The 57,671-nt window shown below is 46.5% G+C and carries 42 protein-coding genes and 1 pseudogene (2 of these 43 cut by a window edge); 34 read left to right on the top strand and 9 right to left on the bottom strand.

All coding sequences use genetic code 11. The annotated features are described in order from the left end of the window. Positions 1–3,724: the 3' portion of a CARDB domain-containing protein gene (locus tag MHI37_RS23600; protein WP_144023770.1), read on the top strand. 2,747 nt of this gene lie to the left of the window's left edge; only the last 3,724 of its 6,471 coding nucleotides appear in the window; its start codon lies off the left edge, out of view; it ends in the stop codon at positions 3,722–3,724. 39 nt (positions 3,725–3,763) lie between these two features. Beyond that, entirely contained in the window at positions 3,764–4,429 is a 666-nt protein-coding gene (locus tag MHI37_RS23595) for an HAD family hydrolase (protein WP_076338942.1), read from the top strand. Between the two features lie 379 nt (positions 4,430–4,808). On the opposite strand, the gene MHI37_RS23590 is transcribed toward MHI37_RS23595, so the two are convergent. Beyond that, on the bottom strand, positions 4,809–5,975 hold the full coding sequence (locus MHI37_RS23590) for an ROK family protein (RefSeq protein WP_083676469.1): 1,167 nt from the start codon (positions 5,973–5,975) through the stop codon (positions 4,809–4,811). A 229-nt stretch (positions 5,976–6,204) separates the two neighbouring features. Between MHI37_RS23590 and xylA the strand changes: the two genes are divergently transcribed. The 3 genes from xylA (at position 6,205) to MHI37_RS23575 (ending at position 9,568) form a co-directional block, all read left to right on the top strand. Beyond that, on the top strand, positions 6,205–7,518 hold the full coding sequence (gene xylA / locus MHI37_RS23585) for a xylose isomerase (protein WP_076338941.1): 1,314 nt from the start codon (positions 6,205–6,207) through the stop codon (positions 7,516–7,518). Positions 7,519–7,539: 21 nt separating this feature from the next. Then, a complete protein-coding gene (gene xylB, locus MHI37_RS23580) occupies positions 7,540–9,036 on the top strand; it encodes a xylulokinase (protein ID WP_076338940.1) in 1,497 nt (498 codons plus the stop codon). 121 nt (positions 9,037–9,157) lie between these two features. Then, a complete protein-coding gene (locus MHI37_RS23575; protein ID WP_076338939.1) occupies positions 9,158–9,568 on the top strand; it encodes a hypothetical protein in 411 nt (136 codons plus the stop codon). Between the two features lie 69 nt (positions 9,569–9,637). Here MHI37_RS23575 and MHI37_RS23570 read toward each other — a convergent pair. Together MHI37_RS23570 and MHI37_RS23565 are read right to left on the bottom strand one after the other, a co-directional pair. Beyond that, positions 9,638–11,193, bottom strand: a protein-coding gene (locus tag MHI37_RS23570) for an IS3 family transposase (protein WP_342556513.1) whose coding sequence is annotated in 2 segments (ribosomal slippage) — positions 9,638–10,563 and positions 10,563–11,193 — 1,557 coding nt in all. Because the reading frame shifts where the segments join, the coding sequence is not laid out codon by codon here. Between the two features lie 177 nt (positions 11,194–11,370). Continuing rightward, complete coding sequence (locus MHI37_RS23565) at positions 11,371–12,627, bottom strand: NAD(P)/FAD-dependent oxidoreductase (RefSeq protein ID WP_076340126.1); 1,257 nt, start codon at positions 12,625–12,627, stop codon at positions 11,371–11,373. A gap of 63 nt (positions 12,628–12,690) precedes the next feature. Here MHI37_RS23565 and MHI37_RS23560 point away from each other — a divergent pair, with 63 nt between their 5' ends. From MHI37_RS23560 to MHI37_RS23500, 13 genes are all read left to right on the top strand, one after another. Beyond that, positions 12,691–13,527 carry an alpha/beta hydrolase gene (locus MHI37_RS23560; protein ID WP_076340127.1) on the top strand — a complete coding sequence of 279 codons (837 nt, stop codon included), beginning with the start codon at positions 12,691–12,693 and terminating at the stop codon, positions 13,525–13,527. Positions 13,528–13,644: 117 nt separating this feature from the next. Beyond that, positions 13,645–15,309 (top strand): ATP-binding protein, encoded by a 1,665-nt coding sequence (locus tag MHI37_RS23555; RefSeq protein ID WP_076340128.1) that lies wholly within the window; start codon positions 13,645–13,647, stop codon positions 15,307–15,309. A gap of 106 nt (positions 15,310–15,415) precedes the next feature. Next, the gene (locus MHI37_RS23550; RefSeq protein ID WP_256710734.1) at positions 15,416–15,550 is read left to right on the top strand and encodes a hypothetical protein; all 135 of its coding nucleotides are present in this window, start codon (positions 15,416–15,418) and stop codon (positions 15,548–15,550) included. Between the two features lie 212 nt (positions 15,551–15,762). Beyond that, positions 15,763–16,197 carry a BrxA/BrxB family bacilliredoxin gene (locus MHI37_RS23545; RefSeq protein ID WP_076340129.1) on the top strand — a complete coding sequence of 145 codons (435 nt, stop codon included), beginning with the start codon at positions 15,763–15,765 and terminating at the stop codon, positions 16,195–16,197. A gap of 14 nt (positions 16,198–16,211) precedes the next feature. Next, positions 16,212–17,021 (top strand): ammonia-dependent NAD(+) synthetase, encoded by an 810-nt coding sequence (gene nadE / locus MHI37_RS23540; protein WP_076340130.1) that lies wholly within the window; start codon positions 16,212–16,214, stop codon positions 17,019–17,021. A 123-nt stretch (positions 17,022–17,144) separates the two neighbouring features. After that, positions 17,145–17,540 (top strand): DUF2809 domain-containing protein, encoded by a 396-nt coding sequence (locus MHI37_RS23535; RefSeq protein ID WP_256710735.1) that lies wholly within the window; start codon positions 17,145–17,147, stop codon positions 17,538–17,540. A gap of 1,060 nt (positions 17,541–18,600) precedes the next feature. Next, the gene (locus tag MHI37_RS23530) at positions 18,601–20,232 is read left to right on the top strand and encodes a hypothetical protein (protein ID WP_076340089.1); all 1,632 of its coding nucleotides are present in this window, start codon (positions 18,601–18,603) and stop codon (positions 20,230–20,232) included. Between the two features lie 126 nt (positions 20,233–20,358). Beyond that, positions 20,359–23,385 (top strand): EAL domain-containing protein, encoded by a 3,027-nt coding sequence (locus MHI37_RS23525; protein WP_076340090.1) that lies wholly within the window; start codon positions 20,359–20,361, stop codon positions 23,383–23,385. A gap of 105 nt (positions 23,386–23,490) precedes the next feature. Next, complete coding sequence (locus MHI37_RS23520; RefSeq protein WP_076340091.1) at positions 23,491–24,552, top strand: DUF4198 domain-containing protein; 1,062 nt, start codon at positions 23,491–23,493, stop codon at positions 24,550–24,552. A gap of 9 nt (positions 24,553–24,561) precedes the next feature. Next, entirely contained in the window at positions 24,562–26,640 is a 2,079-nt protein-coding gene (locus MHI37_RS23515; RefSeq protein ID WP_076340092.1) for a copper resistance protein CopC, read from the top strand. 93 nt (positions 26,641–26,733) lie between these two features. Next, entirely contained in the window at positions 26,734–27,132 is a 399-nt protein-coding gene (gene acpS, locus MHI37_RS23510; RefSeq protein WP_076340093.1) for a holo-ACP synthase, read from the top strand. A gap of 51 nt (positions 27,133–27,183) precedes the next feature. After that, positions 27,184–27,420: a hypothetical protein gene (locus MHI37_RS23505; RefSeq protein ID WP_144023834.1), complete on the top strand. Its 237-nt coding sequence runs from the start codon at positions 27,184–27,186 to the stop codon at positions 27,418–27,420. Between the two features lie 155 nt (positions 27,421–27,575). Next, entirely contained in the window at positions 27,576–28,934 is a 1,359-nt protein-coding gene (locus MHI37_RS23500; RefSeq protein ID WP_342556500.1) for a transposase, read from the top strand. Positions 28,935–29,006: 72 nt separating this feature from the next. Here the strand turns inward: MHI37_RS23500 and MHI37_RS23495 are convergent, their stop codons facing one another. Continuing rightward, on the bottom strand, positions 29,007–29,360 hold the full coding sequence (locus tag MHI37_RS23495; protein ID WP_076337519.1) for a cytochrome c: 354 nt from the start codon (positions 29,358–29,360) through the stop codon (positions 29,007–29,009). A gap of 174 nt (positions 29,361–29,534) precedes the next feature. Here MHI37_RS23495 and MHI37_RS23490 point away from each other — a divergent pair, with 174 nt between their 5' ends. From MHI37_RS23490 to MHI37_RS23470, 5 genes are all read left to right on the top strand, one after another. Then, positions 29,535–30,416: an AraC family transcriptional regulator gene (locus MHI37_RS23490; protein ID WP_076337518.1), complete on the top strand. Its 882-nt coding sequence runs from the start codon at positions 29,535–29,537 to the stop codon at positions 30,414–30,416. Next, complete coding sequence (gene mutY, locus MHI37_RS23485; protein ID WP_076337517.1) at positions 30,416–31,648, top strand: A/G-specific adenine glycosylase; 1,233 nt, start codon at positions 30,416–30,418, stop codon at positions 31,646–31,648. Before MHI37_RS23490 ends, mutY begins: the two co-directional genes overlap by 1 nt. A 28-nt stretch (positions 31,649–31,676) precedes the next feature. After that, positions 31,677–32,309 carry a bifunctional 4-hydroxy-2-oxoglutarate aldolase/2-dehydro-3-deoxy-phosphogluconate aldolase gene (locus tag MHI37_RS23480; RefSeq protein ID WP_076337516.1) on the top strand — a complete coding sequence of 211 codons (633 nt, stop codon included), beginning with the start codon at positions 31,677–31,679 and terminating at the stop codon, positions 32,307–32,309. Between the two features lie 17 nt (positions 32,310–32,326). Then, a complete protein-coding gene (locus MHI37_RS23475) occupies positions 32,327–33,307 on the top strand; it encodes an alpha/beta fold hydrolase (protein WP_076337515.1) in 981 nt (326 codons plus the stop codon). 169 nt (positions 33,308–33,476) lie between these two features. After that, positions 33,477–34,661 (top strand): transglutaminase domain-containing protein, encoded by a 1,185-nt coding sequence (locus MHI37_RS23470; RefSeq protein ID WP_076337514.1) that lies wholly within the window; start codon positions 33,477–33,479, stop codon positions 34,659–34,661. Between the two features lie 951 nt (positions 34,662–35,612). On the opposite strand, the gene MHI37_RS23465 is transcribed toward MHI37_RS23470, so the two are convergent. Next, positions 35,613–36,770 carry a virulence factor gene (locus MHI37_RS23465; protein WP_076337513.1) on the bottom strand — a complete coding sequence of 386 codons (1,158 nt, stop codon included), beginning with the start codon at positions 36,768–36,770 and terminating at the stop codon, positions 35,613–35,615. Positions 36,771–37,056: 286 nt separating this feature from the next. Here MHI37_RS23465 and MHI37_RS23460 point away from each other — a divergent pair, with 286 nt between their 5' ends. The 5 genes from MHI37_RS23460 (at position 37,057) to MHI37_RS23440 (ending at position 43,312) form a co-directional block, all read left to right on the top strand. Continuing rightward, positions 37,057–38,163: an MBL fold metallo-hydrolase gene (locus MHI37_RS23460; protein ID WP_076337512.1), complete on the top strand. Its 1,107-nt coding sequence runs from the start codon at positions 37,057–37,059 to the stop codon at positions 38,161–38,163. Positions 38,164–38,326: 163 nt separating this feature from the next. After that, positions 38,327–39,394 (top strand): Gfo/Idh/MocA family oxidoreductase, encoded by a 1,068-nt coding sequence (locus MHI37_RS23455; RefSeq protein WP_076337511.1) that lies wholly within the window; start codon positions 38,327–38,329, stop codon positions 39,392–39,394. A gap of 229 nt (positions 39,395–39,623) precedes the next feature. Next, positions 39,624–41,054: an FAD-binding oxidoreductase gene (locus tag MHI37_RS23450; RefSeq protein ID WP_076337510.1), complete on the top strand. Its 1,431-nt coding sequence runs from the start codon at positions 39,624–39,626 to the stop codon at positions 41,052–41,054. Positions 41,055–41,064: 10 nt separating this feature from the next. Further along, entirely contained in the window at positions 41,065–41,646 is a 582-nt protein-coding gene (locus MHI37_RS23445; RefSeq protein ID WP_076337509.1) for an MFS transporter, read from the top strand. A gap of 46 nt (positions 41,647–41,692) precedes the next feature. Then, a complete protein-coding gene (locus MHI37_RS23440) occupies positions 41,693–43,312 on the top strand; it encodes an ATP-binding cassette domain-containing protein (RefSeq protein WP_076337526.1) in 1,620 nt (539 codons plus the stop codon). Positions 43,313–43,453: 141 nt separating this feature from the next. On the opposite strand, the pseudogene MHI37_RS23435 reads toward MHI37_RS23440, so the two are convergent. Further along, positions 43,454–43,863: pseudogene (locus MHI37_RS23435) on the bottom strand (ABC transporter ATP-binding protein); the annotation flags it as partial. Positions 43,864–44,135: 272 nt separating this feature from the next. Between MHI37_RS23435 and MHI37_RS23430 the strand changes: the two are divergent. Both MHI37_RS23430 and MHI37_RS23425 read left to right on the top strand, forming a co-directional pair. Further along, a complete protein-coding gene (locus MHI37_RS23430) occupies positions 44,136–45,047 on the top strand; it encodes a cation diffusion facilitator family transporter (RefSeq protein ID WP_076337508.1) in 912 nt (303 codons plus the stop codon). A 339-nt stretch (positions 45,048–45,386) separates the two neighbouring features. Further along, entirely contained in the window at positions 45,387–46,403 is a 1,017-nt protein-coding gene (locus MHI37_RS23425; protein ID WP_306010677.1) for a C40 family peptidase, read from the top strand. Positions 46,404–47,341: 938 nt separating this feature from the next. Here MHI37_RS23425 and MHI37_RS23420 read toward each other — a convergent pair. From MHI37_RS23420 to MHI37_RS23410, 3 genes are all read right to left on the bottom strand, one after another. Further along, entirely contained in the window at positions 47,342–47,995 is a 654-nt protein-coding gene (locus MHI37_RS23420; protein WP_076337507.1) for a VTT domain-containing protein, read from the bottom strand. 267 nt (positions 47,996–48,262) lie between these two features. After that, positions 48,263–49,678, bottom strand: a complete 1,416-nt coding sequence (locus MHI37_RS23415) for an NAD-dependent malic enzyme (protein WP_076337506.1) — start codon at positions 49,676–49,678, stop codon at positions 48,263–48,265. Between the two features lie 90 nt (positions 49,679–49,768). After that, complete coding sequence (locus MHI37_RS23410; protein WP_076337505.1) at positions 49,769–50,887, bottom strand: glycosyltransferase; 1,119 nt, start codon at positions 50,885–50,887, stop codon at positions 49,769–49,771. Between the two features lie 201 nt (positions 50,888–51,088). On the opposite strand from MHI37_RS23410, the gene MHI37_RS23405 reads away from it, so the two are divergent. The 4 genes from MHI37_RS23405 to MHI37_RS23390 all read left to right on the top strand — a co-directional run. After that, positions 51,089–51,484: a kinase-associated lipoprotein B gene (locus MHI37_RS23405; protein WP_076337504.1), complete on the top strand. Its 396-nt coding sequence runs from the start codon at positions 51,089–51,091 to the stop codon at positions 51,482–51,484. A 704-nt stretch (positions 51,485–52,188) separates the two neighbouring features. After that, positions 52,189–56,793, top strand: coding sequence for a glutamate synthase large subunit (gltB, locus tag MHI37_RS23400; protein ID WP_076337503.1), 4,605 nt, complete (start codon positions 52,189–52,191; stop codon positions 56,791–56,793). A gap of 311 nt (positions 56,794–57,104) precedes the next feature. Then, positions 57,105–57,545 carry a PilZ domain-containing protein gene (locus MHI37_RS23395; protein WP_076337502.1) on the top strand — a complete coding sequence of 147 codons (441 nt, stop codon included), beginning with the start codon at positions 57,105–57,107 and terminating at the stop codon, positions 57,543–57,545. Positions 57,546–57,574: 29 nt separating this feature from the next. Then, positions 57,575–57,671, top strand: partial view of a sugar phosphate nucleotidyltransferase gene (locus tag MHI37_RS23390; protein ID WP_076337501.1) — the beginning only. The gene runs 1,286 nt beyond the window's last position; only the first 97 of its 1,383 coding nucleotides appear in the window; its start codon is at positions 57,575–57,577; its stop codon lies off the right edge, out of view.

The following is a 57,671-nucleotide window of genomic DNA, read 5'->3' as shown; positions in this document are numbered from 1 at the left end:
CAATACTCTCGTATCATTACAAGCCGATGAGAGGTTCTATTCTTACGGTGTTGAGCCAAACTCCCAAAAAGATATTTACTTTGATATCCATAATAACAGAGGGGAAAAAGAGGAGTCTCATTCTATTCATATTGATAGTGTTGAAAATTTATATCCCAGCGTAACATTTCTAGGTTTGATTCCAGACCATAAGTCTGTTGTTTTTAAGGTTGAAATCGCAGATAACTACAACGAAATTGAAACTAGATATTATAAGTATAACGTCAAAAGTCGTAGCTTAGATTGGGTAACAACAGGTCCTAAAATAAATAGGTATTCTTTAGGTAACTTCACAGTTGAGTCAAAAATGATTGTTGCACCAAACGGAACTATTTATATTTCGGGAAAAGCTATAAGCAAGATAACTCCCAATGGTTCAAGGATAGATTCTCCATTAGTCATGGGTACCGCTGGCAAGTCGGAAATGTCTCTTAGTGATGATGGAAATTATCTATATAGAATGGGCTTGGGAGCGGTTGTAAATAGTGATTCAAAGAGTTATTTCACGGTATATAATACAAGCAATATGAGTCAAATTGCTTTATACACTTCTTTCAGGGAGTATAACACTTCAAATGGCAGTGGTGGATATGTTCCTTTAGTTAAAGAGGACGGTACTGTAGCGGTAGGAGAAGGTGAATATCTTTATCTTTTTTCTAAAACAGGTGCCTTTCTATTCCGAAGTATACCCGTTGATTCTGTAGGTTATTCATACCAAACAGGAATTCTTTCTAATGGTCAATTATTTTCTGTAGCCTTTGGGTATCCATATGTGGCAGGAGAAATGAGTAGATATGCGCTCCGTAATTTTGACACACTAACTAATATGGTAGTTGAACCTTTGTACACTGGAGTAGATTCTACTTATTGGGGTACAGGAAGGAACTATGTTACTCCTGTCTTGCCTAATGGTGCGGTTTTCTTAATTGCGCAAAAGAGATTCCCGTTTGTTGTTGTACCTTTCGTATCCGCTTCAGGAAAAACTAACGTCCAAGAGATAGATGCAGATACAGTAGGCATATTTGATGATAATTGGGGCGGATTGTTTTACGATGCAGGAAGTCGAATGAAAAACTACGCTTTAGAATTTAATGTTAGCGTAAATGATATTACTAACGATAAATCTATCGGTGCGGGAATTCAAATTCAAGACGAAAGAAACATGTATGCAATGGAATGGAGTAAAGATACTCTATCGTTTTATCAAGTAGTCTCCGGTGTGAAAACACTATTAAAATCGGCTCCTTTAACTCGATCGGCTTACAGCACGTATCCGATTAAAGTAGAGTCGATAAATGGTACGCATAGTGTTTACGTAAACCATGCAAAGGTGATTGAAGTAACAAACGCCACGTATTCAAGCGGATTCGCTGGGATTATCTCACTGGGCCAATCGAATGCTATATTCTCCAATGTAAAGAAAACGAACTATGGCGACACATACACGCAAGAAACGTATGACACCGTTCTCGTTAATGATCCGATTTCCTACGAGAAGCTTTTTAATGATATTGAGGAAGATCCTGTAGGTGCCGAAGAATGGAGCTATAGCCACAACCCGAATTTCTTTGAAAATCCGGAAGGTTTGAGCGTCCATAATGGCAATACGTATGGTTCAACGGTCAATGCATTGGAAAAAGCAGGCGTTTATGAGATCACTTATCGTGCTCAAGATAATCCAGGACTAACGGGATATCACAAATGGTCGGAGCCAATAACCAAGCTGCTCTATGTTCATCGCAGACCAGTAGCGCAGCCTGATGTTCGATTTACGGGGCTGGTGTTCGCGGAAGGCGAATCACTCGATTATGAAACGTATGACGCATCATACGATCCCGATATTGCACACATTTTATCAGACAAGCTGTTTAGAACAAGATGGGCCGATCAAACCACATGGACGACAGGAAAACGTGAGTACTACAATCGTCCGGGTGTAGAGTTGATTATCCAGGAACAAGTACGAGATATTCACGGGGCATGGTCCTATTGGGAGCAAACGATCGTGTATAAGGATGCTTTACCTGCTGTAAATCAAACGAAGCCGGTCATGACGATAACTGTACCAGCAGGAACGATGGCAGCAGCACCAACAACCTACGTGAAAGAGCCAACGATACGATGGACGTATTATGATGCTCAGAACGATCCACAAGAGCAATATCGTTTAACTCTAGCTTATGTCGATACAAATGAAACCATCTTGTCTATTGAGCATGAGGGCAACGCTCTAACGTATCCCGTACTAGAAGATACCATTCAGCAAGGGCGAGTGGTTAAAGTGCAGGGGCAGGTATACTCAAAAGGCGTTTGGTCTGCTCTAAGTAATATCAGATATTTTGTACTTAATCAGCCACCACAAACGTACTTGCTGTCCTTTAATGGTCCAGATGCCGTGAATCCCATGTATACGAACTCCAATCGGCCGCAACTGCGTGTATTCACCATAGATCCGGAAAACCATCCGACCACTGCTATAGATTATGAAGTGTATCGCGCATCGAGCGGAGCAAAGGTCGTCGATACCGAATCGGCAACAGCAGCAGCAAGCTATACACCTGCATCTCTCGCCGAAGGTCTGCATTACTGGAAAGCTCGGGCAAACGACAGCTACGTATGGGGGCCGTTTTCCGCGAATGGATTTTTCTTCGTAGATACGGTGAAGCCGGCAGATGTGAACGAACAGCTGGAGGTAGAACCCACGGCGGTTACTGTCAGGTTTAATGCCTTTAGTGATGCGTCGCCATCCTCGGGACATGCCACTAGAACATTCTATCTGCAGAGGGTGAATAAAGACGGCAGCGTATCAAACATCGACTTGAATGGCGATGGCGTAGCTGAGTACAGCACACCGCTGGCACTGAGTAAGCAGTCCTACCGGGTAGCGGGTTTAGTACCGGGACAAGAATATCGTGTTACGGTACTTGATTATGATATCGCTGGAAATGAAGGACACTATGCTTATATTCACTTCTCTACCAATCGCCCGCCGACAGGTGATTTTGACTGGTCACCAAAGCCGGTATATGAAGGTGATATGACGACATTTGTATCCAGTGCAGCTGATCCAGACGGGGATACGCTCTCTATTGTTTACGAGCTGACCAGTCCGCTGGGGGTAAAAAGCAGCTATGCTTATACTTCGAGTGCACAGAGCTATCCGTCAAGAGGACCTTCACTCCGATTGACAACGGTTGGTGTATGGAGCATGAAAATGCTCGTTAGTGATGGAATAGCTGAACCGATTATCGTGACCAAGACGATTCAAGTGCTGCCGCTTCAGCTTCGCGGTGCTGTGCTGCATACGGAGCTGTGGGATCAGCATCGCAAGAAGTTTAATCTGAAAGCATCCGGAAACGAGAATCTGCCTCGCGGTTATTCACTATTTTGGGCAGGAGAGAAGTTTGTTTTGGAGGCTGATACAACGTTGACTGGAACCGAGACGAAAGCGGATAGTGTAGCGGTACAGTTCGGTGAATATAGCACGACGCTAATATCTACAAGCAGCGCGCCTTCTCATTGGAAGGGAACGCTTTGGGACTCTTCATTCACCAAGCTGGCAAAGGGTCCAATCGAATTCACATTCACAGCCTATTACAACAATGGCACAATAGTAACCACGCAAGTTAACGCAGCAATTGATGGCCAGACGATAAATATTGTGAGTGTACACCGGGTTCAATAGCTACTGGTATTTTAAATAAAAGGAAAAGGTGTGAGCACTTTGGGCATAAAAGCTGTTTTATTTGATTTAGACGGTACATTGCTTGATCGCGATGCTTCCCTGGCAAGGTTTGTCCGAGAGCAGTATGAGCGCTTGTTTAATCAATCAGGAATTGATAAAGAGTTGTATGTGAACCGTTTCATTGAGCTGGATAACCATGGTTATGTGTGGAAGGATAAAGTATATCAGCAGCTAATATTGGAGTTTTCAATAGATAGCTTGGAATGGGAAGAGCTTCTTAGCGATTATGTTGCCAAGTTTCAGGACCATTGCATCGGTTATCCTCATTTGAACGAAATGCTGACTGAGCTGAAGGCGAGTGGGATAAAGCTTGCGCTTGTATCGAACGGCTACGGTCAATTTCAATTCGACAATTTCAAGGCTTTAAAAATTGATCATTTATTTGACGAGGTATTGATATCGGAGTGGGAGGGCTTGAGAAAGCCCGACCCTGCCATTTTCAATCGTGCTTTATCCAAGCTTGGGGTAGAGGCAAAAGATGCATTATTTGTAGGAGATCATCTTGATAATGATATTCGAGCAAGCGAAAGCGTCGGTATGAAAGCGATATGGAAAAGAAATGATCAGTCGTTAGCTGATAATGCAGTTGCAGTTACGAGCATTGAAGATTTAGCGGAACTCATTCCTATTGTTTCTTCACTATAAACTTTTAAGGACGTTGGCATTACAAAAAAAGGCAGCCTAAGAAACGAATAATATCGTTCTGGACTGCCTTTTGTTTAAAATATAGGAAAGGATATCATTTCGTTCTACTTTCTCTATATTTCTCCGGAATGAAACGCGCTGGCGCCGCCAAAGGACGGCGATAGCCGTTTCACCTTGAAATATAGGAAAGGATATCATTTCGTCCTACTTTCTCTATATTTCTCCGGAATGAAACGCGCTGGCGCCGCCAAAGGACGGCGATAGCCGTTTCACCTTGAAATATAGGAAAGGATATCATTTCGTCCTACTTTCTCTATATTTCTCCGGAATGAAACGCGCTGGCGCCGCCAAAGGATGGCGACAGCCGTTTCACCCAAGTCTACTGACCACTCTTTATTTTAGTGAAAAAGGTGCTGATCGCGTAATAAGCTGCGCCGCGAACGGCAGATTGGTCCTGCAGCTCTGCGAACAGAATATGCATACGCTCTCGATGATAGGAAAGCGTGCGTTGATCGACAGCTGCTTGAATAGCAGGCTCCAGCCACTCCGCTGCCCGGCTCATGCGATTGCCTATAATGACTACGTTTGGATTAAATACGTTGACGATATTAGCGATGCCTGCACCTAAATAATTGCCAATCGAATGGATGAGCTCAATTACACGCTCATCGCCAGCCGCTGCCGCAAGCAGCAGCTCCTCGAGATTCTCAAAGCCGAGCAAAGCTGCTCGCTCGAGCAGGGCATTCTCCGACGCATATAACTCCCAACAGCCTCGATTTCCACAGCTGCAAGCTTTCCCATCATATTCGATAGAGAGATGGCCAAGCTCCCCAGAGAAGCCGGAGGCCCCTTTGTAAAGCTCTTTATTCAAAATAATGCCTGTCCCGATCCCGATTCCGACGCTTACATAAATCTGGTTCGGAATGCCGCGCCCTGCACCGTATTTTTGTTCACCCTGTGCGCCAGCGTTGGCTTCATTATCTATCGTAACAGGTATGCTGAACCGCTCTTCAAGCTGCTGCTGCAGGTCGACCTGTCGCCATTTTAAATTCGGAGCGAACAGTATTGTTCCCTTATCATCTACAATACCTGGAACGCCGACACCGATGCCAACCACGCCGTAGTTGCTCTCAGGAGCTTTATTTATTAGCTGCTCAATGCAGGCCATAAGCTGCGCGATGGCTTGCTCTGACTGCTGCTGCTTCAAGCTGCTTTGCTGCTCGGCAATGACATTGCCCTCCAAATCAACGAGTATTCCGCGAATATAGTTGACGCCGAGATCGATGCCAACCGCATAACCCGCAGTTCCATTGAATAGCAGCATGACTGGTTTTCGACCTCCGCTGGATTGTCCCGGGCCATTCTCTATGACAAGATGGCTGTCGATCAAGTCCTGAACAAGGCTGGACACCGTCGCTTTATTAAGTCCGGTCTGTTCGGATATTTGTGCCCGTGAGAGCGGAGCATGCTTCAGTACAGACTCAAGCACGATGGCTGTATTGATTTTTTTGATGAGCGCTAAGTCTCCTGTTGGTTTTATTTTCAAAAAGAAAGCCTCCGTCCAAATCCAAATATGTTTTATTGTATCATGAAAAGTCGAATATACAGCTAGCTAGTACGACATACTGAATATTGCGAAGTTAGCAGTTTGAATACTGTATGATTAGTTTAACACAAAAACTTAGTTTGTTTAATAGACAAACTAAGTTAAGGGTGTTATTCTGTATGTAAGCACTAACAAATATTGAATTCTGTGAAGGAGGATTTTGTTTTCTATGAGCTATTTCAAAAACATTAATACGATCCAATTTGAAGGTAAGGGCTCGGATAATCCGCTTGCATTCAAACACTACGATCCAAATCAAGTTATTCTAGGCAAAACGATGGAAGAGCACCTTCGCTTCGCGGTTGCTTACTGGCATACATTTAACGCTAATGGTACAGACCCGTTCGGTGCGCCTACAATGATTCGCGGCTGGGATCAATATAATGGCCTTGATCGTGCGAAAGCGCGTGTAGAAGCCAACTTTGAATTTATGAATAAATTGAACATTCCTTTCTTTGCATTCCATGATGTGGATATTGCTCCAGAAGGCGCTACTTTGCAAGAAACGAACCAAAACCTGGACGTAATCGTTGCTCTATTGAAGGACAACATGAAATCTTCGGGCAAAAAACTGCTTTGGAACACAGCTAACATGTTCTCAAACCCGCGTTTTGTTCACGGCGCAGGAACATCCGTTAACGCTGATGTATATGCCTATGCAGGCGCTCAACTGAAAAAAGGCCTTGAAGTCGGTAAAGAGCTTGGCGCAGAAAACTATGTGTTCTGGGGCGGCCGTGAAGGCTACGATACGCTGCTTAACACTGATATGGGCTTTGAGCTGGATAACCTTGCTCGCTTGTACCATATGGCTGTTGCTTATGCGAAGGAAATCGGCTTTGACGCTCAATTCTTGATCGAGCCTAAACCAAAAGAGCCTACGAAGCATCAATATGATTTCGATGCAGCTACTACGATTTCATTCTTGCAAAAATACGGCTTGAAAGATCACTTTAAGCTGAATCTTGAAGCTAACCATGCTACACTTGCAGGCCACACGTTTGAGCACGAAATCCGTACGGCTGCAATCAATGGAGTGCTTGGATCGCTTGATGCGAACCAAGGCGATTTGCTTCTTGGCTGGGATACAGATGAATTCCCGACAGATCTTTACTCGACTACACTAACGATGTTCGAAGTATTGAAAGCTGGCGGTATCGGCCGCGGCGGAATTAACTTTGACGCAAAAGTTCGTCGTGGCTCATTCGAAGCTGACGATCTATTCCTAGCCCACATTGCTGGTATGGATAGCTTTGCTTGGGGTCTTAAAGCTGCTGCGAAATTGACGGAAGAGAAAATTCTCGACAATATCGTAGATAACCGCTACCGCAGCTTTAAAGAAGGCATTGGCGCTGAAATCGTATCCGGTAAAGCTACGCTTGCATCGCTTGAGCAATATGCTCTTCAAAACAACCCAATCGTTAACGAATCAGGTCGTCAAGAAAGAATTCGCCTTATCTTGAGCGAAGTTATTTATAGCGTTTAAGCCCGGGAGGATTGCAGGCAAATGAGCTACGTTATTGGTGTAGATTTAGGAACGAGCGCAGTGAAGGTTCTGCTCGTTGACCGGAATGGTACGGTAGCTGGGGAAGTATCCCGCAGCTACCCGTTGTTTCATGAGTTCTCCGGCTGGAGCGAGCAGCGTGCCGACGATTGGGTAGAGGGTACAGTTGATGCGTTGCGTGAGCTTACTTCAACCGCTGGCATAGATGCCAGCGCCATTGAAGGCATCAGCTTCTCTGGTCAAATGCACGGTCTTGTGCTGCTCGATGGCGAAGGAAATCCGGTTCGCAATGCCATCCTTTGGAACGATACTCGCACTACTGAGCAATGCCGTGAAATTGAACGCACGCTTGGAGACAAGCTGCTTAGCATTACTCGCAACCCAGCGCTGGAGGGCTTCACGCTTCCAAAAATCCTTTGGGTTCGCGAGAACGAGCCAGAGGCTTTCGCGAAAGCGAAGCTGTTTCTGCTGCCGAAGGACTATCTCCGCTATCGTCTAACTGGCGAGCTGCATATGGACTACTCCGATGCGGCAGGCACGCTGTTGCTTGACGTTGCTGGTAAGGCATGGAGCAATGAGGTGCTTGAAGCGTTCGGTCTTCCAACCAGCTTCTGTCCGCCTCTTGCAGAATCGCATGCCTTAGTTGGAGGCTTGTTGCCAGAGTATGTGGAAAGCACAGGTCTTCCTGCTGCGACTAAAGTATTTGCAGGCGGCGCTGACAATGCCTGCGGAGCTATCGGTTCTGGTATTTTGTCAGAGGGCTTGACGCTTTGCAGCATTGGTACCTCTGGCGTTATTCTCTCGTATGAGAATGACAAAACGAAGGATTTTGCAGGCAAGGTGCATTTCTTTAATCATGGCAAAGAGGATTCCTTCTATGTAATGGGAGTTACATTAGCAGCGGGCTACAGCCTCAGCTGGTTTAAGAAAACATTTGCTCCGAATGAATCCTTTGATCAATTGCTTGAAGGTGTTGGCGCTGTAAAGCCGGGTGCAGGCGGGCTGCTGTTTACGCCTTACCTTGTCGGTGAACGTACACCGCATGCAGACGCAATCATTCGTGCGAGCTTTATCGGTGTGGACGGCTCACATGAGCGTATTCATTTTGCACGTGCTGTTATGGAGGGCATTACATTCTCTCTTAACGAGTCAGTGGATATGTTCAGACGCGCTGGCAAAACCGTGGACACGATCATTTCAATCGGCGGAGGCGCGCAAAACCCGGTTTGGCTGCAAATGCAAGCTGATATTTTCGGAGCCAATGTTGTCGCGCTTGAGAATGAGCAAGGTCCTGGCCTAGGTGCTGCAATGCTTGCGGCCTATGGCTCTGGCTGGTTCGAAAGCTTGGAATCCTGTTCGGAAAAGTTTGTGAAGCATGCAGATACGTATTCTCCGCAGCCTGAAGCGGTTGCTGCTTACGCTGGCATCTTCAAAGTATACCAACAGGTGTATGAGCAAACACGCGGTTTAAACGAGGCGCTGGCGCCTTATCGAGGCTAACATTTATTAATAGAAGGGACTGCTGTTCTCTAACGAGAGCAGCAGTCCCTTCTTTTTTTCTATAATCATGGAAAATAATCATTTGGGCATGCTATATGAAAAATAGAAAGGATGATTTCAATTGGCTGCAAACTCAGCTTTATTATTTGAATTTAACGATGATCAGAGTGCTGCACTTGCTTGTGATACGCTGCGTGAGCTTGGCTATGAAACGGTGCTGCATGAAGGGAGCAGAATGCATGTTCATCTTGAAGGAAGCGATTTGACTTCCGCACTGGAGATTGCGCAGTCACATGGAGGACAATTGGCCCAGCAGGCTCTAATCAATGCGGATGCCGTTACGGATACCGCTTATTCGCTTGATACGATTACCATTCCTGCGCATCTTGTTAATGAGGATTTGGAATCGCTGTATGGAGACGGCGAGCTGCCTGAGGGTGTCTCCAACTATGACAATGATGCTGATTACGAAGGAGAATTTCTTCCCGACCCCGGTACGTATGACCACTTCTCCGGAGATGTGCGCGCATAAAAATGGCGGTACAGGAATAGATTCTGAACTGCGCCCCGTCAAGTAGACAGTACAAAAAATAAAAGTTAGTTAAGCGGCCTTTGTCCTGAATTCCATGGGACTGAGGCCGTTTAGTTTTGCCTGAAACCGTTCATTATTGTAAAAGTGAATGTAGTCATCGATATCCTTCTTTAGTTCCTCATATGTGTGATAGGTATGCAAATAATACTTTTCACATTTCAGGGTCCCCCAGAAAGATTCCATCGGACCGTTATCAATGCAATGGCCCACTCGGGACATACTCTGCGTCATTTCAGCCTTGTCCAGCATTTCTTTAAACCGCAGTGACGTGTACTGGTAACCACGGTCGCTATGAATCATAGGTTTGCTATGAGGAGCTGCCTGCAAAGCCAACTCCAACGTTTGAAAGACGAGAGGATTATTATTCGAGTGACCGAGTACATAGGAAACAATCGATTTATCATGAAGATCGAGGATGGCGCTTAAATAAGCCTTCTGGCTATGGCCAAACTTAAACTCCGTGACATCCGTAACCCACTTTTCATTCGGCGCTTCCGCTTGAAAGTTGCGGTTAAGCACGTTTTCAGCTACTTGCTGCGGCGTAGAACGATTATACTTCTTTTTCTTTCTGCGGATGACAGACTGGATCCCCTTAATTCTCATCAGTCTTTGCACTCGCTTATGATTAATCGGATGTGGCCATTCTCGACGCATATGCAACGTTAATTGTCGGTAACCAAAGGTACCCTCAACCTTCTCGTACAAAGACATCATTATCTCCGTCAGCTCTCTGTTCTCCACCTCACGTGTACTAGGTGTTCGATTAAGCCACTTGTAATAGCTCGACCTCGGAATCCCAGCAACGCTGCATAAGAGCTGTATGGTTATTGACTCCGTTTGCTGGATGGCTTGAATGGCAAGGTAGATGTTCTCTTGTCGGTGTTGGCTTAAGGTCGCCCCCTTTCGAACTCCTGTAACTTTTTTAAGAAAGCATTCTCAGCCCGGAGTCGCTCGATTTCGTACTCCAGCTTCTTCATCGCGAGCTTTTGCTCATCAACTTCGGTTAACTCTTCAGGCGTCTTGGTACGCCCTCTACCATCTTGCAAAGCATCCTGGCCGCCTTCTGTATACTTTCTCATCCATCCGTACACTTGCTGGTAAGATACCTGGAAATACTTTGCTGTCTTCGTGTACTCTTGTCCATTCGCAAGGCAGTACAGTACAATGTCGATCCTCTCCTGCCATGTTGTCTTGCGTCCCGTGGTCATAGCTGTTGTTCCCCCTGTATAGGTTTTTAAGCTGCTATGACCATTATACTTATTAATCCAATGAAAGAGAGCTGCTCGACTAGCGATCCTGTACTTATCTATGACTTGGTTCTGCGACAACCCCCCGTTTAGATAATCCATAACCGCTTGATGCTTAATTTCTTTGGAATAACTACGATTGTGTGTGCGGACCTCTAATCCCTCGTAACCGTATAACCGATAACGACGTTGCCAATTTGCAAGCGTAGACATGGCACAGCCATACTTCTTAATAGCTGCCCTTACTCCAATGTGACCAGCTTCGATCTCTTGAAGGATAGCCAATTTTTCCGAGGCGTTCAGTTTATTTCTAGGCATAAAAAATGCTCCCCTACAGTAAACAGGCTTTAATTATTTCACCTGTCTACCGTATGGGGAGCATATCATTCTCCTGCACCGCCATTTTTTTAAAATTGTACTTTTCTCCACTAATAGCGGCTATGTTGTGAGTAAGCATGCTGCTTTTGGGACAACCTCAGTCTTTTAGAAAAAAGATTATTGGAGCACGGCATTTAATCCTGCGGTATAGCCGGTAGAGAATGCAGCAGTAATGTTGTAGCCTCCAGTGTAGCCGTGAATATCCAAAATCTCTCCGCAAAAGAATAGCCCATTCATTAGCTTTGACTGCATCGTCTTCGGATCGATTTCCTTCAAATGAATGCCTCCGCCGGTAACGAATGCATCCTCTATCGACAGTGAACCATAGACTCTAATCGGAAAATGCTTGATAAGCTGTGCGAGTACTGTCCAATCCTGCTTCGGAATATTGTCATAAGTAAGCGTATCCGGCAAGCCAGCCTTTTGAAGAAGAATTGGAATCATTTTTTCGGGTAAAAAGCTTTTCAGTACATTTTTAATTGTTTTTTTGGAATCGAGCTCAGCTAGCTTTAATGTCTCTTGGAAGACCTCGTCCTTGCTCTTGCCAGGGAAAAGGTCAATCGCAACCTCGATGTTGCCTGTATTATACTGCTTTAACGCTTTGACAACAAACTGACTGCAGCGCAGCACAATGGGTCCGGATATGCCAAAATGGGTGAAAAGCATATCTCCTTCATGTGAGATGAGCTGCTTTCCTTTGGGGTTCCATACGGACAGCGCAACGCTGCGCAAGGACAGACCCTGCAGCTCTTTGCTCGTAATGAAGGGCTCATTCGAGGTGAGCGGAACCTCCGTCGGAAAAAGCTCTGTAATCGAATGACCTGCTTTTTCAGCCCAAGCATAGCCATCGCCAGTCGAACCCGTCTGAGGTACGGATTTGCCGCCTGAGGCGACAATTATGCTGCCAGCTCGGAAGGTTTCACCGGATTTAACGCGGACACCCGTCACTCTTCCATCTCCGTACATGATATGATCGACAGGAGCATTCAACATAATTTTGACACCTTGCTTGCGTACTTGATTGACAAGTGTGTCTACAACGGTTTTGGCTTTGTCTGTTACAGGGAACATACGGCCATTGTCCTCTTCCTTAAGGGCAATGCCGAGGTTTTCAAAAAAGGAAATAATATCCTTGTTGTTGAAATTAGAAAAGGTGCTGTGAAGGAAACGGCCATTACCAGGAATATGCTTGATCAGCTCGTCCAAATCTTTATTGTTCGTTACGTTGCAGCGGCCACCGCCAGATATGCCAAGCTTTCTGCCTAATTTGTCGCCTTTATCAAGAAGAAGCACCTTTGCGCCATCCTTGCTCGCGGCAATGCTGGCCATTAGGCCTGCCGAGCCGCCGCCAATTATAATTACATCATATTGCATCGTTGTCCACCTGCTATATATATTAGTAGATATATAATACCACAAAAGAAAGGCGGCGTTCTGATGCTGCGTGATGAATGGCAAATTAAAGGCGCAAAAGGCTCAACCTTGTTTCTGAGGGAGTGGAAGCCGGAAGCACAAAAAATTAAAGCTGTCGTCTGTCTTGTCCACGGGATGGGAGAGCATGGCGACCGCTACAAGCATGTTGCAGCTAACTTTACGGAGGCAGGTATTGCACTTCTAGCTCTCGATCAACAAGGACATGGCCGTTCAACCGGTAAACGCGGGCATTTTCCTTCACTTGGGGCGGCAGTGAGTGATGCTCATTTGATGCTGGACGCTGCAAGCGAGCGACATCCAGACGTACCCGTTTTTTTGTACGGTCACAGCATGGGAGGAAATGTAGCCTTAAACTGCGCCCTGCGTCTTCATCCGCCGATTCGTGGTCTTATTTTGACCAGTCCATGGCTAAGATTGGCTTTCAAGCCAAACCCTGTAGTCGAATGGATTGGACGCAGGCTCGCCACCATAGTACCAACCATGCAGCAATCGACAGGCTTAAAGCCTGCTGAATTGTTTCGACCGGGCTATGATCAGGCGGCTCCAATCGTTGATGACCCTTTATGCCATACAAAAATCACACTACATAGTTATATTGAAATCGGAGAAGGCGGAGAATGGGCGCTTGCTCATGCGGATAGTCTTCAAACTCCAGTATTACTTATGCATGGGACCTCTGATCTAGTCACTTCCCTTGAGGCTAGCAACCTATTGTCAGATCGCTTTGCCGAACGCTGTCGATTTGTGCAATGGGAAGGCGGCTATCACGAGCTGCATAATGATTTGGAGGGAGAAAAGGCTATTAAAGTAATAATAAATTGGGTAACGGGACAATTGTAAACACATGGATTTTATGTTTTAATCGGATTATTAGACTTATTTCGATTTCGACAAATTTTAGTTTTAATTCTTATAGGAGTGATTTGCATCTGGAGCTCGGTAAGGGAGCGATCTTAAGTGTTAAAAGAGTTACTTCTGCAATTTATCGTATCCTTATTGCCTGTTTTCGCCTTCCAGCTTTGGAATGACAATGAGCAGGGGTGGAAGGGGAATCCTGCTTTTATGGGGATTTTTTGTGGTGCGTCGATTATTTTATGTATGTTAACGACTTCAACTATTTTCGGACACGATGTCGATTTTCACCTCGTTCCCTATTTAATAGGCTCGCTTTATGGGGGAGTGCCCACACTTATTATTTTAACCATCGTATATGCAGCGGTAAAAATTCCGATGCTAGACGGCAGCACGGAATTAATTAACTTTTGCTTGTTTGTTGTTTACAGCTTTCTGTTATTATTATTTTCGATTCGCCCCTTTGCAAATGCTACTGCACTACAGAAGGAGCGAAAAGGCATACTTCTGATGCTGGCATTTCTCCTTTTTTTCGCCATTAATATTATTTTCACTGTTCAGTACCTTGAACTACCTTGGTCTTTTATTTCAGTGCTGTCAATTTTACTCGCCGTAACCTCAGCATTGACAGCAACTGGACTGTCTATTTTTATGATCGAGAGCGTGAAAGAAAAGCAGCTGCTGCATAGTGAAGTGAAGCGGGTGTCTGTGAGTTACCAGAATGAAGCGGTGAAGCTTCGGCAATTTATTGATGCGACTTCATTTGGCGTTATCGTCGTGGATGAGAAAGGAAAAACGACTCAAATTAACGAGATGGCCAAGAAGCTTCTAATGCTGGATTTTAATTATACTGAAGATAGACAGACAATAGGCATAGCCTTTCCTGAAATATTTCAGAATGGCCAAGATGATGCTTGTGTAAAGCTGCTTTATCAAGCGCTGAACGGTGAGGATTGCGTATTAGTACCTTTTGTAAATGGAGACTATATGCTGCTTTTAAGTACGATCTCGCTTCGGACCTCCGAAGATAATATTAATTTAGGGGCAGCGCTTATTGCGCAGGATGTCACGGAGCTGCGTCATCTAAAGGATGAAATAGGTCGTATGGATCGACTAAGCTTGGTTGGTCAAATGGCTGCAAGCATCACGCACGAGATTCGAAACCCAATGGCGGTTATCCGAGGGTTTGTTCAGCTGATTCAGGAGAGAAGCCAAAACAAGCAAGAGGAATATTTTCAAATTATTATTGATGAGCTTGATCGCACGAATATGATTATTACTGATTTTCTTTCGCTCGCTCAAAATAGAGTGCTTCAAATGGAGCCTTCCTCCTTGCATGCAATTATTAATGATCTTGTCCCTCTGTTAATGGCTGATGCGAATTTGCGGGGTCAAGCGATGGAAGTGAGTCTGTCCGAGGACTTGCCGTTGATTATGCTTAATGACAGGGAAATCAAACAGCTGATTCTTAATATTGCTCGCAACGGGATGGAAGCGATGAAGGATGGTACTCTTCACATCAGTACAACTTACCATTATGGAAAAATCGAGCTGCGAATAGCCGATCAAGGCGTTGGTATTCCACAAGAGCAGATGAAGCATCTGTTTGAGCCCTTTTTTTCAACGAAGACGCAGGGTACAGGACTTGGCCTTCCACTTTGCCTAAGCATTGCAGAGCGGCATAACGGACGTATTGACGTGGTTTCGGTGGAGGGTGAAGGTACGACGTTCATCGTTACTTTTTTTGTCGCCGTGGAGCAGGTTGGTTAAGTAGACCTGAGATGGGACTTATAAGGTAAGTCCTAGCTGCGCATACTACACTTGAAAGTAAACTAGCCTTAGCGGCTGGAGTGCAGCTAGGGAGGAGGCACGAGCTATGACGAAGCAAAATGACCGTGTAACTGAACAAGCCGAGCAAGCGGCGAAAAACTCGCAAAAGAGCAATGAAAAGCAGCCAGAATCGGCTGGTTTTGATAAAAAGCTGGATGGTCCTAATCGTCCTTCAATCTAGCGTGGAGACGAGCAAGTGAGCGGCGGCGGCCTTAAAGAGGAAGATTCACTCATCCTTACAAAAAAAATGCGGCTTATGGAATAGAAGAATCGGACGAGCTTCTTGAATATGCTGAAAAATAACAGCCGGAGTTAATCTGCTCCGGTTGCTTTATTTTGGCTACGAGCGGTATAATAGTAGCTAAAATAAAGTAATTAAAGGAGTGTGTTTCGATGTCGATGTCATTCGAACGATATATGTTAGATATGGTGCAGCCTATGCGGGAAGATCTTACTCGCATTGGTATCCAGGAGCTTCGCACACCTGAAGAAGTAGAAGAAAAACTGCCTGGTGCTAAAGGCACTGCGCTTGTAGTTGTTAACTCTGTATGCGGCTGTGCCGCAGGCCAATGCCGTCCAGGGGTTGCAGATGCTTTGCAGCATGATATTACTCCGGATCATTTATATACTGTATTTGCAGGTCAAGATAAAGAAGCAACTGCAAAGGCTCGTGAATATTTTGCACCATATCCGCCATCTTCCCCTTCCATCGCGTTGATGAAGGACGGAGAGCTAGTTCACTTTATAGAGCGCCACCAGATCGAGAATCGTTCGGCATCGGATATTGCAGCCGATCTGACTGATGCCTTCGATCGGTTCTGTCGCTAAGTAGGACGGTGAATATGAGCTTACAACAGGAAATCATTGAAAGACTGGGTGTCAAACCTGAGATTGATGCTGAGCTTGAGATTCGCAAGCGGGTTGACTTCTTGAAGCAATCTGTCCAGCAGGCCGGTACGACAGGGCTTCTTATCGCCATAAGCGGCGGTATCGACAGCGCAGTAGCAGCGGGTTTATGCAAGCAGGCAACGGATGAGCTTAGCTCAGAGACCGGCCGCGAGTTCATAACACTGGGTGTGTTTCAGCCTTATGGCGATCAATCGGACATTGCTGACAGCTATGCAGTCGCAGAAGCGTTCAATTTGAAGAAACGTGCCGAGACGAACATTGCTGAGGCGGTAGACGAGATTGCCATTGAGGTGGAGCACAGTTTTAAGTCGCTTGGCATTCCTCGCCATTTGAGCCGTGGAGGCAAGGGCAATATAAAGGCAAGAACGCGGATGGTTATGCAATACGCGCTAGCCTTTGAGCTTAATTTGCTAGTTGTTGGCACGGATCATGCATCTGAGGCGATCACTGGCTTTTATACGAAGTGGGGCGACGGTGCAGTAGATCTTACGCCGCTTAGCACACTAAACAAACGTCAGGTGCGTCAGCTTGCCTCTCATATCGGAGTTCCGCAAAGTGTCTTGGATAAGGCGCCAACTGCTGGTTTATGGGATGGACAAACCGATGAGGATGAGCTAGGCATCACCTATGGTGACAATAGTGATTATCTTGAGGGCAAAGAAATTAACGCTGAGTCCCGTGAGAAGCTTGAGAAACAATATTTGAAAACCGAGCACAAACGCTCCCCGATTCCGGGTATTTAAGCAGCGGCTTAGTTGTATAGCAGGAAGAGGACTGCCCTTGAACCGAGCGATCGGCAGGGGCAGTTTTTTTATTAGGCATGAAGCCGATATGAAGCAGATAGCGGTTAGGAAGGGGCATCAATCTTGAAAGCTAGAATCCCGTACTTGTTTGCAGTAATCATTGTTATGCTTCTCGGTTACGGCTCTAGAAAGTTTGCAGATGATCTGCCATCATTTGTTGCGGATAACGCAGGGGATGCGTTATGGGCGAGTATGATTTATTTTGGCATTCGAATGATTCTAGTACATAAGGGACAGCAGCTAGCCTTGGTGATTAGTATGTTGTTTTGCTTTGGCATTGAGGCAAGCCAGCTTTATCAGGCAGAGTGGATCAATGCTATTCGAAGCACGTGGCTCGGAGCCTTAGTGCTAGGGAGAGGCTTTTTGGCGATAGATTTGGTGAGGTATAGTGTTGGAGTGTTGCTTGCCTTGCTGCTGGATGTAATGCTGTTTGGCAAACGCAGACTCGGACGCAAGTAGTCACGAACCCCCGCTTCCTGCGTACGCAGGTTATCCTGCACATTTGCAGTAACTTCGCTCTTTTCAGCCTCCCTGAGCTGCCTATCCTGCACATATGCATTAGAATAGACTAATTTCAGCTCATGACGCTCCTGTAAGGCTGTCTATAGTGCAGGAGTGCAACATAGACACGTGGGAGCTCGAAAAACCAGCTGCTATCCTGCTAAAGTGCGGGATAGCGCCATAGTTGGTTAGTTGGAGAGTCTGATAGAGGATGGGTTGGAAGATTAGCTGGAGGGCTAGTTTAGGATCGTCGTACATTCACACCTAGCACTCCCCCCGCTTCCTCCGTACGCAGGCTATCCTGCACATTTGCAGTAACTTCGCGCTTTTCAGCCTCCCTGAGCTGCCTATCCTGCACATATGCATTAGAATAGACTAATTTCAGCTCATGACGCACCTGTAAGGCTGTCTATAGTGCAGAAGTGCAACATAGACATGTGGGAGCTCGAAAAACCAGCTGCTATCCTGCTAAAGTGCAGGATAGCGCCATAGTTGGTTAGTTGGAGAGTCTGATAGAGGATGGGTTGGAAGATTAGCTGGAGGGCTAGTTTAGGATCGTCGTACATTCACTCCGAGCACTCCCCCCGCTTCCTGCGTACGCCGCTTCCTCCGCACGCAGGCTATCCTGCACATTTGCAGTAACTTCGCGCTTTTCAGCTTCACCGAGCTGCCTATCCTGCACATATGCATTAGAATAGACTGATTTCGGCTTAAGACACACCTGTAAGGCTGTCTATAGTGCAGGAGTGCAACATAGACACGTGGGAGCTCACTAAAGCGGCTTCTATCCTGCGCAAGTGCAGGATAGAAGCCGGACTATAGTAAAATGATTATCTTTCTAAACAATGAAGAGGTTTCCCATAAATATGTTAATATATAAGAACTTATAAGTTTTCAATTATAAATAGGCTTATCTATCACTGCGAAACGCAGCTTTGCCTTTAAAGAACGGCGTCAGCCGTATCACCTTGTTAGCTAGAATAAGAATAAAAATAAGTAAATCAAGGAGACTAGCACAATGACCTTCAAACATAGGCAAAATGAAATTACTAGTAAGATAGCGATAGCTGCGATGCGCCAGCCGCTTCTGAGCAGCGGACTATGGTTCCATCATGACATACGCGACAACTTTTATTACGCCTCGTATTTATTTGCAGCAGCAGTCGATGGTCCAGAGCAGCTGTCATTTGAGGCGGATGCAGCGAAACGAACGGCAGCAGCTGTATTGCTAGAGGTTCTTAGACTTCAGGATCAGAATGCAAGCAGTGATACCTATGGTCATTGGCCGCTAGGCTTAGGCGAGAATCCGCGTGAGGCGAAACCGCACTCATTGCCGGTAGAGCTGATGGGCAGCTTGATGGCTTTTTTTGCAAGCCGCTATAGAGCGCATTTTGACGAGGTGCTGGCGGGAGCGTTTGATTCCGCGCTTCTTCATGTTTACCGGAGCGACTTCTATCGTCAGAAAAATACCTTTGGTCATCACGATGCCAAATATACGGCTGCTAAGCTGATTTTTGGTCAACTATTTGCTGACGAAGAGCTGACCCGGGACGGACGCAGCAATCTTCAGCTGACGCTGGCTCATGTGCGCAAGCAAGGGATGTCTGAATACGGAAGCTTGCCGTGGTTCTGGCATTGGGTGCAGGCTTTTACATGCGCATGGCATATGACTGAAGATTCTTCGATCCAACAAGAATTGGCTGAGCTGCTGGATTATCTTTGGGGCGAGCGAGCGGCCTTCTATTTAAAAGGAGCTTGGGTTGGCGCACATTGCCGAGGCCAAAAGCATGATATTCCACTCGATAGCAATGTACTGCATGACTATGTGCAATTTGGTGATTTCGAGCTCCCTTCAGAGATGCCCCGGACGGAATATGCCGGTTTCCTTTACTACCAGGCTCCTGAGTCCGCTCTTCAAACGGCGCTTAATCGGAGCGAGCCTGTTGAAGTGAAGAAGATCATTACGAAGGTGTCGGAGTCGGGTAAGGCTATCTTGCACAGCTATGCTTATATTACGGCCGAGTTTGCCGCAGGCGGCGTATGGGAGCGCTATGAAGAGTTTGACAACGAGCAGCAGCGCTGGGATATTTCTTTGCCACTCGGAACACAAGGCGGAGTAAATCAAGCCTACTTCTTCCATCCGTCGGAGACGAATGCGATAAAGGATGCAAGGCATCAAACCGGGCACACAGACGTTCTATTTCACAAAAATACGATCGCCGCGCTTTATCCGCTTCCAAACGATGCTTCTCCAACCATTTTGGGCGTACTGCCGAATGCGGAGTGGCAGCAGGATGCGGGCATGCTGCTTGGACAAACTGGCAGCGTCTATTGGGCTGTTTATTTAATGCAGCCTTACCGTCTCGAGCAGCTTTCGGATCGCTGCCTTGTCACTAGCGAAGGGCGGCAGAATGGGGTCGTTATCGAAGCAATCAGCCGCAACGATGCACAAAAGAGAGGCATAAGCAGCTATGCAGCATTCCAGGAGGAAGCTAGGCGGAATGCTCCAGATTGGGCAGCTGAAAGTAATTTAAGCGTTCGATATAAAACCTTGAATGGCAGTGTTCTTCAACTGAATGCGGATAGCAACAGCAACAGCGGCAAGTCGATTAATGGGCAAGCTGTGAATTTTTCGGAATATGCGCTATAATCAATAAAATTTTTGTCGAAATAAGACAGCTCCCGAATGGGTATTTTGGGTACATAGTATCGTTTTTATTGTCGAAATGATATGATGCGATTACAAACCTCTGGAGACATAAGGGAGCTGTGACCTATGCAACATAAACCAACCATCGGTTTACTTACGCCTTTTTTAGGCGGCAATTATCTTGGTGATATTATTAATGCGATTCAGAAGGCGGTGCAGAGCTCGGGCGCACGGCTTATCGCCATTCGTACGGCGGGAAAGCAATTTAATTGTCCGATTGCAATGGACCATGTCGATGGATGGATTATTTTGAATAATGCTGTTGAGAATACGTATATCAAGCAGTTGAAAGTACAGTGGAGTAAGCCAATTGTCACGATAGCCAAGGAATTGGCTCATTTAGAGGTCGATGGGCATATGGTAATTTGCGATAATGAGAGCGGCATCATAGACGCAGTTTTGCATTTGCATGAGCACGGCCATAAAGAGATTGGTTTTGTAGGACATTTGGGCTTGGATGATATGAATCAGCGTTTGCAGGGATATTTGAAAGCGCTTAATATAATTGGATTGCCTTACCGCCCTGAGCTAGTTATAGACCCTCAGGATTATAGTGTGCTCGGAGGAAGAAATGCAGCGCAGCAGCTTGTAGATCAACATTTTCCTTTTCGGGCAGCAGTTGTATGTACAGATATGACCGCGCTTGGCATGACTGAGCGCTTGATGGAGCTTGGTTATCGAATTCCGGAGGATATCGCTTTGATCGGCTTTGATAATACGGATACGGCAAGAATGAGCAATCCGTCGATTTCCAGCATTGATCAAAATATTCCGATGGCAGGAACACTTGCTGTTCAACTGCTGCTCGAACAAATCGAAGGTTCTGAGGTTTCCTCCTATTCGCATGTCGTTCCTTGTACGCTAGTTAAACGTGAATCCTGCGGCTGCGCCAGCCATCAGACGACTCATTCGCTGAATGAGCAAATACTGGAGGATTATAAGTCTGACAAGCATAATATGACACAGCTAAGTGTTCATTATGAATTTAATAAGTTCATTCTTAATTATAAAATTGAACAAATTTCCAAATTCTCGTGGGTGCTGGCTCCATACTTTCACTGGGCGAGCCTTGGGCTTTGGAATGATAAAATGATGCCATCGGCTAATGTAACAATAAGTGAATGGTATCACTTCCAGAGAGAAGCAAATCTAAATCGTCCTTCTGGTGCGAAGGAATCGCATGATATCAATATGATGCGATTTCCCCCCTACGAGATGGCAGACGGGCAGCCTAACGAAGATAGCGAAATGACGTATCTCATTCCATATCGAACGGTGCAGGACAATTGGAGCGTATTAGCATTTGGCACATCGATGGCTAATACAATGACGCGCATAAATGATTATATGTCTATTATTCATTATTTGGACCTAATCGCCAATACGCTTGATCGTCAGGCTCTGGTTGAAGAATTGAGAGAGCGAGGGATGCAGTATCAGCAAATTGCCGAACAGCTTGAAATTGTCTCTCGTACTTCAAATGACGGAATTTGGGAGCTGAATCTCGCATCCGGTGATGTCATGTGGAACCAGAGCTTCTATGATCTGCTGCAAAGAACAGCTGCCGATCGCTTTGAGGGTCTCATTCATACGGATGATTTAGCAGCCTATCATTCTATACTGAGGGCTCATTTAGACAAACAAGCTGCATTTATAATGGAAGCACGTCTTCGAATGCAATCAGGGCAATATGTGTGGACGATGATATCCGGCGAAGCCGTTCACGATGAGAGCGGTCAGCCCATTCGAATGGTTGGTTCCGTTAGAGATATTTCGGAGCGCAAGGAAGCTGAGGAGAAAATGCGTTATTTGGCTTACCATGACGCGCTTACCGGCTTAACGAATCGACGTCGTTTTTATGAAGAAATCGCAGCAGCAGCAGCTTGCTATGAGCAATCGTTTGCGGTCATCGTTATTGATCTTGATCATTTCAAAAAAATAAACGATAGCTTCGGCCATCAAATGGGAGACCGACTTCTTCAGCTGGTCGCTGATGGGCTTAAAGGGCTGCTAAGGAAGAATGGTCATATCGCCCGCTTTGGCGGCGATGAATTCGTTATTTTATATCACTTCCAGGTTATTTCTGAGGTTGAGACGTTTGCAAGCTCCATTTCGGAGCATTTATTAACGCTGCTATTTGACGAAGGTATTAATCTCACGATCACAATGAGTGCTGGCATTAGTATTTTTCCGCAGGATGGGGCAGATCCAGATACCCTCATTAAGAAAGCGGATATTGCGATGTACAAAGTAAAGCAAAACGGAAAAAATCAATTTGAAATATTTTCTCCTCAAATGATAGAGCAAACGATGTGGCGAATCAATACGGAAAATGAGCTGAAGCAGGCGATTGTCAAAAAACAATTTGCACTTCATTATCAGCCGCAAATCGATCTGGAAACGGGCGAGCTGTTTGGTGTTGAAGCTTTGCTGCGCTGGTATTCACCGACTCACGGCGTCGTATCACCGCTTACGTTCATTCCGCTGGCCGAGGAGACAGGGCTCATTATATCCATTGGGGAGTGGGTCATTACCGAGGCATGCAGGCAAAGTGTAGAATGGCGCGATAGCGGACATAAGCCGATTATGGTGTCAGTTAATATTTCTGGACGGCAGCTCAAGCAGCCAGGCTTCTTGGAAATGGTGAAGCAGATAATATCCAAGACGAGGATGGACGCTAGCTGCTTATGTTTTGAAATTACTGAAAGTACTGTGATCGACGACTTGGACGCAACAATTGATTTGTTTAAGCAGCTGGCAGCAATCGGGATTCAAATGTCGATGGATGATTTTGGAACAGGCTACTCGTCGCTCTCCATGCTTAAGAAGCTTCCGTTAAATATGCTGAAAATAGATAAATCATTTATTAGCGAAATTACTAGCGAGCATCAGGATATCGATATCGTCAAAGCTATTATTTTCATTTCAAATAGCTTGAAGCTGAAGATTATAGCGGAAGGAGTAGAGCAGCAGGAGCAGCAGGAGCTATTGAAGGAACTTGGCTGCCACTGCGTTCAGGGCTACTACATAAGCAAGCCGCTCGCTGCGGAGCAGCTCGAAGGCTTAATCCTTACTTTTGCAAGACAAAGCTGAATTCACATATCGTTCACAGCTCAGTAGCTCTTATGAGTCATGTGCAGCAGAGCCTTCATTGTTACAATTTGTAATGTAAATGCAAATCAATGGAGGTTGTTTAAAATGACATTTTTCAAAAAAGTGGCGAGTGCTGCGCTGGCTGCAGCACTGACATTAGCTGCAGCGGTACCTGTATTCGCACACGACGGCTGGTCACAGACTAGCGCTCCTATTGTAGCGCAGGGTCAAGTATCCTATGTGGAGCTATTGTACGGAAATCACTCCAATGAGCACAAGAGCTACCGAATCGATGGACAATGGGGAAGCACGTCGAAGGTATTCGTAACTACGCCTGGGGGCGTAAAATCCGACATTACAGGTACACGCTTTTATACAGGAGAGGCGGCTACAGAGACAACACCGGCATTGAACAACTATTTTGTAGCCTCATTTAAATCGAATGTGCCGGGTGCTTATATCATTTCTACGGAAGCGGATAGCGTCTACAAGGGTGCTGATGCAGCCTCCCGTACTTTGCGCAGTGCCAAATCTTTTGTAGCAGTAAGCGATATTCCTGTTCTTGAGCGGGTAAAGGCTCTTACCGGCTTCTCCAAGCAAGTAAGTCCCGACCGCGCAGAGCTGATACCTTTATTCAATCCTGCTGCGGTTACACCGGATGAGCAGGTAGCTATTCAATTGCTTCTGAAGGGGGAGCCGCTTGGGAGCACTTCGGTGGACATCATCCGCCGCAGCAATTCGGAAGCGATAGAGCTGAGGACCGATGCGAATGGCATGATCTCCTTCACTACGGGCGCCGCTGATTATTATTTAGTTCGAGCCAAGCCAAGTACAACCGAAGCCATGGAAGGCGAATACAGCACGACAAACTATGAAGCAACCATGACATTCACGGTGCAAAATAAATCGGCGAAGCTTCCGGGCTCCGTATCGACAGCAAAGCCGCATATTTATCTTAATGGCAGCGTACTTACCGTTAATAGCCTGTCGATTGCACAAGGGACAACAAAAGTAGATGCATCCTTCATCAAACAAAATATTGACGCTGGCTACGAGGGTACGGGGCTTGTTGCACTTCGTACCGCAGCAGAAGCAGCGGGCGCTGTTGTTGAATATTTCCCTGCGGTAGGCGGAAATCAAGCAGCAGTTGCGATTTACACGAAATAAGGCTTGCAAATGAAGAAGCTAATCAAAAGCATAGTGCTACTAATCATGATGTGGGCATGCCTGCCGAGTTTAGTCTCGGCGCATGCCTATATTGCGCAATCGACACCTTATCAGGATGCTGAGCTGTCTGTGGCGCCGCCAGCGATTCGAATTACCTTTACAGAGAAGATTGATACAAAGCTAAGCAGCATTTCACTGAAAAGAGTCGATAAAGCTGCTGCGATTACTGGAGTTTTAAGCAATGAAGGCGAACAAATGCTTATTTACACGATTCCTCTGCTAGAGAAGGGTGTTTATGAAGTAAGCTGGCAGGTGTTGTCGCAAGATTCGCATATGACGGACGGGACTTTTCAATTTGCCGTAGGCGTTCGTTTGGAGCAGACTAAACCGGACGAAACGATAGCTCTGGATGGAAATGCTGCTGGAGGCTCAGAAGCTGTCGATGGTGCAGGTGGAGAAGCAGCAGAAGCAGACGTTGCACAAGAAGCGGGAACGGGAAGCTCTGCTGCAAATCTGCCAGCAGCTTCTGCGAAGCCTGTGCGAACGAATGCGCCAAGTGCGGTGAATAGCTCTGCGCGAGCAACAGAGCCAGCAGCAGCTCCAGCTCTTGCAAATGAGCCAAGTCCGAGTCATACACCAAGCACGCAGGAAGCTGCGATCCCTAGCCCTGAGCTTCCAGAAGAGAGTGTTTCGCCGCCTAGTCCTGTAGAAACAGTTGAGGCCGCAGCCGTTGCTGGCCATAACAGCCATACCCATAACGAGCACAGCGGCGGCAGCGATGAGACGGATAGCGTGCATGAGCATGCTAAAGGCAATAGTGGAATGGTTGCTCTGCGCGTGTTTGATATTTTTGCAGGTGCAGCGGCAGCAGGCTTGCTGTTTTTTCGATATGTCATTTGGCGGGAGGATGAGAAGGCCACCCCGTTTGGCTTTTCACTGAGGGCAGAGCGAATCGTTATTGGAGCTGCAGCCTTGACTTGGCTCCTGACGGGATTGATTCGTCTCTCGCTGCTTTCAAGTCAGCTGGGAGGCGTATCGCTTTATGTGATTGCTAGCGGAACCATGATTGGAAAAGTGGCAGCGCTCAGACCGATACTCGCCCTGCTCCTGCTGCTGCTTGCATTCGCCCCTATTCGGGAGAGGGCATGGGCGAATCGCATTAAATTTGCAGCTGCCGCCGTGTTAATCGTGACCTTTCCTATGACAGGACATGCCTATGCGGCATTAAAGGATGCTGCGCTAGCTATAGCGACCCATGCGGTCCATATGAGCGCTGCTGCGGTATGGTTCGGCGGTCTAGTGGGCTTGTTCTCGCTAACCTTCGATCGAGGCGCCACGAAGCGTCTGAATCGAACAGCTAAACGGTTCTCACTGTGGGCGCTGCCGAGCATGGTGCTCATCCTAGTTAGCGGAATATGGCTTTCGGCTGCTCGACTAACAAGTATGGAACAATTAATCACATCGGCGTATGGTAGACTGATTCTCGCAAAAGCTATCCTTATGCTGCTTATTGTTGTTATTGCTGCGATGCATAAGCTCATTTTCATGCCGAGGCTGGAAAAGACGAGCAGCGCGCCCGGCTTGCTTATTGGTGTCCGCGTCGAGGTGCTTCTAGCAGCTGCATTGTTTGTGCTGGCTGGCATGCTCTCTTCTACGTCCCCGCCAGTCACTCCGGCTGTCCCTAAGCTGTCTGAGCCTATCTACTGGCATGTTATGGGTGAGAAGGCGCATATGAGCTTGCGTATATCGGATAATAAGCAGACGAAGCAGCAGAGCGTAAGGCTTGATGTTTGGCTGCCCGAAGGGCAGGGTGCACCTCTGTCGGCAGTTGCTGGTTTGCTGCGGTCGAACGAAGAGTCTGTGCCTGCAGAGGATGGGAACGTCAGTCAGGAAATTTTTCCGCTTGAGCTTCAGCCGCTAGCCGCTGAGCAGTTTGAATTTCCTGGCTTTACGAAGTACACCTATCTTGCATCGGGACAATATGTTGATGATAAGAATCGGAAAGGATTAATCACGGTTGATATAGAGGATAGGGTGGGCAATAGCTTCCATTACGAGCAGGAAATAGAAGCTCTATTATTATATTAATCAAAGCCGGTATTTTGGCTGTATCTTGCGCTAGGCTTGACTTCAAGCTCCCCGTCTGCTAATCTCACCTTCAGGGAAAAGGCGGGTGTTAGCATGATCATCGGCATCGGAAATGACTTATCGGATATAACACGTATAACGAGGATTTTGGAGGGGCGCACGTGCAGGCGTTTTCTTGAGCGTATCCTATCGGCTGGCGAGCACGAGCTGGCAGGACAGTATGAAGGTGAGCGGCTCAACCAATTTGTCGCCGGGCGATTCGCTGCGAAGGAAGCGGTTGTGAAAGCCTTTGGCTGTGGAATCGGCAATGTTGTCGGCTTTACGGATATTGAAATATTGCGCGGCAGCTGCGGCAAGCCGGAATGCAAGCTGACTGCAGACGCTTGGAAGCGTCTGGGCTTCAGCCAAGGCAGCGTTCGAATTCATATCACCATCACCCATGAGCGACAGCTTGCTTCTGCCTTTGCGGTTGTGGAACGAATATCACTGTAACCTTTTGCCTATACTTGGAATGTAATATACCGAGCATGGATTTGAGAGGAGATGGCGGCATTGAAGGAGCAGCGGCAGCAGAAGACGAAGCGTCGTTTTAAGACGGGACAGTGGGTCGAATATGATGGCCTGTATTCAGACGACTGGGGCGGTGATCTGGTGCTGGTGCAGGGCGACCTCTTTCCGGTACATCCACAAATGGGTGAGACACATTGGACGTACGCAGGCCATTTTGCACATCATCTCATGAAATCTCCAAAAATAAACGGTAGCCATATTGGTTATTAACTCAACTTTCGCAGAGTCAAAACCGAGTTGACTCCAATCCGGTGTTAAGGTAAAGCTGGTTTAAGTAACGATCTTGCCCATATAGAAAAACACCGCTTCATTTGGTAAAGTGAGATTGTCGAGATCCACTAAACCAAAGAAGAGGTGTCCCTTCCATGATAAAGCAAAAGTCGTCCCTAGATCAACTCCCACCTGAAATGAGGCCTGCTTTTCAGGAACTCGGTGTACTGAAGCACCTGAGAAATGCAGGATTCAAAAAGACTTTTGGCTATACCTGTTCCCATCTATTTATGCTCGTTTTTGTCCTTCTCTTTCATCAGAAGAACTGGTTTCGTCTGCTCGAAAGTTCCAAAAGTGAAGCCTTTCCTGGCAAAGATGCCGTCTACCGGTTTCTTAATCACAGCGGATTTGCTTGGCGGCGTTTCTTGACTTCTCTCAGCAGTGACACCGTTCAGCGAGTCGAAACCTTGACCTCCGTCACACGAACTTCCGTGTTTATTGTCGACGATTCCATGTTTGAACGAAATCGCAGCAAAGCGGTAGAACTTCTCGCTCGGTTCAAGGATCACGCCACCGGTGCTTATTATAAGGGGTTCCGTATGCTGACTTTAGGCTGGTCGGACGGCCATACATTTCTCCCTCTGGACTTCGCCCTGCTCAGTTCTGTGAAGGCTGGACTGACCGGTATTCATCCGGGAATCGATAAGCGATCCACTGGCTACAAACGCCGGAAAGAAGCTCTGCTTTCGGCCCCGCATCTGGTTTCTGAACTGCTGGATCGGGCCATCGCCTCGGGTGTTTCTGCGTCTTACGTACTCATGGACAGTTGGTTCACTCATGCGCCCTTAATCGAGCGAGTGGTGGAACGAGGTCTTCATGTCATTGGCATGGTGAAAAACGACAACAAGCGATATCTCGTTCAGGGCAAGCGGGTCGATCTCAAAGGTCTTTACCGATCTGCAACGCAAGTCCAAGGGAAGCAACGGAATATTTTGCGTCAGATTCATACGGAACTGGTTCCCGGTATTCCAGTCGTCGTGATCTTTGTTCGCCATCGCTCCAAGAAAAACGAGTGGCTCGCGATTCTATCGACGGATCTCACACTGACGGCACCGGAAATCATTCAAATCTACGCTCTTCGCTGGGACATCGAGGTCTTTTTCAAATGCGCTAAATCCTTGCTGCGCCTGCAAAAAGAGTTCCAAGGTCGCTCCTACGATCTGCTCATTAGCCATACTACGATTGTCTTTTCCCGTTATATTCTGCTGGCTTGGCAGCATCGGCAAAGTACCGATCAACGGACGCTCGGTGGACTGTTTTATTTGCTATGCGATGAAGTCGGTTCTTTGGACTGGGCAGTGGCTTTACAGCAACTGGTGGAATTGATGAACGAAATCGCTAATCAAGTCGGCAAAAAGCTATCCACTATGATAAAAAGTCAACTACAGCTCTGGATCTCCGCTTTGCCCAATTACATCAAGGCTTACTTGCCAATTTCAGGCTGCGAAAGTTGAGTTATTAAGATTATTTGAAATAAAAAGGATGCCAGCAGCAGCTTTGTCTAAACTGCTTGGCATCCTTTTTTATTATTTCTTGCTTGCCAGCCAATCGGCTAAACCGACAATTTCTGCCTCAGTCAGCTTATCCTTGAAAGCAGGCATGTAAGCTTCTCCCTGTTCACCTTGTTCAATTTGCTGGATAATATCAGCAGCGCTCATACGCGCGCCTATTTCTTGCAAATTGGTTGTGGGACCGATTCGGCCTTGAAGTCCTGTACCATGACAGCTGACGCAATTAGCTTTGTACACGGTCATAACGTCAGTTGGCCCGTCAAGCGCATTTTTAATTTTTGCAGCATCTTTACTGCTGCCGCCGCAGCCGGCTAGAGCAAACAGCAATACGCAAGAAGCAGCGGAAATTAGAATTTGGCGATTCGTCATAGAAAAAAGTTACCTCTCTTTATTTGGGTGATGTGGTAAAATCAAACTTAATCAAGCTCTTCACATGTCGTCCATATGAATTTTAATCTTTAGTCCGTATAATAGGAAAGGCAGTTTACGATCTTCAGAAGTCATCATCTACATTATAACGCAGTTTTAACTACGGGAGAGTTCATGAAACCGACAATAGAGAGTATTTTACAAAATCATTTGAATACAATTCAAGCAGAGGTAACGATGTCTGCGTATACGGAAAGTTTTCCGGGCTGGATGGAGAAAAATGCGAAACCGGATTTTTTTCGTTTTTGCTATACGGTTAAAGGTGAGGCTTGGCTCGATATTCAAAATAATAGACATATCATGCAGCCGGGAACGCTCTATTTTCTACCTGCTGGTACGGTGCAATCGTTCGGTACAGAAGGCGATGAGCCTTTTTGCCGCTATTGGTGCCACTTTCGTTTGGAGCTTGGTGATATTCATTTTATGAATTCATTGCAGCTGCCGCCTTTTGTTCATGTGAAGGACATGCAGATGCTCCAGGCGCTCTTCGCCAAAATGAACACAACTCAGCGCTGTGACTCGATTACTAGAGTACTGCGGCTGAAGGCGATTCTGCTGGAACTGATTGCCTATTATTTGGATGAAAGTCATTTCAAGAGAGAAATACACAACGATTCCGGATTAGGGGTAAAATGGAACGATGTGCTTGCTTATATTGAAGCGAATTTGCATGAAAATATTCAGATTGATGCTTTAGCGAGGTTTGCTTTTCTCCATCCGAATTATTTCATTACCTCCTTTAAAAATATTATGGGCTGCTCGCCCATTCAGTATGTGACGAACCGTCGTATTGAGCTCGCCAAACAGCTTCTAATGGATACGGAGCTGCCAGTGGCGAGCGTTGCGAAGCAGGTAGGGATGCAGAACCATTATTTATCGAGGCTCTTCAAAAGGTATACAGGTATAACGCCGGTTCAATATCGCCGGATTGGTAAGCATCATGACATCTGTAGCTTGGATTCTACAGTGACAGCAAGCAAGGAGGAAAACAACTAGTGGAGCAGGAATCGATTAAACGATTTTTCAGCACAGAGCTGCTGAGCTGGTACAGGCTGATCAAGCGTGATTTGCCTTGGCGAATCAATCAAGATCCTTATCGGGTATGGGTTTCAGAAATTATGCTGCAGCAGACGAGAGTGGATACGGTCATCCCCTTTTACAACAATTTTATGAGCAAGTTTCCAACTGTCAAGGCGCTTGCGGAAGCGCCGGAGACGGAGGTGCTTAAGAGCTGGGAAGGTCTCGGCTACTATTCGCGAGCTCGGAACCTGCAAGCAGGGGCGCGAGAGGTGGTTGCTAGGTATGATGGCATCGTGCCTGATGATAAAGCTTCAGTAGCTGGACTAAAGGGTGTGGGTCCCTATACAAGCGGAGCGATTATGAGCATTGCGTTCAACCGTCCAGAGCCCGCAGTAGACGGAAACGTTATGCGCGTGCTTTCAAGGTATTTCTGCTTGGAGGATGATATCGCGAAGCAATCTACGAGAGTGAGTATTGAGAAGCTCGCAGCTTCTCTTATTCCTGAGGGAGCAGCTGGAGATTTTAATCAAGCGCTGATGGAACTGGGAGCGCTTGTATGTACGCCGAAGTCGCCAAGCTGTCTGCCATGCCCGGTAATGGAGCACTGCAGCGCAAGGCTTGAGGGAAGAGAGCTGGAATTGCCAATCAAGACGAAGGCCAAGAAGGCGCGGGCAGAGTTCAGAGCAGCAGCGATCGTCCTCGGCAGTGGTGAGAATGCTGGCAAAGTGCTCGTAAGACAGCGTCCCGAAACGGGGCTGCTTGCGCAGATGTGGGAGCTGCCTCATTTGCTGTTGTCGCCTGATCAGTCGCAGTGGCTGAGTGAGTCAGCGCCGAAGGAGCAGGGAGAGCTCGCTGAGATGATCAGCCGTATGCTAGAAGAGGATACGAGACTGCTTATTCGTCCACGCAGCTGGTTTACGGATGCCGACCATATTTTCAGCCATATCCATTGGAAAATGCGCTTTTACTTGGCTGATTTGGGCGAGGATACAAGCTTGCATACACGGTCGACTGTGGGTTTGAATGAGGATAGATTAGGAATAGCTGCGGAGGCAGGGGCTGAATATAAGCTGAGTGGTGTTGCTACTTCGAGTATAGCTATATTAGATGAGCAATCAAGCCATTATCGCTGGATTGGCAAGGAAGATATGAGTACGCTGCCGTTTCCGAATTTATTTTTGCGGATTTTAACGAAGTTTTGGGAATAACTGAGAGTAGAAGCTGGAGGAGAAGCAAATGAACGATATGCTTAAGCTGCTGCTGCAGCACAAAATTGTTGCTATTTTACGAGGAATTGAAGATCGGGATGCGGATGCAGCGGCACAGGCTTTAATCGACGGCGGCATTCATATGATGGAAATAACGATGAATACAGAAGGTGCGGCGGCAATGATCGAGCGCTGGCGCACGAAATTTGACGGAAAGGCCGCAGTCGGTGCGGGTACGGTAATCGATGTTGCGCTCGCAGAGCAGGCTGTCGCTGCTGGAGCTCAATATCTTATATCGCCTAACCTCGATGAGGATGTCATAGCATTTGGCCGTGAGCGCGGCATTTCCGTGTGGCCTGGCGTAATGACGCCGACGGAAATCGTCAAAGCTTGGAAGGCTGGTGCCGATGCTGTGAAAATTTTTCCAATGGGCACATTAGGAATAGGTTATTTGCAGGAAATTCGCGGCCCTTTGAACGACATCCCAATGATTGCGACTGGCGGTGTAGATTTGCACAATATTGCTGATTATTTTAAAGCGGGGGCAAATGCAGTTGGAATGGGCAGCAAGCTCGTTAATTTGCAATGGATTCGTGAAGGGAAGTTTGATCTCGTAACAGAGCGCGCGCGGCAGTTTGTAGAAGCTGTGCGGGATTTATAGAGTAGGAGGGGCTAAATGTGGTGGCTGCTTTATGGCTAATCGCCAGCTTCATCATAATCGTTGCTTTGCTTGCTGTATTTGTCTGGCAAATGGGAGCTCGCAGCCAGAAGCCTCGCAAGCTGTCAAATGAGAGTGAGCCGATCGTAAATACGGAGTGGCAATCCGTATCCTTTACCAGCCATGGTTCTAAGATGGAGGGCTGGCTGCTCCAGCCAACCACGCTTGCGGAGCAGCACAATGACAAGCTGCCTCTTATCGTTCTCGCACATGGCTGGGGCTCCAATCGGACGCGCGTGCTTCGTTATACGCATTCACTGTATGAAGCGGGCTTTGCTGTATTTATGTACGATGCGCGAAGCCACGGCGACAGCGATTCAATTAGCGCTCCTTCCGCATTAATGTTTCGAGATGATGTTCAGGCGGCTGTTGCTGTAGCAAGGCGGCTTCCTGGCATAGATTCAGAAAGAGTAGCGCTGCTTGGGCATTCGTTAGGAGGCTTTGGCGCTCTGCTCGCGCTTGATCAGGGGGTAAGCGTGCGCGCCGTCGTGACTGATTCAATGCCTGTTTATTTCGAGACGATGATGAAGTCTGAGCTGAAACGCAAAAAAATTCCGTTATTTCCGCTTGCCTATTTGATACCAATGGTATGGCTTATTCGGGCTGGAATATCACGAGCACAGTTCAATGCAGCAAGAATACCTTTAGTACTGGCGAAGTACGCTGGCAGCCGGGATGAGGGGCGTACCCCAGTGCTGATGATCCACTCGAGCGGCGATGATTTTATTAGTGCGGAGGATTTAAGAGAGCTGAGACAGCAATTGCCTGAAGGGATGATACAAACGCTGTTCGTATCGACGAACGGACACAGCGCTTCAGAGCAGGAGCCAGCCTTTTGGGAGCAGGTTATTCCTTTTTTTCAGAAGACGATCGGGATCGCAGCAATTGAAAAAAAGGAAGCCCGCAGCACAGGGCTGCAGGCTTCAAGAGAGAATATATAATAAAGGGGGGTCATGAATTTATTATATATGCATAAGATGAAATCAAGATGAGAGAAATATTACATTTACATTACAAGCTGCACTTTCGCAGTTTTTAATTAATATTAGGCTGGTGAAAAGACTTTTTTCTAGAAGAAGCATCTTTTCGCTTAGCGTCTAGGAGGTTCGAATGCGTAGAATAGTATCCAAGCTAGTGATGGTCTTCATCATAATAGGTGCTGCGTTCTATCTAGATTTTAAGCTGGATATATTTCCTGCTTCAGCGGAATCGGAAGAGGTGTCTGCTGTGGAGGAAACGAATAAGCTGGAGCGTCTGGAGCTGGAAATCGCGAAGCAGTTTCAGGCGAGAGCCGAGCGCTTCTCTGTTATTTACATAGGGGACAAGCAGGAGCTGTCGGACAAATTAACGGAGGTTATCCGCGCTGCACTTGGACATGATGATTATGCAGCCTATATTCTTGAATCCTATATCTATACCATTCGAAGCTGGGGAGACAAGTCAACCATTAGTATTGAAGCTAGGTACCGCGAGACATTAGAGCAAACAGCAGTCGTGGATCGCGAAGTAGCTAAAGCACTTCAAGCTGTTCTCGAACCGGGGATGAATGACCACGAGAAAATAAAAGCGATTCATGATTGGGTTGTCAGTCATGTTGAATACGATCAGTCCTTGAAGCGCTATACGGCGTATGATGCTGTGACTATAGGTGAGGCGGTATGTCAGGGCTATGCGCTGCTTGGCTATAAGATGCTGAATGAAGCTGGAATAACGGCGATCATTGCAGAGGGTACCGTAAATACGGGAGAGCACGCTTGGAATATGGTGAAGCTGGATGGTGCGTGGTATCATCTGGATTTGACATGGGATGATCCCGTCGGTATTCAAGCGGCAGGCAAGGAGTCGTCCAAGGAAGCCGTTAAATCAGGAGAGAGCACCATTCGCTACAATTATTATTTGCGGACGGATCAGGAGCTTAGAGTGGACCATCAGTGGACTAAAACATATCCAGCGGCAGCTGTATCCTATGCGGATACGATACGCGAGCTTGAGCAGCAGGGTATTCAGACAGAGCGCAGCCGCTTCAGCAAGCTGAAGCTTTCGCTTGGCTTGCACTGGCTGGAGCCGGAATATACGGTGACAAGCTCGAAGCAGCTGGATAATGTGATCCAAACAGCGCTTGAAGCTCGTACAGCAAGCCTTGAATTCAGATATGAGCAGGGCGAGGAATTTCCTGCAGCGCTGAAGGCTGCCTTTGAGAATGTCAGCGTGCCAGTCGGCTACCGAGCAAGCTATGAGCCCTATGCTGGAGATAAGTCGCTTATAGTGCGCATCCAGCTCGAATATGGACGTTAGTTTGCTTGGGTGGAATAGATAGATGAAGAGGTGCATCGCTGTACCTCTTTTTGTTGTTGTTGGCCATATGAGTATTGTTGTTCTGCATGCGGGTATGGTGAGTAAGCTGAGTTGAAGGAAAAGTAAGAGCAATGCAAGAGCAAAGCAAGGGCAATTCCCTTAGTGAGTAATCTTTTTACAAAAGGTGTAGTCGCCTTGCAGGAATTGCGCTTGCTGAGGCTTGCTCACTGTACAAGTAACATGCTGCCCTGGGCGGCGTTATTCTATATGGCGTATAGTTGCGCACGACGATGAGCCACATTGTAGAAAGTGCAATAGAAACCTGACATACAGCTCAAATGGTGAGCTACACTGCAGAATTGCAGCAGAATTAGCTGAAATAGCAGGAAATGAGCGTGTTAGAGGGCATTCCGTTGCAAAAAGTGCAGTGTAGCATTAGAGGCATGAGGAGGAGATGGTCGTACATTGTAAAAAGTGCAGTGTAGCGTTAGTGCGTCGGTAGAAAAGAGTGTTGGTAAAGTAGGAGTAGCGTAAGTGTGTCGGAAGAACAGTATGTTGGTTAAAGTAGGAGTAGGGGTAGCATTAGTGTGCCGGAAGAACAGCGTGTTGGCTAAAGTAGGAGTAGGGGTAGCATTAGTGTGTCGGAAGAACAGTATGTTGGGTAAAGCAGCAGAGCTTTCCGTAGAGTAGAGGATTAGTAGTGTAGCAACAGGATAGCAGAAGCGCATGAGTGCAGAAAACTAAATCACTTGCTCTAGTTGATGAGATGCCGTGTGATACTGGATTTAAGTTGGAGTGGTGCATACAAACGGGGTGCATCTCTGCACCCCGGATCGTATACTATAGTTTGCAAAGAAATATGTTCCTCTTGTTTACATACCTTCTGCATCATGGCATGCAGAGGCATTAGGTGAAGACTACAGCCCAAATGCAGCTTTGCTGCACAGCCGGTTATGCTTCACTCTTGCGAGAGGCAGTCATTTGCTGCCATACAGAGCCAGCGGCTTCTTCGCCGCGCTCAATTCGCTCAAGCGCCATTTGGGCTTGCAGCTGGATTTCAAATTCACTGTCCTTGGCAGCTTCGCGCAGCGCCTCTACCGCGGATTCTTCGCCAGCCTCATATAGAAAACGTGCTGCCCGCCAGCGGACAAGCTTGTTTTTGTCTCGAAGCGACTCGATCATTGGGCCGATCGCAGCGGGATCGCCGAGATCAGATAAAGTGTCGCCAGCTGTCCGCCTCACCGACGTCGAAGTATCACGCAGTGCGGTAAACAAATGCGGAAGTGCCTCGGGTGAGCGGAGATCGCCCAAATAGATGACCGCTAATCGGCGAATCGATGTATTTTCATCCTTGATTGCCGCGGCGAGCAAAGGCAAGCCTTCAACGGTGGAGATATAGCGATCCAAGGCGGCGTATCGAACCTGCCAGTCAGGTGAAGCGAATTGCGCCTGCGCCTCTTCCAGCGTCAGTGGAGTCGGTCTCACCACTGTGAGTACAGTTCCCTCCTCCGCGGCAGTGCTTCCAAGCTCAATAGCAGCTTGAATGAGTGCTTCGAGCCGTTCGCTCGTATAGGAGGCTTCAAGCTCGCGCACTATTTCTGCTGCAATCTCCTCGGGTTCTCCGTATCGAACGCCAAACTCTTCGAGCTTGCGCTCGCGAATCATGCCAGAGCCTGCGGCGAGGCTGACAGCTTCGGCGAACTGGGGAGGGAGCGCTGAGCGAACCTCACTGTCTCCCATACGCACACGAACCTGCATTGGAATTCCGCGATACATTTGCACGAGCACGGTTGCTTCGCCGAAGCTTGTCGCAGGGCCTTTGCTGCTGTCGTCTTGTTCCTCGCTTGCTTCATCCTTTTGCAGCAATTGACCTGCTGCCGCCAAAATCGCCGCCCAATCAGCGCCAGGTTTGCGGTCGAGGGCAATAAAGTCGGCAGTTCGGAACAGACCGCGCACGCCATTAATTTGCAAAAGCTGTTGAAACAGCTCAGGCGCCTCACTTGCTTCGCTTGCTTTATAAGTGAGTCGACGTCCACGTGGAAGCATTTCATCAACGTTCAGCTTCATGGAATTCGGGCTCGGTGTTGGCTCTATTGAAATTAGTTTCATGAGGAAACCTCCTGGGAAATTTATGTTTCGAACATTTTTTTGTTGGCGCACTGTAACAAAATCTGCGTCGAAAGCGTAGTCTTATGTGTAAAACTCTATAAATAAGTGTAACTTATTTTATGGAAGGATGCGAACAATGCAGCAATTTTTCGCTTAGTTTCCGAGCAGCTAGCGTGGCTGTCATGGCATAGCCATTGAATTCACGAATAAATAACATATTTGCAATGACTACCGCAGGCTTGGTATCTTTATAAATAACAGATGTTTGCGAGGGAGGGATGAACAGTTGAAGTTAAGACGATTTGCGAATATTGATCATATCGAGCAGCATACTTCTTTGAAGCAGTTCAAAAGATGGCGTCAGGAACGCATTCGTAGGCTGAAATTGAAGGATTATTCATTCACCGTTCCGAATGTTGAACCTGACATTGCATATTTGGAGAAAAATAGACAACAGCCTTCCTTAACATGGGTAGGGCATTCCACTTTTTTCATTCAATTTGGCGGCTTGAACATTATTACAGATCCCGTGTGGTCTACGAAGATGGCTTTCCAAAAAAGACTGTCCCCGCCGGGCATCAAGGTTGAGGATGTTCCGCCGGTTGATGTCGTGCTTATCTCCCATTCCCATTATGATCATTTAAATATAAACTCGCTTCGCAAACTTATTGGCACCAGGCAGCTGCTTGTACCGGCTGGACTCGGTCCAAAGCTGCGCAAAAAGGGCTTTATTAATGTTAAAGAGCTCCACTGGTGGGAGTCTGTACTGATCAATGGCGTCAAATTTACTTTTGTGCCATCTCAGCATTCAACTCGCCGTAATCCGTGGGATACGAATAGCTCACATTGGGGAGGATTTGTCATTGGACGTCCTTCTACGCGGAGTGCGAAGATAGTCAGCCGCTTTGGCGGAAAACCAAAGACATCCGATAAAGGCTCAGAGAATGCTGCGGTGCGTAAGGAAATTGCTAGTGCAGCTGAGTCAATTTCAACAGAAACGCATCCATTCTTCAACGAATTAAACAGAACTGAACGACCGATTTTAACCGATTCCTCGACGATTTATTTTGCGGGAGATAGCGGGTATTTCCAAGGCTTCAAGGAGATTGGCCGTCGTTTCTCCATCGAGGTTGCTCTTCTGCCGATAGGAGCTTACGAGCCGGAATGGTTTATGGGACCGCAGCATATTACGCCGGAGCAAGCACTTCAAGCTTTTGACGATCTAGAGGCGAAATGGTTCGTTCCCATGCACTATGGCGCCTTCAAGCTTGCGGATGATACGCCACGGGAGGCGCTGGATCGTTTGGAGGCAGCACGCAGAAAAAGATGTATTGAGGACAAGCGAATTATCGTGCTTCCCCATGGTGAGACCTGGCGCCTCTGCGGAAAATGACAAACGAGGACATTAGCGCGCCAAATACGTACAATGACGAGAATAGTCGAAACGGTTATACTAGAGTTATCCAAATCTTACGAAGCACGGTTTGCATTCGCAAACCTAAGCTAAATCTTACGAAGCGAGGTTTGCATTCGCAAACCTTTAGGAGGAGCAAGAAATGACTCATGCAACTATACGACTAGGTGTTATTGGTGCAGGCGCGATCGGCAACATTCATATGCAGACATTCCAAAAGGTAGACGGGATAGACGTCGTCGCGGTTACGGACGCGTATCTTCCGCTTGCCGAACAGCGTGCAGCGGAGCACGGTATCGAGATGGTTCATGCAAGCCCGCAAGCTATGCTTGAGGACTCTTCTATTGATGCTGTTGTGATCGGCGTACCGAACAGCTTCCATGCTGCTCTTGCCATTGAAGCGCTGAAGCAAGGCAAGCATGTTCTCTTGGAGAAGCCAATGGCAATTCATTCCGAAGCGGCACGCGAGATTGTAGAGGAAGCCGAGAGATCTGGTAAAATATTGATGATGTCCCATCAGATGCGCTGGACAGGACTTAGCCGAGCGCTCAAACAACGCGTTGATAATGGTGATGTAGGCCATATTTATAATGCTAAGGCTGGCTGGATTCGCAAGAAAGGCATACCTGGCTGGGGCTCATGGTTTACGCGCAAGGATCAATCCGGCGGCGGTCCGCTCATTGATATCGGCGTTCATATGCTGGATCTATCCCTTTATCTGATGGGCAATCCGAAGCCAATATCCGTTTATGGCTCTACCTATGCTGAGTTTGGCCCTAAACGGGAAGGGATCGGAAGCTGGGGAACGCCAAATTGGGATGGGTATTATGATGTTGAGGATCTCGCCTCAGCGCTGATCAAGTTCGATAACGGTGCTACCTTGTCTCTTGAAGTAAGCTGGGCGGCGCATGCTGCATTTATGTCCGAGGAGCCCTTCATTCATTTGATGGGTACGCAGGGCGGTGTAGCAATTGTGGGGAATGACGGTAAATATGTAACGCATACGGAAACAGGGATTGCGGAGAGCGACATTACTCCGCTAGATGGCGAAGAGGACCGTATTCTGATGAGCCGTCATTTTGCCGAATGTATCCGCGAAGGCAAGCAGCCGATCACATCTGCACTGTCAGGCTACACAAACAACCGTATTCTTGATGCCATTTACGAATCCTCCCGCACGGGCAATGAGGTTAAGCTGAATTGGAATTAAGTAAGCAAACCTAAGCTCTATCTAACTATAAAATAAGCAGGCCTCCTCTTAGATGATGACAACGATGTTCATCGCTTTGGGGAGGCCTTTTTTTAAAATATAGGAAATTATATCATTTCGCCATACTTTTTCTATATTTCTCCGGAATGTAACGCGCCACCGCCATAAGGACGGCGACAGCCGTTTCACCTTGTAGTTTTGCGTTCTGGGCAGAATGGGGGGCATCGGTATGAAAAAAGGAATCGCGCTGCTCTTGCTGATTGCACTGGCTGCTTTGCAATATGTAAGAACTAGCTCGGCTGATCAGAATCCGTTCCTCGTGACCGATTACAGCCGTCTTCACCCTGTGAAGGTGGAACGGGTCATTCTAGGCAAGGCCGAGGAGCAGCTTGTACAGCTCGTAGCGGAAGCGAAGGAAAAGGGACTTAAGCTGTCTATAGCAGGACAGCGCCACAGCCAAGGAGGGCATACCTATTATAAGGATGCTATCGTCGTCGATATGACAAGTTACAATCGGATCATTTCTGTAGATCCCAGCAGCAAGCGAATGATCGTGCAAGCAGGTGCAACCTGGGAGGATGTACAGGAGGCTGTCAATCCGTACGGACTATCCGTGAAAACGATGCAATCGCTTAATTCTTTTACGATAGGCGGCTCTATCAGCATTAATGCGCATGGCAGAGACATACGCAATGGCTCGCTGATCAAAAGCGTGGAATCCTTCCGGTTGTTGACTGCAGATGGCAGCATTCGAAATGTAAGCCGCTCGGAAAATGCTGATTTATTTTCGCTGGCGCTGGGGGGCTATGGACTGTTCGGTATTATTTTGGACGTGACGCTAAGCTTGACTGAAGATGAGCTGTACCGTGAGTCAACAATATTGATGGAGCTGGATGAATATAGTCATTATTTTCAAAATGAGGTGCTGCCAAATGCGGCTATACGATTGCATATCGCTCGGATTTCGGTTGCGAAGGACAGCTATTTCAAGGAGGCTTTTGCCAAAAATTACACTATAGACGATTCGCTAAAGCTTACCGATTATAATGAGCTGAGAAGCAATGAGAATTGGGTTGCTCCCGGGAAGCTGCTGTTTAATATCAATCGATCAACGGAGTGGGGCAGAAATCTACAGTGGAATTTGCAAAAGTATTTTTTCGTAGAGCAATCGGAAAAAATCGTCAGCCGCAACAATGCGATGCGCGCAGCGTCTGAGTTTATGGAGTATAGCGGGCCGGGAGCAAACGATCTGCTGCAGGAATATTTTATACCGCTGCCTCAGTTTGATGAATTTGTACAGCAGCTCGGCGCTATTGTGAAGGAAGAGGATTTGAACCTGCTTAATATAACGATCCGTTATGTGAATAAAGATGAGGAAGCGGTCTTATCGTATGCGAAGCAGGATATGCTGGCTCTTGTTTGCTTGTTCCATGCACCATTGTCAAAGGAAGGACAGCTTCAAATGAAGCAGGGGGTGGAGCGGATCGTAGATGAGCTCATCACATATGGTGGTTCTTATTATTTGCCTTATATTGCTTATCCAACGCTGGAGCAGTTCAAGAACGTCTATCCGAGGCATGAGCAGTTTTTTGCTAAGAAGAAGCAGTACGACCCGGATGAGCTTTTTATGAATTATTTCTATGAGCAATATGGCGCTTAGGAGGCGGCTTATGAACTTGAAATGGCTGATACGCTCGCAAAGCATGATGACATTAGCTGCTGGCATGATTTATCCCTATTATTTATTGTTTCTCAAAAATCTTGGCAACAGCTTCTCCAAATACGGCCTCGCCTTTGCTGTATTTACGATAAGCTCTGCCGCTGTCTCACAGTGGATTGCGCCTAGACTGGATAAGCATGGCTCGGCGATGCTTGTTGTCAGCTCGCTTGGCATGATGGGGGCTATGCTTGCTTTTCCGTGGACCATGTCCTATAGTTGGGTACTTGTGCTGCAGCTCATAATGGGAACCTGCAATGCGATGCAAAGAATGAGTGAGCGCTTGCTGCTGGCCGATTATACCGAGCCTGGAGCGAGAGGGGCTGGAATAGGGTCTTATCATTTTTGGACTTCTATTGCTTCGGGCTTTGCTGTCATATTGGGAGGCTACTTGATAGACTGGCTAACGATCAACATTTTATTTTATTTGAGTGCCTTGCTTTATGGAGCAAGCGCTTGGACGATTTGGCGAATGATCAGAAAGACAGGCCGCAGGGCAAAAGAGGGTTCGGTTTCTGAGCATATTGTGGTATAATGGTTCGATATATATTGATAATGTAGTGAAGGACGGGATTAAACGAATGATTAGCACAAGTGGCATTACGCTCCGTTTCGGGAAGCGGGCGCTTTTTGAAGATGTAAGCATTAAGTTTACACCAGGCAATTGTTACGGCTTGATCGGCGCAAACGGTGCAGGTAAATCAACCTTTTTGAAAATATTATCCGGAGAAGTAGAGCAATCTCACGGAGAAGTGCATATTACGCCGGGCGAGAGACTAGCTGTGCTGAAGCAGAACCATTATGAATATGATGAGTCTGTGGTACTTGAGACCGTAATGATGGGTCATAAGCGTCTTTATGAGGTAATGAAAGAGAAGGATGCTTTGTATACAAAGGCTGACTTTACTGACGAAGACGGCATGCGTGCAGGTGAGCTTGAAGCAGAATTTGCAGACATGAACGGCTGGGAAGCCGAATCGGAAGCTGCTGAGATGCTTAACGGCCTTGGCATTACACCAGATCTGCATGACAAGAAGATGGCAGAGCTGAGCGGCAATGAGAAGGTTCGCGTATTGCTGACACAAGCGTTGTTCGGCTCTCCGAACATTCTGCTGCTCGATGAGCCTACCAACCACTTGGACATCGAGTCTATTCGTTGGCTGGAAGATTTCCTTGCAGATTATCAAGGTACTGTAATCGTTGTCAGCCATGACAGGCATTTCCTGAACACGGTTTGTACGCATATTGCGGACATTGACTTCGGTAAAATTCAAATGTATGTCGGCAACTACGACTTCTGGTACGAATCCAGCCAGCTTGCTTTGCAGCTGATGCGCGGAGAGAACAAGAAGAAAGAAGACAAAGTTAAAGAGCTTCAGGCGTTTATTCAACGCTTTAGCGCGAACAAATCGAAGGCGAAGCAAGCAACGTCAAGACAGAAGCTGCTTGAGAAAATTTCGCTTGATGACATTCGTCCATCGAACCGTAAATATCCGTTTATTCTCTTCAAAGGCGAGCGTGAGGCAGGCAAGCAGCTCTTGCTTGTTGACGGCTTGACGAAGACAATTGATGGAGAAAAAGTAATCGACAACCTGACTATTGCACTTAATAAAGGCGACAAGGTTGCTTTCGTCGGTCCGAACAGCATGCCAAAAACATTGCTATTCCAGCTGCTAGTCGGCGAGGTTGAAGCAGATGCAGGCAGCTATTCATGGGGCGTAACAACTTCGCAGGCTTATTTCCCGAAAGACAACTCTCCTTATTTCGATGGGGTGGATTTGAATCTTGTGGAGTGGCTGCGTCAATATTCGAAGGACCCGGATGAGACATTCATTCGCGGCTTCTTAGGCCGTATGCTCTTCTCAGGTGACGATGCAATGAAGAAAGCAAGCGTATTGTCCGGAGGAGAAAAGGTTCGCTGCATGCTCTCTAAGATGATGCTTGAAGGCGCGAACGTATTTATTTTGGATGAGCCAACGAATCACTTGGATCTAGAATCCATTACGGCTCTGAACAATGGCTTGACGGATACGGATTGCACCATTCTATTTACCTCTCATGACCATCAGTTCGTTCAAACGATTGCTAACCGCATCGTAGAAATTACACCAAATGGTGTAATCGACCGGATGATGACTTATGACGAGTACCTTGAAAGTGCTGAGGTAAAAGCGCTTCGTGAGCGTATGTACGCGGTTTAGGCCGCAATGATAGAAGAGCGTCGACCTGCGAGGGGAACCTTGCGGGTCGACGCTTCTTTTTTTGAAACGCTGGCTGGCGCTGATCAAAATAAAAAAATGGTGAAGCAGAATATTCCGCCTCTGCTTCACCATTTTTTTCGTTTATTTATTGGCAGCCTTGAGCTTGCGGCCTTTGCCATAAGGGATGCACATCGGCGTCCCGAAGATCGGATCGATGTTTATTTGACAGTCCATCTGAAATACGGACCGGATGAGCTCCTCGTCAATGATGTCCTCTGGCTTGCCTTGCGCATGGATATGCCCATCTTTCACGGCAACGATATGATGCGCGTAACGACATGCAAGATTAATATCGTGAAGCACCATAACGATGGTGCGATTTTTTTGCTCATTTAAGTCAAACAGCAGATCAAGAATTTCGATTTGATGCGCCATATCTAAATAGGTTGTAGGCTCATCAAGCAATATGGTCGAAGTATTCTGGGCCAGCGTCCTTGCTTGACAAGCTGATGAACGGACAATCCTTCCGGGGCTATTGGATCCTGTGGAAGGTTCGTCGCGATTACCTCTGTAATGCTTATTTCTAATGCAATTCTGCAGTGTAGCTCGTTATTTTTCAGGTCATGTCAGCTTTCTGCTGTACTTTGTGCAGTCTGGCAGCTACGATCGCTGATCCTAAAATCGAGCGAAATGTTGCATTTATGCATAAAAGTCCGCACCTGGTAAACACTGTTTCTCTAGACCCACACGCATTCGTTCGAGTATGATACCGATAAGCTAATTTCAAGGCTTGAAAATACATAAGTTTAACGCTTGGGAGGTAATGAAGCTGAATCAGTATGATGATATAAAGCAGGGGGAGAAGGGTGCTTGGGTTAGTATAGCTGCCTACTTGGTGTTGTCTGCCCTCAAGCTCGCTGCCGGCTACTGGTTTGTGTCAGGAGCTCTTGTAGCAGATGGATTTAACAACTTGACGGATATCGTTGCATCAGCAGCGGTATTGATTGGCCTGCGAATATCTCAGAAGCCACCGGACAAAGATCATCCTTATGGACATTTTCGCGCGGAAACTATCGCAGCGCTTATTGCATCTTTTATTATGGCTACTGTCGGCATTCAGGTGTTGATTACTGCGGTCAAATCGTTATTTTCTCCAACTCAGCATACCCCGAACCTCATTACAGCATGGGTTGCTCTGTTTGCGGCTGTTTGTATGCTAGGTGTTTATTTTTATAATAAAAAGCTGGCGCTGCGCATAAACAATCAAGCTCTGCTAGCAGCCGCCAAAGATAATTTATCGGATGCGCTTGTCAGTATTGGAGCGGCAATCGGAATTATCGGAGCTCAGTTTGGCTTGCCATGGCTTGATCCAGTTGCAGCGATAGCGGTAGGTCTCATTATTTGCAAAACAGCATGGGATATTTTCTATAGCTCAACTCACGCGCTTACCGACGGTTTCGACGAGAATGAGCTGTCTTCTCTGAGAGCAACAATTGCCAAAACGAAAGGTGTAAAATCGATCAAGGATATTAAGGCAAGAGTACATGGCAGCCATGTGCTTGTTGATGTTATTGTACAGGTAGATCCCCAGCTTACCCTTATCGAAAGTCATCGGATTAGCGATGAAATCGAGCAGCGTATGGGACGGAAGCATAATATTATGAGTGTACATGTTCATGTTGAGCCTCAGGAGCTCATTAAGCATATAGAGATGAATGGACTAAATAACCACTGAAAATAATCGGTAATTGTTACCAAATAAAGAGAAAATTCTAATTTATTAGTTCTAAAGTCATGGAAACAAGCGGTAGACAAAGGTCATGAATTTAAAAATATATATATATTGATCTACGTCATAATATGCGTAAATTATAAATGCAATGGGCTATTAGGCATCTCTTAAGCGGAGATGTCTTTTTTGTGTATTGTTTGTGAAAATTCATGATTCTTAATTCCTAGTTAAATGAGTAAGCAAATAGGAATATTGGTCGATACTTGTCGAATCTATTCGAATTTACAATGAGAGCAGAGACCGTTACACCTAAACTGTTTTTAAACCAAGGAGGCGTAAAGTTTGCATTACACCATGAAAAAAAGGATAGCAACAGCAACGTTAACGGCTGCATTATTGTTTAGCTCGATTTCAGTACCAGCAGCATTGGCAGCACAAACAGGAGAGGTACAATCCGGCGTAAATATGCGCACATCTCCCTCTACATCAGCATCGATTATTCGCAACTTAAAGAAAGGCGAGCAAGTAACGGTAATTGATAAGGTGAATTCGTATTGGTACAAAGTGACGGATTCCTCAGGCAAAACCGGATACATATCAACTTCTTCGCAATATATTGAGCTTAAAAAGGATACTGCGGTTCAAACCGGCAACGCAGTAGCTAAAGCATCGGTCTCGTTTCGAAAGGCTGCATCCACATCTGGTGAGAGGATTCGCTATTTAAAGAAGGGTGAGCAGATAACCATTCTTGCGAAAACCAACAGCTATTGGTATGAGGTACAGGATGGAAACGGTATTCGCGGTTATGTTAGCACACAAGATTCATTTCTAACCATAACAGGCTCTATCCCTTCTAATGGATCAGGAAATAACGGAAATAGTGGGGGCGGCGGGGTAACTGCTCCTGAGTTGTCAACGGACGCAAAAGTGGAGAAAATAATTGCAGCAGGCATGAAGTATTTGGGCACGCCTTATGAGTACGGCTCAAATCGAAACACAACAACAACATTTGATTGCTCTGATTTTGTAAGACAAGCCTTCCTGGATGCCCTTGGGATTAAGCTGCCAGCAGATTCACGTCAGCAAGGTCAGTATGTGAAGGATAAGGGCGGAGCCAAGACGAGTTGGAAGCAGTTGAAGCGTGGGGATCTTGTTTTTTTCATGTCCTACAAAGGCACCAAAGCATCCTCATATAGCGGGATAGATAAATCTAAGGCAACGATTTCGCACGATGGCATTTATCTAGGAGACGGCAAGGTGCTGCATACGTATTCGGTTGAGGGCGGCGGCGTTACGGTTAGCAGCATTGAAGGAACTCACTGGGAGTATCGTATGGTGTTTGGCGGAAGCGCACTATAAAATTAATAAAAGGCTATCGCAACTCATCAAGCTATAACAGCCACTATCATAAATGAAAAAAATCAGCTTGTGTATCCACCTGTTCTTATATGGACAGCGGGTCACGGGCTGATTTTTTGTTTGCATTACATGTAAAGGTTGCAGGCCGAGACTTTTAGGTAGTCCACATTTTGAGATATATAGTAGCAGACATACTTGCACGATAAGCACACATAGGTGCTTATGAGGTTGGATTAGTGGCTGGAGACGGTCAAATCGTGTGGATAAGAACACATAGGTGCTTATGGCGTTGGATTAGTGGCTGGAGACGGTCAAATCGTGTGGATAAGAACACATAGGTGCTTATGGCGTAAAAACAGCAGACATTCTTGCACGATAAGCACATATAGCTGCTTATGAGGTTGGATTAGTGGTTGGAGACGGTCAAATCGTGTGGATAAGAACACATAGGTGCTTATGGCGTAAAAACAGCAGACATTCTTGCACGATAAGCACATATAGGTGCTTATGAGGTTGGATTAGTGGCTGGAGACGATCAAATCGTGCGGATAAGCACATATAGGTGCTTATGAGGTTGGATTAGTGGCTGGAGACGGTCAAATCGTGTGGATAAGAACACATAGGTGCTTATGGCGTAAAAACAGCAGACATTCTTGCACGATAAGCACATATAGGTGCTTATGAGGTTGGATTAGTGGCTGGAGACGGTCAAATCGTGTGGATAAGAACACATAGGTGCTTATGGCGTAAAAACAGCAGACATACTTGCACGATAAGCACACATAGGTGCTTATGAGGTTGGATTAGTGGCTGGAGACGGTCGAAAACGTACAGAAAAAAGAACACATAGTTGCTTATAGTAACAAAGCAATTATGTGTTCTTTTGTGCTAGGCACGTATATGGGAGCGAGCGTTATCCCCGAGTGATCACTCAAATGTTAGGAATCAATTTGTACTGTGCTTGTGTTTTCGCTTTGTATAACCTGCCCGCTCTGCTCTGCTGCAGCCTCGGCCTGCTTATTTGCCAGCGCTTTCTTTTTGTTTCTTCTCTTGCGAATCAACAGGAAAATAATGATGATAGGCACGGCGACTACGAAGATATACAAGGATACATTTTTAACCATGCCCTCCGCCGCACGTCCGTAGAAATAAAACAAGAGACCAACAATATAAAACTTCAAACCACGTCCGATCGCTGCGTAGCCTATTAATCTCCATATTGGAAAGTTTAAGCAGCCTGACAAAATGGTGAAAACCTTAAAGGGGATGGGGGTAAAGGAGCCAATAAGAATGGCAGCTTCACCGTTCTTCTGAAATCGATCTGTTGCAGCATCGATCCATTCTTTCTTCAGAAACTTATATAGGACTGATTTGCCCATTACCTTCCCAAGATAATACCCGACAGGTGTACCTAGGAGGCAGGCGATATAGCCCACTGTTGCCAGCCATAATGCGGTAGATGGATTTAGTATGCTTAATGAAACTTGAAGAAAAAAAGCAGGAATGGGAAAAATAACAGCATCCAGAAACGCATGAATAAACAAGCCTAGTGGCCCGAAATCCTTTAAAAAATCAACTACAGCTTGAAACATTACCAGGCTCCCTTTCCGTCAACGAACTACACATTAAGCCTGCTTAACGACATAGAGTGAGTATTAATTCATTATGTGCTAACCTATGCTGCAGCTTGTTGCAAAAAACGCTTTAGCGCTTAATATTTTAATTATAACATATTTGATAAGCAGAAAAAGATGATAGTTGTCATTAGTTTGAGGCCTAAGCCCTATTATGGAATACGTGATTCCCCGCTGACAGGTTTCAAACTTTTTTTACTAAGCGACAATTTAGGCTGCAGACCTCTATTCTCTTGTCTGACGACGAGAGACGCCGCTTTGCTGGGCCGCTTGGATGACGCGGCGGCGCACTTCCTCGACAACTCGATTGTTGAATACGCTAGGGACTATATACATAGGACTAAGCTCGTCATCACTAATCACAGATGCGATCGCCTCCGCCGCAGCAAGCTTCATTTCTTCATTTATCGTTGTGGCACGGCTGTCGAGAGCTCCGCGGAAAATTCCAGGAAAGCATAGCACATTGTTAATCTGATTGGGGTAATCGGATCGTCCTGTTGCGAAGACAGCAACGATGTCCTCCGCAAGCTCTGGCCGGATCTCAGGCTCAGGATTCGCCATTGCGAATACAACGGGGTCCTTTGCCATCGTCTCGATAAGAGCGCGGGTAAGTATTCCACCTGCCGAGACGCCAATGAATACATCTGCATCCTTTAACGCATCTGCTAAGCTTCCAGATTGGCGTTGTGAGTTGGTATGCTCTGCATACCATTGCCACATTGCATTGTCGTAAGTTTGATTAGCGGTCAGAATACCCTCGCGATCTACGCCAACGATATGCTCTGCGCCTCCTGCAAGCAGCATTTTAGAGCAGGCGGTACCAGCAGCTCCGATCCCGCAGACGACAATACGAGCCTCGCTCAGCTTGCGACCAGTGAGCTTTAGCGCATTGAGCAAGCCTGCATATAGAACAACGGCTGTTCCATGCTGGTCATCGTGAAAAACAGGGATGTCAAGCACGCCCCGCAATCTTTGCTCGATTTCAAAGCAGCGCGGCGCGGAAATATCCTCGAGATTAATGCCGCCAAACGCAGGAGCAATATTAATGATCGTAGCGATAATTGCTTCCGTATCCTGTGTGTCGAGACAGATCGGGAAGGCATCGACGTCTGCGAATTGCTTGAACAGCATTGCCTTGCCTTCCATAACCGGCATAGCTGCATAGGGGCCGATATTGCCTAGCCCAAGAACAGCGCTCCCATCGGAAACGACGGCGACCATATTTCTTTTGACAGTGAGGGTGTAGGCTTTGGACGGCTCCTCGAAGATGGCTTGACACACTCTAGCGACATCGGGTGTATAAACACGTGATAAATCATCACGGTTTTGGATAGGGGTTTTAGGCTGAACGGTTATTTTTCCGCCTAGATGAAGCAGGAAGGTGCGATCGGAAATATGAACCAATCGAATGCCCTCTAGTGATTTCAGTGCGGTTGTCAGCCGTTCGGCGGCGCCGTGCTCAGAAATTTTGACGGTTAAGTCACGCAGACTCTTATTGCGATCTGTATGTATGACGTCTATGGCGATGATGTCGCCTTTGGCTTGCTCAATTGCTGTTGCCGCGCGTCCGAACTGGGCGAGATTCGTATCAATCTCCAATCGCAAAATAATGGTTTTGCCATCTGTCATATTTGAACTCATTATAAACAGCTCCCTTCAATTAGTTATACTATTTGGATAAGGGCATACAATTTATGCTTCATTCTCACAGTTGGGAAAAAAAGAAAACCATCACTGCATGAATCGCAGGACGGCTTTCGGACAATTTGTCGGGTCATATTGTAAATTTCGTTTCGTTAGCAGACTGTCACGGAATTGCCCCGCGGCATTAGGCTGATGAATGAGCGAGAACCAACGATCAACGACATCGTTGGAGTCAAGCATTTCGCCAAAGCCGTTGTTTATGAAGTATTCGCAGTTTTCTTCCTCTTGCCCTGGTATCGGTTCATAGAAGAGCATCGGAATTCCTTTGCTCATTCCTTCGGTGCAAGTCATCCCGCCCGGCTTCGTAATGAGCAGATCTGAAACATCCATGAGCTTATTTATTTCGCGGGTGAATCCGAGAATATGAACGTTAGGATGCTGGAAAAGCGGATCAGAGAGCATTTTTTCCTTCATTTTCTCGTTGGAGCCTACACAATAGATGAGCTGAGTGCTTTCTCGCCATTTGGTCATATACTCGAGTGCGTTATCCTCGTACATAATTCCCCAACCGCCGCCCATAATGAGTACGGTAGGCATATTTTGCAAATGGAACTGCTCTCTTACTTCTTCTTTATTATATGTATGCCAAAAATTCGGATGAACAGGAATTCCTGTTACTTCAATTCGATTATTGGTTATCCCCTTGTCCATTAGACGTTCCTTTACAATATCCGAGGAAACGAGATAATGATTAACCTCCTTATTTACCCAAGAGCCATGAGCATCATAATCGGTAATTAAGGTGAACAGCGGGGTATCAATTAGTCCGAGACGCTTTAGTCTGGAAACAACTGCATTCGGTCCTGGATGCGTACAAATAATTAGATCAGGCTTCAATTGAGATATAACCTGCGATGTATGAGTATAAAACATACGATGAATGGCAAGCTGTGTGAGACGATTAAACGATTTTTTATAGTTGCTGCGGTACATAAGACCGACCATCTTAGGTTGTTTGCTTACGGTTTTGCGATACGCTGATACAATCCAAGGACCAAGCACCGGATTAAGAAATTTTCCAAGCTCGATGACGCGGGTCTGAATCCCCGGACACAACTGCTTTAGTCCGACAGCAAGCGCAAAAGCAGCTTGTGTATGACCTGAGCCAAAGCCTTCAGAGAGCAGAAGCACTCTTTTCTTACGCATTCATTCCACCTACTTTTCTATTTCCATATTACGATGCAAGTACGACTAACACAAGTTTTATTGGTTATGAGTTGCGAATATTGCAGCAGATAAACTATCCTTAAGAGAAGATAAGGATACGATTAGCATATGCATTCCTGAAGCAAGCTATATTTACAAATATTTTACATATAAATATAAATGAAAAGTGAGGCAAAAGAAATGACAACATTTAATCAAGAGGATCAAGAATGCAACATTGGCAATTATGTTCGTGTCGATATTAGATCAGGCCAATATGTAGGAGAACTCGTAGAATTAAACAAGCCCCGTGCGCTCGTTAAGGTTCTTGCTGTACTAAAGCATCCAGAGCAAGGTGATCTGCATAATCCTTATAATCCTGACGTACCGATGTTTCATGAGCGGCGTGCGCTTAGCTATACAGAGAAAACAACTGTACTTATTCGTGATTTGAAGCCATATACAGGTGCTGTACCGGATTATAGCGACTCGCTAAGAACAGCAACTGAAGCAGCTATTGATGCTCTTGATCGGCTGCATCGCTGGTCGGCTATGGCACTTGAGCAGATGCAGCAGCTGCAGAAGGAATACAAGTAGCAGATGTGTCTTAAAGGCAGCGATGTTCATCGTACTGCCCAGAAGCTTTGCGGAAGCGGTTTGCGCAGCAGCATTCCAATGAATTGCAGCGCGAGCCGCTTCCGCAATATTGCGAAATAGAATATAGATGCTCCGTTTTTCCCCCATAGCCTCATAGCCAGCGCGGCTAGGATGACTATCCCCTTTAGCAACCGAAGTGTTGCTCAGCTCCTTTAAACAAGCGATTAGAAACAAACGGTCAGCTTCTGGGTATAATGGAAAGGTTAACGTACTATACACCATGCACACATCCTGCTGATAAAATATGAATGAATAGAAAACGTCAATCCATGCTAGGTTGTTCTTTGTGTCAAAATGGATGTTCGAGAGTTTGTAAACGATAAATTAGGTATAACTTTGTAGTAAAATAGTGCAAACAATTATGAAAATACTAAATTGATTCCACTATAGCCTAATGATAAAATTAAGATAATAATCGCAATATCGCGATAAAGGCTCGGTATGGTCAATAAGACGCAGGTGCTCGCAGGATAGAGGTACCAGGATTTTAGACTATGGGTGATAAAAAGTAGGCCGATGCGCCCTGCTGATTACCATTCTATGATAAAACAAGCCGAAAATGAAGCGTTAAACGTATTCAGCGGTGCATAATTTCATTACGTTCATGCTTACCCAAAAATCTTCTCATAGAAAGGTTGCTCACAATGAAGAACTCTATTTTGGGATTGCCGCCTAAGCAGGGGCTCTATGATCCGCAATTCGAGAAAGACGCATGCGGCATGGGCTTTGTGGCAAACATTAAAGGAATAAAATCACATAAGGTTATTCGCCAGGCACTAACGCTGCTCGAGAATATGGAGCATCGCGGCGGTCAAGGCAGTGAACCGAATACAGGAGATGGAGCAGGTATTTTGCTTCAAATTCCACATGCTTTTTTTGCAGCAGAATTAAATAAACAAGAAATAAAGCTTCCTATTGAAGGCAAGTATGCTGTTGGTATGATTTTTATGCCGCAGGATGAGACTGCGCGCGCGGCTATCGAGCGTGAAGTGGAATCCATTGTTAAAGAAGAGAAGCAATCCGTGATTGCTTGGCGTACAGTTCCAACGGATGATCGGAAGCTAGGGGAATCTGCATTAGCTGTTAAGCCTTTTGTGCGGCAGCTGTTTATCGGTATGGATGAGAGCCTGCAGGACAATATGGCATTTGAACGCAAATTATATGTAATTCGTAAGCGTGCTGAGCTTGCGATTCGTTATGCCGGCAAAGAAGGCGGCAATATGTTCTATTTCTCGAGCTTATCCTCGAGAAAAATCGTCTACAAAGGGATGCTTACGACTGAGCAAGTACGCTCATTCTATTCTGAGCTTAATGACGAGTCTGTCGTATCGGCGATGGCTCTTGTTCACTCCCGTTTCAGTACAAACACGTTCCCGAGCTGGGAGCGCGCGCATCCTTTCCACTATATGATCCATAACGGAGAGATTAACACGCTTCGCGGCAACGTGAACTGGATGCATGCACGTCAAACGTTGTTTGCCACTGAGCTGTTCGGTGATGATATGGAGAAGATCAAGCCGATCATTAATCCTGACGGCTCCGATACAGCGATGTTCGATAATACGCTGGAGTTCCTGTTCTTGTCTGGTCGCTCAATGGCTCATGCAGCTATGATGATGGTTCCAGAGCCATGGTCTAACCATGAGAGCATGAGCGATGAGCGCAAGGCGTTCTATGAATACCACAGTACGTTAATGGAGCCATGGGACGGACCTGCTGCGCTTGGCTTTACAGACGGCATAAAAATTGGTGCTGTGCTTGATCGTAATGGTCTTCGGCCAGCCCGTTATTATGTAACGAAGGATGATCACATTATACTCGGCTCTGAAGCAGGAACAGTTGATATTCCGGCTGAAGATATTTTATACAAAGATCGTTTGCGTCCAGGACGCATGCTGCTTGTAGACACAGAGCAAGGCCGCATTATTTCTGATGAGGAAGTAAAAGCGGAGATTGAAACGGAGCATCCTTACCGGGATTGGCTGAATGAGCATCTCGTGGATCTAGAGGATCTTCCAGAAGCTCCCGAGCTGCCAGAGCCTAACCATACTACTGTACAAATGAGACAGCAAGCATTTGGCTACACTTATGAGGATATTCGCAAGGTGCTTGAGCCGATGGCTGGCAGCGGTGCTGAGCCGATTTCATCAATGGGCTACGACGCTCCACTTGCGATATTATCGGAGAAACCGCAGCGCTTGTACAATTACTTTAAGCAATTGTTTGCGCAAGTAACGAATCCGCCGATTGATGCGATTCGCGAGGAAATTATTACGGCGACGGGAACGACGATTGGCCCTGAGCGAAACCTGCTTAATCCTGAGCCGGAGAGCTGCCGTCATATTAAATTAGATACGCCAATATTGTCCAATGAGCAGTTCGCTAAGCTGCGCCATGTGCGCCGTCCGGGCTTCCGTTCCATTACGCTTCCAATCTTCTTTGTGGCAAGCGAAGGAGAAGCAGGTTTGCGTGATGCACTTACGCTGATGTGTGAAGCGGCTGATCGCGTCATTGATAAAGGCCATAATTTGCTTATTTTATCCGATCGCGGCGTCGACAAGGAAAATGCTGCAATTCCAGCTTTGCTGGCAGTAGCGGCTTTACATCACCATCTTATTCGCCAAGGTACGCGTACGAAGGTTGCTATTTTGCTGGAGTCGGGCGAGCCTCGTGAAGTTCATCACTTTGCGTTATTGCTTGGTTACGGTGTAAATGCGGTTAACCCTTACCTAGCATTTGAGACGCTGGACGATATGATTCGCCAAGGCATGCTTCGCGGCATTTCGCATGAGAAGGCCGTTAAAAACCTGATCAAAGCAGCGACTAAAGGCGTTGTCAAAATATTGTCCAAAATGGGGATCTCGACGATTCAGTCCTATCGCGGCGCGCAAATTTTCGAAGCGGTTGGCTTGAAAGAGGATGTCATTAATCAGTACTTCACTTGGACTCCATCTCGTATAGGCGGTATTGGCCTCGATGTGATTACAGAAGAAACGTTGAAGCATCATCATCGTGCATTCGCTGAGCAGGAAGGCGCAGAGAAAGAGCTTGACTCCGGTGGCGATTATCAGTGGCGCAAAGACGGCGAGGACCATTTATTTACACCGCAGACGATTCATACGCTGCAAATGGCTTCCCGTACGAACGACTACAAGCTATACAAGAAATTCTCAGCGCTTGTACAGGGTGAGGACAAGAAGCATTTAACGCTGCGTTCCTTACTTAAATTCAAGGAAGGTCGTCAGCCTGTTCCGCTTGAGGAAGTTGAATCTCTTGAATCCATCGTGAAGCGGTTCAAAACCGGTGCGATGTCATTCGGTTCCATAAGCAAGGAAGCCCATGAGAGTCTGGCTATTGCGATGAACCGCCTTGGCGGCAAGTCGAATACTGGCGAGGGCGGGGAAGATCCAGCGCGCTTTATTCCTGACGCGAACGGTGATTCAAGACGGAGTGCGATCAAGCAGGTCGCATCGGGACGTTTTGGGGTAACGAGCAACTACTTGGTTAATGCAGATGAGATTCAAATTAAAATGGCCCAAGGCGCTAAGCCTGGTGAAGGCGGTCAGCTGCCTGGTCTTAAAGTATATCCTTGGGTTGCTGAGGTTCGCGGATCAACGCCTGGTGTTGGACTTATCTCACCGCCGCCGCATCATGATATTTATTCGATTGAGGATTTGGCGGAGCTTGTTCATGATTTGAAAAATGCAAATCCACGCGCACGGATTAACGTAAAGCTAGTATCCGGAGTTGGGGTAGGAACGATTGCGACCGGCGTAGCAAAAGGCCGTGCTGACGTTATTATGGTAAGCGGCTATGATGGCGGTACGGGTGCATCTCCAATGGGCTCCATTCGCCATGCAGGCTTGCCTTGGGAGCTAGGTCTAGCTGAAACGCATCAGACGCTTATGCTTAACAAATTGCGTGATCGCGTAGTTCTAGAGACAGACGGTAAAATGATGAACGGACGCGATGTTGCAATAGCAGTGCTGCTGGGAGCTGAAGAATACGGCTTCTCTACGGCTCCGCTCATCGTGCTTGGCTGCATCATGATGCGTGTGTGTCAATTGGATACTTGTCCAGTAGGCGTTGCCACGCAAAATCCAGAGCTTCGCAAAAAGTTTATGGGCGATCCGAGCCATGTCGTTAACTATTTGCGCTTCATTGCTGAAGAGCTGCGTGAGATTATGGCAGAGCTCGGCTTCCGCACCATTCAAGAAATGGTAGGCCGCGTTGATATTTTGGAAACAAAGCAGATGCTTGAGCACTACAAAGCAAAAGGCATCGATCTATCGAGCTTGCTTTATGAAGCAGAGCTTCCGCAGGATGCGGTTCGCTATAACATTCAAGAGCAAAACCACGGACTAGAGCTATCGCTTGATATGCAGCAGCTTGTGCCAATTGCGGAGCCTGCGCTCGGCAGTGGTGAACGGGTGCGCGGTACATTCCCTATCTTGAATACGAACCGTGTTGTCGGAACGATTCTAGGCAGCGAGGTTACTCGTCGTTATGGCGCGGCAGGCTTGCCTGAGGATACCATTTCGTATCACTTCGTTGGAACAGCTGGTCAGAGCTTTGGCGCATTCCTGCCTAAAGGCATCACACTATCGATTGAGGGCGATTCGAATGACTATTTCGGCAAAGGCTTATCAGGCGGTAAAATTTCCGTAGCGCCTTCACCGAAAGCAACCTTTATCGCTGAGGACAATGTTATTATTGGTAACACAGCTTTGTATGGCGCAACTAGTGGTCAAGCATATATACGTGGTACGGCTGGTGAGCGCTTTGCAGTTCGGAACAGTGGAGCTAACGTTGTTGTCGAAGGTGTAGGCGACCATGGCTGTGAATATATGACAGGTGGGCGAGTGGTCATTCTCGGGAGCACAGGACGTAACTTTGGAGCAGGTATGTCCGGAGGCGTTGCGTATATCTACGATGAGGAAGGCGTTTTCTACAACCAGTGTAATCTGGAAATGGTGCTGCTGGAGCGTCTGGAGAATTCGGAAGATATTGCTGAGCTGAAAGGCTTGATTGAATCACATGTACAGCATACAGAAAGTGCATTAGGCGCGCGTGTATTAAGTGATTGGGAAGTATCGCTTGCTAAATTCGTGAAAGTGATTCCGAAGGATTACAAGCGTATGCTTGAGCAAATCCGCAAGGTTCAGGATACAGGTTTAGCAGGCGATGAGGCGCTGCTTGCAGCCTTCGAAGCGAACAAAAGAGAGCTTGCCCGCGTAGGCGGCAAATAGCAGAATACGAGAGTAAAAAAGCATATAGGCAATTAAGGGACTGTCCTTGAAGTAGATTCACTGCTTCAAGCGACAGTCCCTTTTGTTTTTCGACAAAAACCTTCTAAATTAGAAAAAAGCCGCGTCTACTAACCGACATTTTCCATCGATGGACTCGGGTATAATGATGTTAATATACCTTTCATTGATTCCTTATGAATAGAATGAATACTACTTAGCTATGAGCAGGGTATGTGAGAATACAGCCTTTAACTGAAAATCATAAGTATTTATGAGTCATGACGTTATTAGGTATGATGGAGGAATTCATAATGAACAACCATTCAAATGAAGCCTTGCGATCACATATCAGGCTTCGTTTTACAGAAGGGGTTAAGGCAGAGCTTAGACTAATTAGTAAAGATGGGCAGCTGTTAACACCCTCAATGACTAACGTGCTTCTGCTTAATTTGAGTCAGAATGGGCTCTGCTTTTTATCCGGCTTGCATTTACCCGTTCAGCAAAATTATTTGGTTGAGTTTCGAATGATCATTTCCAATGTGCAAATTGTAGTACGCGGACGCATCGTTTGGAATTCGAAAAAAGATAATCAATATTCACATGGTGTGTTGTTTGAATGTTCGGATACGCTTCGTTCTTTAATTATAGGTGTAATGAATCAAGAGATATTAGAGAAGCAGCCGCAGCAGCATAAAATCCATTATTTGTACAGCAGATTGTTGAATACAAAACGGATGTATTGCAGCAGCTAAGCGCGCGCAGTATGGAAGGGAGATAAGCTTTGAAAATCATATTATTATCAGGTGGATCAGGAAAGCGATTATGGCCCTTATCCAATCGAAATAGAGCTAAGCAATATTTATCGGTACTGCAAGGAC

It is taken from the genome of Paenibacillus sp. FSL H8-0548, assembly GCF_038630985.1.
Lineage (GTDB): Bacteria > Bacillota > Bacilli > Paenibacillales > Paenibacillaceae > Pristimantibacillus.
This window is presented reverse-complemented; position numbering and strand designations above follow the sequence as displayed.

Excerpts from the sequence above, each read along its gene's own strand:
- MHI37_RS23415 (WP_076337506.1), bottom strand. The coding sequence starts at position 49,678 with ATGAGTTCAAATATGACAGATGGCAAAACCATTATTTTGCGATTGGAG.
- MHI37_RS23500 (WP_342556500.1), top strand. The coding sequence starts at position 27,576 with ATGATAAAGCAAAAGTCGTCCCTAGATCAACTCCCACCTGAAATGAGG.
- MHI37_RS23520 (WP_076340091.1), top strand. The coding sequence starts at position 23,491 with ATGACATTTTTCAAAAAAGTGGCGAGTGCTGCGCTGGCTGCAGCACTG.
- acpS (WP_076340093.1), top strand. The coding sequence starts at position 26,734 with ATGATCATCGGCATCGGAAATGACTTATCGGATATAACACGTATAACG.
- xylA (WP_076338941.1), top strand. The coding sequence starts at position 6,205 with ATGAGCTATTTCAAAAACATTAATACGATCCAATTTGAAGGTAAGGGC.
- MHI37_RS23395 (WP_076337502.1), top strand. The coding sequence starts at position 57,105 with ATGAACAACCATTCAAATGAAGCCTTGCGATCACATATCAGGCTTCGT.
- MHI37_RS23565 (WP_076340126.1), bottom strand. The coding sequence starts at position 12,627 with ATGCAATATGATGTAATTATAATTGGCGGCGGCTCGGCAGGCCTAATG.
- xylB (WP_076338940.1), top strand. The coding sequence starts at position 7,540 with ATGAGCTACGTTATTGGTGTAGATTTAGGAACGAGCGCAGTGAAGGTT.
- MHI37_RS23420 (WP_076337507.1), bottom strand. The coding sequence starts at position 47,995 with ATGTTTCAAGCTGTAGTTGATTTTTTAAAGGATTTCGGGCCACTAGGC.
- gltB (WP_076337503.1), top strand. The coding sequence starts at position 52,189 with ATGAAGAACTCTATTTTGGGATTGCCGCCTAAGCAGGGGCTCTATGAT.
- MHI37_RS23480 (WP_076337516.1), top strand. The coding sequence starts at position 31,677 with ATGAACGATATGCTTAAGCTGCTGCTGCAGCACAAAATTGTTGCTATT.
- MHI37_RS23530 (WP_076340089.1), top strand. The coding sequence starts at position 18,601 with ATGACCTTCAAACATAGGCAAAATGAAATTACTAGTAAGATAGCGATA.
- MHI37_RS23465 (WP_076337513.1), bottom strand. The coding sequence starts at position 36,770 with ATGAAACTAATTTCAATAGAGCCAACACCGAGCCCGAATTCCATGAAG.
- MHI37_RS23430 (WP_076337508.1), top strand. The coding sequence starts at position 44,136 with ATGAAGCTGAATCAGTATGATGATATAAAGCAGGGGGAGAAGGGTGCT.
- MHI37_RS23505 (WP_144023834.1), top strand. The coding sequence starts at position 27,184 with ATGGCGGCATTGAAGGAGCAGCGGCAGCAGAAGACGAAGCGTCGTTTT.
- MHI37_RS23455 (WP_076337511.1), top strand. The coding sequence starts at position 38,327 with ATGACTCATGCAACTATACGACTAGGTGTTATTGGTGCAGGCGCGATC.
- MHI37_RS23410 (WP_076337505.1), bottom strand. The coding sequence starts at position 50,887 with ATGCGTAAGAAAAGAGTGCTTCTGCTCTCTGAAGGCTTTGGCTCAGGT.
- MHI37_RS23450 (WP_076337510.1), top strand. The coding sequence starts at position 39,624 with ATGAAAAAAGGAATCGCGCTGCTCTTGCTGATTGCACTGGCTGCTTTG.
- MHI37_RS23445 (WP_076337509.1), top strand. The coding sequence starts at position 41,065 with ATGAACTTGAAATGGCTGATACGCTCGCAAAGCATGATGACATTAGCT.
- MHI37_RS23560 (WP_076340127.1), top strand. The coding sequence starts at position 12,691 with ATGCTGCGTGATGAATGGCAAATTAAAGGCGCAAAAGGCTCAACCTTG.
- MHI37_RS23490 (WP_076337518.1), top strand. The coding sequence starts at position 29,535 with ATGAAACCGACAATAGAGAGTATTTTACAAAATCATTTGAATACAATT.
- MHI37_RS23515 (WP_076340092.1), top strand. The coding sequence starts at position 24,562 with ATGAAGAAGCTAATCAAAAGCATAGTGCTACTAATCATGATGTGGGCA.
- MHI37_RS23495 (WP_076337519.1), bottom strand. The coding sequence starts at position 29,360 with ATGACGAATCGCCAAATTCTAATTTCCGCTGCTTCTTGCGTATTGCTG.
- MHI37_RS23525 (WP_076340090.1), top strand. The coding sequence starts at position 20,359 with ATGCAACATAAACCAACCATCGGTTTACTTACGCCTTTTTTAGGCGGC.
- MHI37_RS23545 (WP_076340129.1), top strand. The coding sequence starts at position 15,763 with ATGTCGATGTCATTCGAACGATATATGTTAGATATGGTGCAGCCTATG.
- nadE (WP_076340130.1), top strand. The coding sequence starts at position 16,212 with ATGAGCTTACAACAGGAAATCATTGAAAGACTGGGTGTCAAACCTGAG.
- MHI37_RS23550 (WP_256710734.1), top strand. The coding sequence starts at position 15,416 with ATGACGAAGCAAAATGACCGTGTAACTGAACAAGCCGAGCAAGCGGCG.
- MHI37_RS23405 (WP_076337504.1), top strand. The coding sequence starts at position 51,089 with ATGACAACATTTAATCAAGAGGATCAAGAATGCAACATTGGCAATTAT.
- MHI37_RS23470 (WP_076337514.1), top strand. The coding sequence starts at position 33,477 with ATGCGTAGAATAGTATCCAAGCTAGTGATGGTCTTCATCATAATAGGT.
- MHI37_RS23440 (WP_076337526.1), top strand. The coding sequence starts at position 41,693 with ATGATTAGCACAAGTGGCATTACGCTCCGTTTCGGGAAGCGGGCGCTT.